Genomic DNA, 57,671 nt, shown 5'->3' on the forward strand with positions numbered 1-57,671 from the left:
TCATTTTTTAGCCATGTTCTATAGCGCACTGCGGATTGATAAGCGTTGGGATAGCTATTTTTAATTTCAAAAACGGCTTTAAATAATAAGTAATACGGCCCTTCTAGATCGGTATGTAGAAAGTAAAGCTTTTTGAGTTTATCGATGGCAGGAGTGCTTAAGTCATATTCGACCATTGCGACTACTTTTTCTTGGAGCTTTTCTTTTTGCACCATGAGGCAGATTTCAATAAGCCTTTCTTTAGAGTGAAAATAATTATAAAAAGTCGCTTTTGTAATCTCTGATTCTCTCACTATTCTGTCGACCCCAATAAGGTGAAATCCACGGTGATGAAACAGATCAATTGCTTTATGTACAACGTATAAGGCACGTGTTGGGAGAATTAAATTTGGCATAGTTTTACCGTTATAAATTCTTGTTGTTTGTAAATGAGATACTTTTTTGGGAGAAAAAAGGCACAGCAAAGCCTATAAAGACTGTGCTTGGCACATCTCAAGTTTTATTGTTGCTAAGTTTTTGGTTGTGACGATTTAAAGTCTGAAAGCGCTAATAGCCCTCAAACTGCTTTAAGGTTTATGTGGTGTCGTTATAGCTTTTGGCAAAGGCTGCCAAGAAATAATGGATGTGCAAAGCCAACTCCTTTTTATTGGGAGTTCTGCCAAAGCATTAAAATTATGGTGGCAGAACGAGAAAGGGTTAGCAGACTGGTGAAAGATATAACCAGCACACCCGTAGGTGTCCCTCTCCCGTCCTACCGCTACGGGAGGAGACTAGGAGTTTACACATAAGAGTATCCCTCAGATGGAATAACTCTGATGCGATCTTTCATCACGGTCTGCTAAAACCGACTGGCAATGTGGCCAGCAGGCAAAGGATAAGCTTCACATTTATTGCAGTCAAGCACACAAAATGACATTTGTTTTAATTTAGATCATTAAAAAAGTAAGGCTAAATAATGAATAAGTTATTGTTTAAGATGGGTTTATAAAGGTGGGTTGAGGATTAGTAGAACTTTGGGTTGTTGCATGCTATATCAGGTAAAAGTATTCTTAAGAAAAATGGATGTGCCAATTATAAGATGATGAATAATTAGATGAGTGTTAGCTAGTAAAATTAAAATTATTTTTGTTTAACCAATTCATAAGCATAGTTTAAGTTTTCCAAAAAAATATTATCTAAAAGTATATATTTTAAAATCAATAATCGTATGGTTTAATTATTAAACAAACTTAAATACCACTTTAAATTTAAACTAATTAGAGTTTCTACATGTCAGACGACCAAAATTACGATACAGATGATGTAAGAGAGATTATTGCTTCTTCTTTGGATATAGCTGAAGAGCGAACAATGTCATTAAAGGAATTTCAAAAAATATTTAAAGGCTTTGGCAGAAATTTAAGTGGAAGAAAATTTTCTGATTTACAACAGAAGCTGGCAGCAATCTATGACTTAGATAAGTTAGAAAAGTTACAAGAAAAAATTTCAGATACTGTTAATAGACATATTTTATTTGATGACAAGTTTCTTACTGTTTATCAAGAGGTTAAAAATATTGATGAAATTAAAAAGAAATTAGACACGATTTTTGAGAAATACCAACCGAATCCTGAAATTGAATCACAAGTTAATAAGAGAACATTTTATCCTTTACGAAGAAATGATATTAGGGAAGATCTAATAATCTCTTATCAATTTTCACAAGTACGCGAATTAACTGTTAGACAGGAAATTGACTCCTCTGATTTGAAAGACAATATTAGTGAGTTATATAGTCAAGTTTTTGGTTTCAAAACCACCGAGTTAACATGTTTTGACTCTGTAGTTATTGATATAGAAAGACAAATATTAATTGTATTAATTGATTTGGCACGAATAATGCCAAGAAATGAACTTAACGTTATTCATAGTAATTTTTCACATTTTATAAAAAAAGAGTTAGGTTTAGAAATCATCGAAAAATACGATTTCCTTTCTTCCCCGTTGGACCTTTTCCCTTGCATCCAGAAGTTTTATGATGAAACAGTGGATAAAGTTAGTGGAGTCACAGAGATCTACTTCACCACAACTGAAGGTACAGCTCACCATGAAAAGTTACGTGGAGACAGTGTTGATATTCGTCAGGTGACCTATCATGAATCGGGTGTAAATGGTTTAAAAAACACAGAAATTGATGGCGTTAAACTTGATGAAACAATTACGCCTTATAGAATAAGTAAAAAATACTATGATCGAGATATAGAAATTTCATTAAATAGTAGTTACAACGCGTTAAGCAATATTAATGGCAGCCATCTATATAATGCCTTTATAATAGGATCTCGTTCTTATGAAGATATTGAGTTTGTTCTCAATAAACTTTTAACACTAAGGTAAGATGAATGGCACGCTCTCAATATTTATTAGAGCTTAAAAATAAGCTTGAAACACAGTTAGAAGATGTTTCGACTGAGATGCTGAGTGCGTGTCTAAATTTGATCGATTATGTATCTATCGCACCAACAAAGAAGACCCATTTAACTTTTGTCGATCTCTATAAACAAGTAGATCATTCGATTTCTGAAGATATATTTTATAGTGCTGTATTCCACTTAACTAAGAAAAATATAAATGTTTTGACTCAAAAATTTGAAGCATATAACTCTGTTATAGACAGATATGAAACTATTATCGACGACGATGATATTAGAGAAATATTAAAATCTATAGCTAGTGGTGACTATATTCATCCGCTGAGCGGGCAAATCTTAACTGCCGAAGATTTTAACCAACAAGTATTAACCTACTTTTCTCCATCAGATTTTTTTGTGAGTAAATTATATGCTCACTAATCAAGGTATTTTAGATCCCCGCGTTATTAAATTCATGACTAGGTTAAATCCTGCATCCTATCAAGATTTTGTTGATTTACTATATTCAGACTTAGATGGAATTTTAAGAGAAATTCAAGCTAGTCGTAAATTAACAGTAAAAAAATATCCAGACGTAAACTCTGATGAAGCAGTTTTTAAAGTATTTGAAGATGATATTAATACTCAAATAGTTCGTGATTTAAAATTATTAAATTATGATGCAGTACACGATAAGTTTGACAATGGACATGTAGATATACATGTTGAAGTTTCAGGCTTCCCATTTAAATGGCTAGGTGAATCTAAAATTTGGAAAGGTGTTAGCAAAATAGAAGGTGGTTTTAAACAATTATTGGAAGATTATTCTACAGGTGAGGATAATGCAAATTGTGGTGGTGTCTTAATATATGCTGTTGATACAGATTACAATACAAATCAAATGTTAAAAATTTGGTATGAGGATTTAGCGGAAGCTAGTAAAGATTCTACTAGGAATCAAAACTTACAAGGGCTAACTCTTGAATGGCCTGATGAAAATAAAAATATTTTTTATAGTACTCAAATACATCCTCATTCAGGCCTTTCTGGTTATAAAGTAAGACATTGTATCTTAAATCTTAAATCTAAATAACTTCTGGTGTATAGATGAAAAATAATATTCAACCTAAAAAATGGAGAAAAACTAAATCAAGTAATGGTTTTTTAATTCATGAAATAGTTAATCCAAATAAAGATTGTAGTGGGATTCGTAAATATTTTTATAAAAATAAACAAGCATACAGGATTACATTAAATAGTAGACTAGCACAGCAATTAGCTGGATATGCATTAATTGAAAAAGATCTTAGAAGTACAATAGTTTGGTTAGAAACCATAGAAAAAATGCAAGAAGGTATTCAACAAGTTGAAGGAGGATATATTTCAACTGATAGAGAAAAATATAATATTATAAAAGGCTTATATATAGCTTCATTAATATTTTATGGAAAATGTTTTACCAAATGTGAAGGACGTAACGCACAGTTGAGTCAAAGAAATATTGATGAAAAATTTATTCAGCTTCATATAGAAATCATTAAACAACGACATAATTTCGCTGCTCACAGTGGAGCTGAAAGAATTGAATCTGTAGAAGTTGCACTAGTATTTCCCCAACAAAGAAATGCATATCATATATTTGATATTTTTACAGAACTTAACCAACCGGATGCATTCAATCAATTTGAAGATTTAAAATTTATTGATTTAGTTAAGCATCAGTATAATATTGCAGTTAAAAAGAGAAATGAACTTCAGAAATTAATTATAGAAAGAGACTTAAAAGAAAAAAATATAGATGAATGGATTAGACTAGGTAAAAAGTCTTTAAATAAATTTTAAATAATTCTCTTATTTTTAAATACTTATTTATTTAAAGGAATTGCTAATTTGTTCTACCCTAATTTAATAACGATTTTCTAATCAGTTTAATAAGTTGTTTATATCAATAAAAAACCCTAAACCATTATATTTTAAGGCTTTTCAATTCATATAAAGTTACTCGAGTTTATATGATTTTTTTATACAATAAGCTTTGGACGATCTAACCTTTTAACATAAGAAAAGTTTACATATTTGTGAGGTTACATCGCCCAATTAAGTTATACATAGAAATTAGATTCAATCTATTTTCATAAAATATAAATCATTGCCTTTGGCAATTACTTTTTCTTGAAACGGAACCATTACAATACAATTTGCACTAAGAGGTGGCTCTATTTGATATGGCTGCTGTTCAATAATTTCTAATATATATTCCCCACTTTCGTGAGCCTTGTAATGACCCCATAACAATTTTCTATTTGTTGCATCAGGAACAATCTCTATGTCCGTTTTACCTTTGAAATAAGCATGATCAAAAAAGTCTGAGATGTGTTTATTTAAAATATATTTCACAAAAGCATGCATCAGAATCACAATATCTTGGATATCACCCGGTAAGTTAATAATAGTCGCTTTGTCTTCTGTAACGACTACACGCATACCTTTGTGATTACCGTTCTCATCATAAATCTGAACTGTCTCACGACTAGGTGGCGTTCTATCTTTACCCTTGAGAATTTTAATTTCATTACCAGGCATACAACGAGTATTCAAAGCCGCTGACATACTGCTTTGATCAAAGATCGGAAGTTTCTCAAGCTGAAATAAAGCGGAACGACTATTTTGATATGTACAACAAAGAATGACATCAAAATTCATAGTCTGTTCTTCAAAGAACTTTATATAATCGTCCCTGCTTGTCGTTAATGACTCATCTAAAGCCGAATTATTATCTTTTTTAAGACTATTAAATGCAGCATCGTAACGTTCAGGTTTAAGTGATTTGATTTCTACCTGCTCATAGCCCCATGTTTTCAAAACATCTTTAACATACAGACTTTCCTCACTCATTTCTTCTTTATCAAAAGAATGCATACTTACAATAAGAATTTTTGGTTTTTTATAAATAGTTAATTCTTTGATCCCTGCCCGTCTTAAGATAATTAGTTTTTCAGGAGTTAACCTCTCATCTTTTTTTAGAATCACATCGCCTTGTTTAAATATGCTGCCCTTAGGAATAACACCATGCATGGCAAAGATAGGGCCAGTAATCTTTTTGGCATTAGTGTCAGAAAGATCAAGTCTTTCATCTTGTTCAGCAATCACTGAATCTAAAGACTCTGGTAATTTTGTATAAGCAGGAATTTCTAACAAACTTGAAGTTTTTAGGTCTAATTTATACGGATTAATAGATCTATAAAGCTGTTGCCCCCAGTAGTACCAATTGGCAATGAATAAAGGGCTTTCTATACTCGCAGTTTGAGTTATTTCTGAATTAATAGCCCAACCCGCATATTCAGATAAATTATGCAGAGGATAATCCTGTACAGCATATACATCACTTGCGTTAAGTTGATTTATAGCTTCATCTAACTTTACAGTTTCTTTTAAATCGCCTTTAGGCAAACTTATATTGATGTGATAAAAAATATCCGTTAAATGATTTGGTAAGTTATCTGGTATTGGCAGTTTTTTTTTGCATATATAGATCCTAAAAGTACCTCAAATAGGAGGTACTTCATTAGTTTTTAGTTATTAATAAAGAATTTATCGTTATCTAAAACATTCAATATTGAATAAAGCTCCTGACTGCTTCAGCCTTTTAGGAAATGAAATTGCTCTTTTAGGCTAATACAGAAACTGAAATTAAATTATAAAACCAATAAAAAAAGCCCTAAACCATTATAGTCTAGGGCTTTTTCAGTCATATAAAGCTATCCGAGTTTATATGACTTTAAATCTTGGTAGGCATATCCAGACTCGAACTGGAGACCTCTACGATGTCAACGTAGCGCTCTAACCAACTGAGCTATACGCCTAAGATGGAAAGCATCATATTCATTTTTCAAAAGCAAAACAAGTGATTTACCAGTGAAAAAAATACAAATGAGCAGACTTTGAGCAAACTCTTTTTCATTTCCCAAAAAGTAAAACGGTACATGGTTCAACCACATACCGTCTTTATTTAGCCAAATATCAAGGTCAACTTAACAAGGGCACTTCTTCAAAGTACCACCTGCAGATGGGTATCTTGCATCAACACAATGTCGATAGAAAGTTTGTGCATCCATAGGCGTTAAATCTGGATGATGGGCTTTCATATGCTCCAGATACGTTTGATAGTCCGGCACACCAACCATGAGACGGAAGCTTTGCTGTAAACGCTGCCACAAGGTTGCGATACGTGACCAGTTCTTTGGTGAGAGTAATATCTCTTTTTGCGAAAGCACGGTCATTTTGATGATTTTCGCAATAATGACAGTACCATTTTTTGCAAATTTAAAATTCATCTTTATTCTCCTCGAGTGGTAACCACTTCAGGATCGGTATATACCGCAGGCGCTTCATTTACAGTCGGTGTTGGACTTGCTAAAGCACGACGAACAATACCAATTGAGGCAATAATCATGACAATCGATACAATCATAAAGAACCCACAAAGTGCAGCATTAATCTGGTTCGACATCACAATAGTTTGCATTTCGGCAATGGTTTTTGCAGGCTTAAGAATTTCACCACGAGCAATCGCATCGGAGAATTTATGTGCTTGAGCCAAGAAACCGATTTTCGGGTTTTCGTGGAAAATCTTCTGCCACCCTGCTGTCATACAGGTAATGAACAAGAAAATGGTTGGAATGATCGTCACCCACACATACTTTTCTTTTTTCATTTTGAACAGAATCACGGTACCCAAAATAAGTGCCATCGAAGCCAGCATTTGGTTACCCACACCAAATAGAGGCCATAATGAGTTGACGCCGCCAAGTGGATCAATCACACCTTGATAGACGAAGAAGCCCCATCCACCTACCGCAACGGCTGTACCTAACAAGTTACCAAAGAATGAACCTGAAGATTTAACCGCCGGAATAACAATACCAACCGTGTCTTGCACCATAAAACGACAAGCACGTGTTCCTGCATCTACCGCAGTTAAAATGAACAATGCTTCAAATAAAATCGCAAAGTGATACCAGAATGCCATCATGGCACGGCTGTTAAAGATTTCAGAAATGATATGAGCCATACCAATAGCAAAGGTAGGCGCACCACCTGTACGTGAAAGGATTGAGCTTTCACCCACTTCTTGAGCTAAAACCGTCAACATTTCAGGCGTAACAACAAAGCCTAAATTACGTACAGCTTCCGCTGCAGATTCTACGGTTGTGCCGAGCACTGCTGCTGGTGCATTAATCGCGAAGTACACACCTGGGTCTAATACTGTCGCACAGATCATCGCCATGATCCCGACAAAAGACTCCATAAGCATACCGCCGTAACCGATCATGCGGATATTAACTTCGTTATCAACAAGTTTTGGTGTCGTACCACTCGATACCAGCGCATGGAAACCAGAAATGGCACCACAGGCAATAGTAATAAATAAGAACGGGAATAAGCTACCTGAGAAAACCGGACCTGTACCGTCAATAAAATGGGTAACAGCAGGCATTTTAAGGTCAGGCAATGCAATCACAATACCGACTGCCAAACCAAGAATAACCCCGATTTTAAGGAAAGTAGATAAATAATCACGTGGTGCTAATAACAACCAAACTGGTAGTACCGATGCGATAAAACCATAAATGATGAGACACCAAGTGAGCTGTGTTCCAGTTAAAGTGAAGAACTCACCCCAATATGGATCTGCGGCAACATGTCCACCATACACAATTGCCAGCATCATTAAAACGAAGCCAATAATTGAAACTTCCGCAATGCGTCCCGGACGAATAAAGCGCATGTAAACGCCCATGAACAATGCAATTGGAATAGTGGCTGCAATACTAAAGACACCCCACGGACTATGTGCAAGTGCTTTCACAACAACTAAAGCCAATACCGCAAGGATAATAATCATTACCCCAAGTGCGCCCAACATGACCACAATACCGGCAAAAGGTCCAAGCTCCTGCTTTGCCATTTCACCCAGTGAACGGCCATCACGGCGTGTTGATATAAATAAAACTAGAAAGTCTTGTACCGCACCCGCCAGAACCACACCAACCAATAACCAGATGGTGCCCGGTAAAAAGCCCATTTGTGCAGCCAAAATCGGCCCGACTAATGGCCCTGCGCCGGCAATCGCGGCAAAGTGGTGTCCAAACAGTACATACTTATTTGTTGGCACATAGTCTAAGCCATCGGCTAAACGATGTGCAGGAGTTAACCGTCTCGGGTTTAATTCAAATACTTTAGTTGCAATAAATAGACTATAAAATCGATATGCGATGCTATACACACATGCAGCTGCCAGTACCAACCATACTGCATTAACATGTTCACCACGACTTAGCGCCAGCATCCCGAAAGAAATAGCACCTATAATTGCTACTAGGCTCCAGACCAGTTTGGAGGGAAGCGTAGATTTCGCTTGCATTGTGTCCATTCTTAACCTCTCAATAAATAATTACAGCAGTTTTATATTGTTATGTACTGTTCTCTGCTCAATCCTTGTGACTCTACTCCTCCTTTGTTCTTTTTCCTCTTATACTTTCGCATAAAAAAAGGGATGATTGACATCATCCCTTCGATAATAGTTTATTTTTTAACTATTATGCACGCTCTAAATACTCACCAGTACGAGTATCTACACGAACGCTTTCTTCTTGCTGAACAAATAACGGAACACGAACAACCGCACCTGTTTCAAGCTTAGCTGGCTTACCGCCACCGCCAGAAGTATCACCACGTACGCCCGGATCAGTTTCAACAACTTTCAACACAACGAAGTTAGGTGCATTTACGTTTAAAGGAACGCCGTTGAATAACATGATTGTACATGTTTCATTTGAGTCGTCTTTTAACCATTTAGCAGCATCACCCATTGCAGTTTTGTCAGCTGCAATTTGTTCGAAGCTTTCTGGGTCCATGAAGTGCCACATTTCGCCATCGTTGTATAGGTAGTTCATTTCTACTTCTACGATGTCAGCAGCTTCTAAAGTATCACCAGATTTAAAAGTTTTTTCTAAAACTTTACCAGTTTTAAGGTTACGTAATTTTACACGGTTGAACGCTTGGCCTTTACCCGGTTTTACGTATTCGTTTTCCATGATTGAACATGGGTTACTATCAAGCATGACCTTAAGGCCTGGCTTGAAATCATTTGTAGAATAATTGGCCATGACTGGCACACTCCAAACTTAACAAGTCAACTATGCGATATAATGCGCTGTTGCATTATCTTAATCGTGTCGCATGATAAACTATTTACACCAAGAGCAAAACTGGCAATCACAACTCAGTGACCTTATTACCGATCCTTTAGAGTTGTTGAACCTGCTCGAGTTATCCACTGATCAGCTATTATCAGGGGCGATTCTGGCTTCTGAAAAGTTTAAATTGCGTGTTCCGCGTGCGTTCGTCGGAAAAATGAACGCTAAAGATCCTCTTGATCCGCTTTTACTCCAAGTGTTGCCACATCATTTAGAACTTGAGGAACATCCTGAGTTTGTCACCGACCCTTTAGGTGAAGAAGCAGCCAATCAGTTACCGGGTGTTTTACATAAATATAAATCTCGTTTTTTACTGACTTTGACCGGTGCATGTGCGGTCCATTGCCGTTACTGCTTCCGCCGTCACTTTCCTTATCAGGAAAATTTACCTAAAAATGAAGATTGGCTAAACATTAAAAATTATATCGAGTCGAACCCCGATATTAACGAAGTGATTTTAAGCGGAGGTGACCCTCTTACGCTTTCTAACCGTAAATTAGCGCTTTGGCTAGAACGTTTATCATCTCTCAAACAAGTGAAGATTCTGAGAATTCATTCACGCGTTCCAATTGTCATTCCAAACCGTATCGACGAAGAGCTTATTTCTTTATTAAAAAACAGTAGGCTGCGTATTATTCTGGTGGTACACTCAAACCATGCTTCTGAACTCGATGACTTTACTTGTTCAAAATTGTTGCAGCTATCTGAACACCACATTACTGTTCTAAATCAGGCAGTATTGCTTAAAGGGGTGAATGATTCTGCTCAAACTTTAACTGATTTAAGTTATCGTCTATTTGAAGCTCGCGTTATGCCATATTACTTACATGTATTAGATAAAGTAAAAGGCGCACAACATTTTGATTTAATACCATCTGAAATAGATGCGATATATCAAGACGTGTTAGCGAGCCTACCAGGATATTTGGTTCCTAAACTCGTCAGGGAAATTGCGGGCGAAAAGAATAAAACACCGCTTTTTGGGGCTACAACTTTTTGAGTTATATAATAAGTGATGATGAATAATGCACTTTCGGACATTTTTCACAATCAAACCGCACTTACTCGTGAACGGTTAAGCTTTTGTGAAGCCAACATTAAAGATCTTAATGAGTGGGTCACTACCCTTTCTATTATGCAATTGGGTGATACTTCAAAAGCGCTATTTACAGCAATTTTGGAGCTGAATGAGTTAAATTGTAGTGAAACCTTACGCTTTGACTTAATTCAGACACTTCACCCAACCATTAATAATGTGTTGGCGAGTTTAGAAAAAAACTTCTTTAACCAAGGCGTCATTAGTACCGACCGTAACGAGCACATTATTGAACTGGCTATGCTTCTGCGCTGTTATTTTGCCAGTATTTATTTAAATATTGCGCAAACAAGCCACGAACAGCTACAAAAGCAGAAGTTTTCTTTATTCTCTTTTAAACAAAAGAAAAATTTACAAACCGCACGAATTCTGGCGACATTCCACGCATTGCAGCAGTTGACCAATCTTTTATATCAACAGCATATGCTCTATAGCGAACCTGTCAAAGGTCAATGGTTAATTGCCCACCAGCTTTATGAAACAGCGGTTCAATACAAATATCATTTAACCAATATTAATCATATTCAAGGTGTACAGCACCCGTTAGCCAATATTACGCAGGCTTATGCTCAGCTTATTTTATTAGATATTTTTAACACCAATCAGATTCGCCAGTCAGAAATTCAGGCCCTGTTTCAATGTAGTTTTGACTGGGCACGCATGATTCAGATCTTGCCGAAAGACACTGCTTCAACAAAGTATGTGGTCGACCCAACTAAAGATCATCCGCCTGTATATAACAAAAAACAAAGTTCAAATTTCAATCCAAGTATTTTTATTAGCACGCAAGCTTTGCTTGAGCATGTCACTGCCACCATGCATAAAAATGCTCAATATATGTCTAAAAATGAAAAGATTTATTTAAGTCCCGCATTAAAGTTTCACGTTCAAACGATTTTGGGCACCACAGCACAGCGCCGTCATGAGCGTTACGAATATAATGCAGCTTTACAAATCTGTTTTGGCTTAAGTACCGCACATTTTTATTTATCTAAAGCCAAAAACTTTGAAGAAACGCTACAACTGAGTAATAACTATAATTTACAAAGTGAATCGAAAGTCTTATCCAATTTAGAGAAAAAAGAACAACAAACCTCGTCTTATCAACGCTTAAGCCGTGAGAGTAAAACCATTTATCAAACTACCGTGCTTGATATTAGTGTTAATGGCTATCGTATTAAATGGTCCGGCGAAGCACCTAAAAACTTAAGAACTGGCGAATATATTTTGGTGAAGGAAACGCTACATGGTCAGTGGCGTGGCGGTGTAATTCGCTGGATTAAGCAATCTACAGAAAAAAGTCTGGAACTGGGTTTAGAAATTCTTTCACAGGCCATGTTCCCTTGCGCTGTACATATTCAGGCAGAGCGTCATACGCGTAATTATCACCCTGCACTATTACTACAAACTCAAAACCTAGAAGAAATACAAAACACGCTTATTTTACCGGGGTCTCAAATTTTTAGAGAGCAACAAACAATTCATTTACGATTGGGGACAGAAGAAATCAAAGTGTATCTACTCAAAGCACAACTCATTACTCAAAGTTTTATTCAATTTCAATTTGAGCTTCTGAATGAGCAGCAACAGTACCTGCTTGATCAGTTCATGTTGAAAAAGAATAACACCGTGAATAGCCAAGATTTATGGGAAGCATTAAAGTGAGAAACTCTTTACTATCTAAAAGGTTAAAACGTACTGAAATACGTTTACTCATTATTGATGATAACCAGTTACGTTATAACCAAATTTTAAATTTATTATTGGGGAATGATTATCAAGTTAATGCCTTATTACTTGATGATTTAAAAAGTTTTGAAAAGCAGCTCAATACATCTTGGGATGTCATTATTTTTGGTCGCGCCTATGATTTGAAAATTGAACAAACTCTCTCCCTTGTTCAAGCCTCAGAACAGCCGCAGCTTCCAATATTACTTTTACAGCCAGACGATTACCAAGCGCAGCAATATCAAAGCTATATTCAAAAAGGAATTTATGATGTAGTCCCATTAGAACCGCTAGATTATTTTTATATTACTTTGGTTCGGGCACTGTCATACAGCCGCCTTTTACAGACGGAACAACGTCTTTTGGCCGAGCTTGATACCATTCATACGCATACGCAAACGCTGGTCGACAACAGCCATAAAGCGGTTGCTATTTTTCAAGAAGGCATCCACATTAAGGCAAATACCGAATATTTGAATCTTTTTGGTTTTCAACAAGAAGAAGACATTATCGGATTGCCGATTTTAGATGTCTTACAACCCAACGATTTAAATGTTTTTAAGCAGCGGTTTAAGAAAATTTCTTTAGGCCAGTTCGATCAGGCACGCTTTGAAATCCAGAGTCAGCATCAGGCTATTTCGGGTAATAATGCGCTAAAACTCGAGTTTATTCCAAGCCAAGAAGAAGACGCGGTACAACTCACCATCGACTATCAAGTTGATCTAACTACTCCAGCAAATAGTACTCCGTCCGAAAAAAGTGTTGGGTTGAGTGCAGCTTGGCCGCAGATTAATCGTCATTTATCGACTCACCCTGCCCAAGCAAACGCAATTGTTTTATTTAGACTTGCCCAGTGCCCAGAACGAATTTTTCAACAGGGTTGGCAAACTTTAGGACAATATTTCAATCAGCTCCATGGTTTTTTAAAAGACCATGCACAGATGCCGATTTTCCAAGTCGACTTGGGTAGTTATGTGGGGATTTTACAAGCCGAAAATAGTTCAGTTTTAAACTCACAGCTGACGAGTTTACAAACTTTGCAAAAAGAACATTTGTTAAAAGTGAATGAGCAAAACTTTTCAGTACAGTTAAAGCTTGGTTATGCTTTTCTCAACCAGCCCTTAACTGAGAACTCTTTTAGCTCATTATTGAACGAGGCTGAAAAACAGGATTTACCTCGGGTTACACCTCAACTTGAAGTAATGCCAACAGTAGAAAAAACGGTTTCACCGAGCATTGAAGCTGTTCCTCTTGATTTAACAATTGAACATTTTGACCATACGCCTCAGTCCTCTTTGCTCCAGCAATTAAGACAAAAACTAGCTCAGGGCGAAATACATCTGAAGTACCAGCAAATTTACGATAAGCATGACCAAGAAACTCATAACTATGAAGTGACAAGTGGTTTTATTGCTGGTGAACAATGGTATGACTTAAATGATTTAAGTGATCTTAAAGAAGATGCAGAACTTTCAATTCAGTTAGACCGCTGGATATTGGTAGAAGCGTGTAAACAGCTTCATAATTTCATTGCTCAGTATCCTAAAGCGAAACTCATTATTAACCTTAATATTGATATTTTGCTGAAAGATAAAACATTCCCCGAGCTGATTTCCAAACTACTGACTATTATCGGAAGTAAAATTGAAAGCCCACTGATTTTGCAATTTTCAGAACAAGCTCTTCAGCCTTATCTTCCAATTGCTCAACAGCACATTGCTCGCTTACGCCAACATGGTGCGGAAATTTCAATTCGAGATTTTGCTTCTTCTATGTATAGCGATTCAATATTACAGCAGCTTGATATTCAACTTGTAAAATTACAGTCCAGCAAAACTGATCTATTAAGCTCAGACCAAGGGCTTAATAACTTACAAGAAAAAATATTGAACTATTTGACTGTAAAACCGATTGGAATTTTATTAGCTCACTTGAATGATATGAACCTGTTTGCCAATGCATGGAATGTAGAAGCGCGCTTTCTACAAGGTGATTATTTTCAGAAAAAACTTGACCGCTTAACAGACGTACAAGACCAATAATGGTCTTGTATATTAAAAACAAAAAACGGGCATAAGCCCGTTTTTTGTTTCGTTTTGAAGTATTAACGCTTGATAGAGCGAGACATACCAGCAAAACGTTGTTTGAATTTGTCGATACGACCACCAGTGTCTACATTCTTTTGTTTACCAGTGTAGAAAGGGTGGCAAGCTGAACATACGTCAAGGTAAATAGTTTCTTTACCTAAAGCAGAACGAGTTTCGATTACGTTACCGCAAGAACAAGTTGCAACTAATTTTTCATATTTTGGGTGAATATCGGCGCGCATCGTCGATTACTCCTAATTGAAGAAAGGCTTAAGCTGTCATCGCAATTGATCACTCTCAATTAAATTGAGGAAAGCTTTTACAAGCAGATCAACACCACAACAGACCATTCTTTTGGCCCACCGAAACCTCAAGGGTTAGAGCTAAGCACAACAAGTGGGCAGTATTATACGCCATATAAATTTTTTTTGCGAATTAATCTTGGGATTTAGCCAAGTAATTTGCAATTACCCCACAGACCATTAACTGGATTTGGTGAAAGATCATAATTGGTAAAACAATCATACCTAAAGGTTGGCCAATAAATAAGATTTGTGCCATAGGTACACCACTGGCCAAGGTCTTTTTTGAACCACAAAAGAACACTGTAATTTGATCAGCTCGGTTAAAACCAAAAGCGCGCGGTAAATAAAGTGCAAGCAGCATAATAATGGTGAGTAAAACAGAACAAGCAATGGTCAAAAGCAGTAAGGTTTTCCAACTCACCTGATGCCAAAGCCCCGCAACCACAGCCCCACTAAATGCGCCATAGACCACCATCAAAATTGAACCTTGGTCAAATGCTTTTACAATACTTGGTACTTTTGCCATATATGGAAAAACATAGGGACGAAGTAATTGCCCTAAAACAAAAGGCACTAATAGCAACAAAGTAATTTGTATAATTGAAGATGTAGGATCAAATCCGTGCTGACTTTGTCCTAAAATAAAGAAACTGACTAAAACTGGCGTAATAAACATACCTACCAAGTTTGAGAAAGATGCACTACATACCGCCCCTGCCACATTCCCTTTTGCAACTGAAGTAAATGCAATAGAAGACTGAACAGTAGATGGCAAGAAACACATAAACAAAAAACCCCAATAGAGCTGCTGCCCTAATAGAGGTAAAAGAATAGGTTTAGCCAATAAACCAATAGCAGGAAAGATAAAGAACGTAATTGCAAATACCAGTAAGTGCATTTTCCAATGCAAAATACCTTCAATGACTGCCTCACGAGACAGCTTGGCACCATGCAAGAAAAATAAAATAGCAATCGCGACTGTAGTTAATGTATTGAAATACTGCGCAGCTTGACCACTGACTGGAAAAAAAGTTGCTAGTAGTACCATGCCAACCAACAAAATTGTAAATCGATCAAGTGCCAAGAACTTCAGCATGTTCACATCCTATGATTATTTTAGATAAAGAAAAGCCCAGTTGATAAATTGACCATTTGGTCAAGCCTTCATCATACTGGGCTATAAAAATAAAGCTAGACTTTTAAGACCTAAATCTTAAAGCGCCTGAGTCATTTATTTAATTATTTCTAGCATTTGCGTCTTGTTGAATAAGCTCGACTTTGTAGCCATCCGGATCTTCAACAAATGCAATCACCGTTACACCCCCCTTCATTGGGCCAGCTTCACGAACGACTTTACCACCACGTGCTTTGATTTCTTCACATGCTTTATAAGCATCTTCAACACCAATCGCAATGTGACCATAGCCATTTCCTAAATCATAACTTGAGGTATCCCAGTTATGAGTAAGTTCAAGCACGGTATTATTTTCTTCATCGCCATAACCAACAAATGCCAGTGTAAAGCGACCTTCTTCATAATCACGCTTACGAAGTAACTTCATCCCTAATACTTCGGTATAGAACTTTAAAGATTGTTCTAAATTGCCTACTCGCAACATTGTATGAAGCATTCGCATGTTTATTCACCTGCCTTTTCTATGTCATGTGTTTGATGATCTTTAAGCAGTTTTCCAACCCAAACAACTAAAATTAAGATTGGAATCCCGATCATTGTGGTCATCAAAAAGAAGTTTGGGTATCCAATATTACTCACTATGGTACCCGAATATCCACCTAAAAGTTTTGGGGTAAGGGTCATAAGTGAGCTAAAGATCGCATATTGAACAGCAGTAAATGACACACTGGTCAAACTTGAAAGGAACGCAATAAATGCCGCACCGGCTAAGCCTGAAGCCATGTTATCAACAACAATGGCAAAATAAAGCCATAGTGAGCTATAAGGTTTAATGACTTTACCACTAATCTCAACTTCTTGACCTGATTGAGTATCAATGTACGGTAAAGGATCGATATTCACATCTAATTCAGGTTTTGGTACAGAATTTGAAGCGACTTCATAGGGGTGAGTAATCGATAATATTTTTTGATTTCCATCGACAATTGAAGCAGTAAGTTGCTTACTTGGTGATGACAATAATTTTTGCATATCAATTGCTGCGTTAAACACGCCCTTTTGATCTGTCATTTTTGCATCAAAATTTTGTCCATCAAGATTCACCACAATCTTTTGAGTAGGTGATAAGGCTTTACCAAAATACTGCCCACGAATCACGACACTGCCTTCGGAAGAGTTAGCCGATATCTGATCACTTCCCATTAAAGGTAAAATTTGTAAAGGAACACTCTCAGAGTGAGTTGTCACTAGAGGTTGAGCCCGAACGATAGTCTCGGCTTGTTGATCTTGCAAAGCATAACCAGCTTTGACATCAATTTGTTGGGTGCCATTAAAACTTGAGCTTGGCACTTTGAGCTTCCAATACCCCACTTCATCTGGCTTCACTTTATAATGGTGATTCCCAATTTGGACATCCACCATATCAAGCGGTTTTCCAGATTTTACTAAGCCAATGAAAATGAGATTAGTAGAGCTTGCCAATACAGCACCAACGAACATCAGTTTCATGATGTTCATACGTTGAGCTAATAAGCCACCTAAGAAACCACCCACCAAACTGAAAATAACACCATAAACTTTTACGGCTTCAGCAATTTGTTCTTTGCTAAAGTTCAGATCTTGATAAAAGACATTAGAAATCACACCAGCAATAATGTCTGAAATACGGAAGAAACCAATCAAGAATAGAAGTACTAAGGCAAGTTTGACACCATAACGTTTAAAGAAATCCAGAATTGGGGCAATCCAAGTTTCTTTAGCCATTTGCTGGTTCACTACACCTATTTTAACCAATAGATAACCAGCTAGAATGGCAATGCCTGTCGCCGTTAAAAACCTTAAAGCTTCTAAACCAAATAAAGCAGCACTATCTTGAATATTGCCAGCTTTTGAAATTGCTTCGGTAACTTGACCTGAGTAAATATAGGTTAAGACAAATGAAATAACTGCAATAAAAAATACTAAAACCAGACGGTAATAATCACTTGATTTATAGTTTTTATATATACGATCAACTTTAGGTTCACGAACGAGTAAAGTTGTAATAATACCGACCAACATGACTGCTGCCATCGTTAAATAGGTCGTCTTCCAAGCCTCGTAAATATAATTTCCTTTTGCGGTCCCCAAATGCGCCGCTAAGAATAATGCACCAGCACCAGCTACAATCATACCGATCCGGTAACCCGCATTATAAGTTGATGCCAACACTGTCTGCATTTCTGTTTCAGCCAGCTCAATACGATAAGCATCAATCACAATATCTTGCGTTGCAGCCGAGAAGCCAAGTAAAACTGCGCCTGCCGCCATTTGAACAAGATAACTGTGACCTAAAGCAGGGTCGGCAAAAGCCATTGTACATATCGCAAGTACGATTAAACACTGCGCAATAAGCAACCATGCACGTCTTCGGCCTAAAGCTTTAGTTAAGACTGGTACAGGTAACTCATCAATTAAGGGAGCCCAAACAAATTTAAAGGAATATCCTAAAGCCGCCCAACTGAAAAAAGTGACGGCACTTTTATCAATGCCTGCTTCACCTAGCCATAAAGAGAGACTAGAGAAAATCAATAAAATGGGTATTCCGGCAGAAAAACCCAGAAATAGCATAATTAATGCACGACGGTCTAAAAATGCTTTAAACGCCGAGACCCAACCAGAGGTTTGTGTGGTCATTCGTTTTTTATTTTCCATAAATTATAAATGCGCCTATTCAATCGCTTCTTACAATTGCTTTCAAGATTCTTTATGCAATCAAGTTTTGTTTTGATGATAAAAACGGCAAGTTTGCTTGATATTTTATGCTAAACCTGTATACCTTTAATCTTCAACCTTCGTTTTCTTTTGCTGGATATCAACAGTGACACAAAAACTTGATCAAGTGACATCTTCAACTTTATCACTCGCTAAAACAAACACCACAAACGTCACAATAAATGCATTTCCTTCAGCTTTTGAGCAACCTGATATTAAAATGACTTTAGATAAAACAGCGTTAAAACCCGAACAACTTACGCATATTCCAAATTTTGAAAATATTCCAGCCTCAACAAAACGCATCAAGCCGCTCAACAACTTTTTAGGGCAAGACCGCGCCAAAGCTTCGGTAGAAGCCGGCATTTCCTTACCCTACTCTGGTTATAACATTTTTGCGGTAGGAACTGCAGGCTTAGGTAAACGCACCATGATTAAGCGTTTACTACAACAACATGCCAAAACAATGCCTACTCCAGATGATTGGGTATATGTTTATAACTTTAAACAGGCCCGTCAGCCTATTGCGCTACGCTTCCCTGCTGGACAAGGAACCAAGTTTCAACAAACTCTTCATCAAACTTGGCAAATTATTTTAAAGCAGCTTGAACGTCGTTTTAGTGCAGAAACTTATCATAACCGTATCGAGCGAATCCGTCAGGAAACTGGTGATGAACAGCAACAAGCGCTTGTCGAATTAACAAAAGAAGGCGAAGAACTTGATCTAAAATTGATTTCTCGAAATGAGAAACATGGCTTTGTACCTGTACAGTTAAAAGATAATCAGGTTCAAGAACTGACTCAAACAGAAATTGACGCTTTAAATAGCAAACAGCGTGCTGAGATTGCAGCCAATATTCGCTATATGGATAAAAAGCTTGAGCGTCTTGGTTTGCATTTGGGCGACTTAGAAGATGATGCACGCGACAAAGTTTCTGTTTTAAATCGAGACATCGCCACTCAAGTGGTTATGCCACGCATGGACTTAATTTTAAATAAATATGGGCAAGTGAAAGGCCTTGAAGATTATTTAAAACAGTATGCTCAAGATATCATTGACAATGTTGAGTTAATTTTAGAACAAGAAGAAGATGACTTTGCTCCTGCTATGTTCAATCGCGTACCGGCGCGTTATCAAGCAAATGTGATTGTCTCAAACAAACCAAATAGCGGTGCACCGGTTATTTTTGAAGATTTTCCAACCCACTACAACTTGCTGGGTCATGTAGAACAACTCACCCACAACGGCACAATTACTACAGATTTCACTCTTATTCGTCCCGGTGCCCTACATCAAGCCAATGGTGGTTTTTTAATGCTTGAGGCCGAGCAATTACTCGAACAGCCTTATGCATGGCAAGGTTTAAAGCGTGCCTTAAAATCGGGCCAACTCAAGCTCTCTTCTCTTGAACATATGTTGACTTTAACCGGCAGTATCTCGATAGAGCCTGCTGCTATTCCACTTGATATTAAAGTGGTACTGATGGCAGAGCCTGAGATTTATTATGAAATTTTAGAAGTAGAACCAGAGCTTGGTAGCGTATTTAAAATTCGAGCAGATTTTACCGATACATTACAACGTAATGACGAAAATGAACAAGCCTATATGCAGCTGATTGCTGACTATGTACAAGCCGATAAACTGCTTCCATTTGACCGCAGTGCTCTAGCGGCATTACTGACAGACTCAAGCCGTCAGGCCGAAGACCAAAGCTCCTTGTCGTTACATGCTTCAACGTTGGGTGATCTTATTCGTGAAGCGCATCATCATGCATTTAAAGCCAATGATAAGATGGTAACCGACCAGCACATTAACCTTGCTCTACAACACCGACAATATCGCTTAGGCTATTTAAGAGAACTTTACTGGCAAGATTTATCGCGTGGAACCCAGTTAATCGAAACTTCTGGCCATCGTTTAGGTCAAATTAATGCCCTCTCTGTCATTCACTATGCAGATGTTGAGTTTGGTTTACCTTCACGTTTAACTGCCTCGGTTTATCAAGGCGGTGGCGATATTCTTGATATTGAACGTAGTGTAGAACTAGGCGGTTCATTGCATGCCAAAGGCGTGTTACTCATGTCCAGCTTCTTAAAAGCTCACTTTGGCCGTGAACAAATTTTACATTTTTCTGCTGCTCTGGCTTTTGAACAAAGTTACGGACAAGTGGACGGCGACAGTGCAACCGTTGCCGAGCTTTCTGCATTAATCTCTGCAATTAGCCAGTTACCAATTGATCAGTCATGGGCAATTACTGGTTCTATGAACCAGTTAGGTCAAGTTCAACCAATTGGTGGCGTAAATGCAAAAATTGAAGGCTTCTATGATGCATGTAAGCTACAAGGTCTAACTGGCAAACAAGGTGTCATTATTCCACGCCAAAACATGCAACACTTAATGCTACGTCAAGATGTGATTGATGCGGTACGAGAGGGCCAATTCCATATCCATGCAATTGATACAATTGATCAAGCACTTGAGATTTTAATGGCTCGCCCTGTTGGTACCCTCGACAAAAAAGGCAAATACAGTAAGCATTCTATTTATGCCGCTGTAATGGAACAACTTGAGTACTGGCAAGCGATCGAAGATGGCGCAGAAGTTGAAGAGGAGCCGAAGAAGAAAAAGAAAAATAAGAAAAAAATTAAAAAGCATGAAGAGCTCACAGCCGATGATCTTCCTCAAGAAACTCAAGAGGAAGTTGCTACGCTAAAGCAAAAATAACACTGACATAAAAAAGGGCTTGTAATAACAAGCCCTTTTTTATGAATGAGATAAAAGTTAACGAACAATCTGCATTGCTCTTCCGCCAGCCAACTGGCTGAAGTATTGCTTAAGCGCTTCGACACAACGTTGAATTTTCATTGGCTGTTGATCGTGTTTTGCAATCTCTGCATATAAAGTGAAAGCTGGGAGTTTCCAATCTGGAAGGATTTCAATTAAAGAACCATTCTTCAGTTCTTTTTGAGCATCTAAATATAAAATTCTGGCAATTCCATGCCCTTGCTGGCATAGCGCTTTAGCCACTTGTAAATTATTACTTTGCAAACGGCTTGCCATCTCGATATTTAATTTTTCACCAGTTTTAGCGTGCTGAAAATTAAAACTACGTGAATCATTCATTGCATTGATAGAAAGCAACTCATGGTTGTTTAAATCATTTGGATGCAAGATTGGGCTTGTTTGATTGAGATAGCTGGGAGAGGCTACCAAAATCTGATCGACAAAAGCCATAGGAATAACAGAGTCGCTCTCTTCTACCGCTGTAGAACTCATGCGCACTGCAATATCAATTCGCTCTTCGATTAAATCGATATATCGATGCCCCACTTCAAAATGAACAGATAGACCACGATGGGCAGACATCCAGTGAGATAAAGCAGGAATAATGTGCTGAACCGCTAAATCAGGGGTAGTTGCAATACGCAAGTCACCAATCAAATCATCTCGCAATTCATTGATTCTGATTTTGCCTCTTTCTGCTGCTGCCAACATTTCTTGGCAACTTGAGAAAAAAGCCTGCCCTGCCTCAGTCAAACTAAGTTTTCGCGTAGAACGATGTAATAAAATTACATCCATTTCATTTTCAAGAGAACGGATTTGCTGACTTACAGCACTTGTTGTAATGCCTAATTCACGTGCCGCACCACTAAATGAACTTTTTTCAACCACACAAGCAAAAACACCCATCGCACGAAGCTGATCTAACATAGGTTTCCTCAAATCTAATTCTAAATTTATAAAAAATGCTTATTGTTGTAATGAAAGCAACCAATTGTATTATACGAGGAAACCTATATTTAATGCATTAGCTAATTTGGTAAAAGATTTGCAGGGTTGATCGGTTTACCGTCAAGGCGAATTTGGAACTCAAGCATAACGCGAGATGCCCCTGAAGACCCCATTTCAGCAATCTTTTGGCCTGCGGTTACATTGTCACCACTCTTCACCATCATCTTGCTATTGTGGGCATACGCACTGATGTAACCATCAATATGTTTAATTAAAACTAAGTTACCATATTCTTTCAGACCATCGGCTGCGTATACAACTTGACCATCAGCCGCCGCATAAATCGGGTCACCTTGGTTACCACCGTAACGGATTCCTTTGACATTATTCGCCAAATTAAAGCCTTGAATAACCGGACCGTTATTTGGTTTCACCCAACGTAAGCTTGAGCTTGGAATAGACGCTCCGACTGTTGTATTGGTTGATGGCGCAACAGTTACTGGTGGCGGAGTGGTCGTGGTTGGTGCAGTGGTTGTCGGTAAAGCAATTGTTTGACGCTTAATCGGTTCCGGTTGCGCCATGACTTGTGTCGACACGGTTCTTGGTGAAGAAGATTTCTTCAATCGCAATGATTGATTAACATAAATACGATATGGCGGTGCAATACCATTCATCTCTGCAATACTGAGATAGTCCAGACCATAACGCATTGCAATACCACTTAAAGTATCACCTGAACGGACTGTGTAATAGTTAGGAGCCATTGCATAGCGAGAACTATTATTAATTTGTGGTTTAGAAGCACATCCTGCCATTGCAACAGTAAAACCTACAGCTACAGACAACATCATAATTTTCATTATTTTGTCTCTTTGAATATGCAATCTGCTTTGTTGCCCAGTTAAATGCATCGATCTCCCTCACTAAATGCTACAAATCATTTCGGCTAAGAGTACCAAAAAAGTAAGAGGAAACATGTTCCTCTTTTTCTTTATTCACAAAGTTATAACATTCGGCTCAGTTTATTACCCCAAACTGGCCTGCAAATCTTCTAAAACCGCATAGTTTGTTGCATCCATCTGAATTGGCGTCACGCTCACAAAACCATTCGCGACCGCAAAAAAATCAGATTGTATTTGACTAGCAATACGCTGTGGATCAGTTACCGCCTCACCAGCAAGACCAATCCAGTAAACCTGTCTTCCTCTAGGGTCTACATGGCTGGTGATAGGTTTAGATTGGGCACGGCGGCCTTGGTAAGTAATTTGTGTACCTTTAAGCTGAGGTACATCTGGAATATTAATATTAAAAATATGTCGCGGTGGCAGTGCAGGTAGTCCTTTTGCAATAAAGTCATGTACCCATTTAGCTGCTTGCGCATAATCATCTTTATGGTCGTATGAACGTACATCAGGCCCAGCCAAAGAAACCGCAATTGCCGGCTGTTTCATTAAGCGTCCTTCAAATGCAGCGCCCACTGTTCCTGAGTACAGAACGTCATCACCTAAATTTGCGCCACTATTGATTCCACTGACAACCAAATCAAATTCGAAATCAAATAATCCATTCATGGATAAATAAACACAATCGGCTGGTGTGCCATTAACAGCCCATACATCTTCAGCAATTTGAATAGGACGTAAAGGACGATCTAAAGTTAAGGCACTCGAAAACCCGCTTCTTTCACTTTCTGGTGCAACCACTACAACACGGCCTAGTGGTTTTAACGCGTCAGCTAAAGCTTGTATACCTGGTGCAAATACACCGTCATCATTGGCAATTAAAATATTCACAAAAAATCTTTCTCGACAAATAAACCCAGAGGTTTTCTCAATTGAATTATTTGTTGAATTATATATATTTATGCCTCCATAGCATTATAAAATTGTGAAAAAATGAAAACTTTCGCTCCTTTTTTTCAAGTATTGGGAATCAGTATCACATTGTGTACTCAAGCGGTTTTTGCTGATGAGGGTATCTCAACACAAGAAGCTGACAGCTTAATTAAAGATGACATTGCCTCTACTCAAGTCTTACAGGAAATTTGCCCTACTTTTGTTGGTGCAAATAAAAAACTTGAAACCAATACTCAAAAGATTATTGCAATGTACCTGAGTGGTTATTCCAATAAATCAATTACCTTCTCTGCGCTGCAAAATGATTCAGAATATAAAACCCTGTTAAGTGAAGCACGTCAGGCTGCCAAAGAAATGGATCACCACGAACAACATGAACTTTGTGAGGAAGTGGTAAATTACAAAGATTAAGAGCTTAGCTCAATCAGTACGCTTATCTTTGGGGTTTTCTGTTGAGATAAAGCAGAAAACCTACATAACAATACATTTTTTCCATTTTTTTAGCGTTTAAATTGTTTAAGCTATCGGCATATTTCAAATTTTTGTTTCAGGTTATCCATGTTTATGAAAAAAAGCTTAGTTCAATCACTTTCTGTTGTTTTACTCATGACAATGGCAACAGTGGGTTATGCTGCTGACAAGAAAAAAACAGCTGAAAAGAAAACTGAAAATGAAAATGTTGTTGAAGTTACACCGACCAAAGGTACTACACCGGAAGAATTAGCAGCAATTCAAGTACTTTCTGAAATTTGCCCAAGTTTAATTGGTAAAAAAGATGCCGAATTTGCTCAAGGTTATGAGCGTCTTGTAAAAGACTATTTGCCAAATGAAGCCGATCCAGTTGCAGCTTTAGAAAAACGTAGTAAAGACAAGAGCTTCAAAAAAGTCTTAAAAGAAGCACGTAATGATGCAAAAGCTGCTGGTAACGAACAAAATACGTTAGTTTGCCAAGACGTGAAAGCTTATCAATCGCAAAACTAAATTAGTTAAAAACTCTCTAGTTACAATACTGTTTGAAAAAGCCGACTTCCCCCATAGAAGTCGGCTTTGCTTTATCCTAAAATGCTAGGCTCTTCTGCTTCATACAAGATATTGGAATTACCTAGAATGACTCGAAAAAGCGCTATTGCTGCACTCCTCCTCTTACCAAGTTTTTCTTATGCAGCAACTGTCTTATCAGCTCCGCCAGAATTAAATAATAAGTCTTATGTATTAATGGATTACGAGACAGGACAAATTCTCGCTTCTAAAAATGAAAATGAAAAGCTTGCTCCTGCTTCTATGACTAAAATGATGACAAGCTACATCATTGAACAAAAATTATTAAAAGGTGAGCTTACCGAAAATGAACAGGTTCGTATGAATGAATCTGCTTGGTGTAAAGGCAGTAGTTCTGAATCATGTATGTATGTTCCATTAAATGGCACAGCAACTGTTTTAGAAATGCTTCGCGGTATTATTATTCAGTCAGGTAATGATGCATCAAAAGCAATGGCTGAACATATTGCTGGGAATGAAGGTACTTTTGCTCACATGATGAACCAGGAAGCAAAACGTATCGGAATGACCAATACCCAGTTTATTAACTCAACTGGTATGCCAGCTGAAGGTCATTACTCAACCGCAAAAGATATGGCTGTTTTAGCACAACATATTATTAAAGACAGCTCAAAATACTACCCGATTTATTCTGAAAAAGAATTCACATTTAACGGTATCAAACAAGGTAACCGTAATGCTTTACTTTACACTGACCCAAGTGTTGATGGCTTAAAAACAGGCCATACTGATGAAGCTGGTTACTGCTTAACAACTTCAAGTAAACGCGGTCCAATGCGTTTAATCTCAGTTATTTTCGGTACACCAAGCATGTCTGAACGTGCTGACCAAACTCGTGCATTATTGGCGTGGGGTTTTGCAAACTTTGAAACTGCAAATGTACAACCTGCAAACCAAGTTCTTGCAAAAGCTAAAGTTTGGTTTGGTAAAGAAAATGAAGTTCAGGTTGGTTTAGCTGAAAACTTTAATGTGACTATGCCTAAAGGCAAAGCGGACGGCATTAAAACTCAGTTGGTTGTTCAACCGAACCTAAATGCACCACTTCAAAAAGGTCAAGTCGTTGGTAAGCTTGTTGCTAGTTTAGATGGTAAAGTTATTGCTGAAAAACCATTGGTTGCTTTAAAACCTGTTGAAGAAGCTGGTTTCTTCGCACGTTTAATTGACCATATCAAACAATTCTTCAGCAACTTATTCTAAATTTAAATAATTTTAGAATAGTTGAATTAAGCACTCATGCTATTAGCGTGAGTGCTTTTTTATTTTATACTTTTACTAAATTTTCTATTGATACTTCTCATGGCAAAAAACATCCGCCCTTATTTAGACCATCACCCACAAATTGATCCAAGCTGTTACATTGATGAAATGTCCGTGGTTGTAGGTGATGTTAAATTGGCCGAAAATGTTTCGGTGTGGCCTTTTGCAGTCATTCGCGGAGATGTAAACAGTATTCAAATTGGTAAAAACAGTAATGTACAAGATCATTGTATGCTACATGTCAGCCATAAAAATGATGCAAAACCTAATGGTTCACCTCTTATTATTGGTGAAGATGTGACAGTAGGCCATCATGTGACTTTACATGGCTGTACTATTGGTAACCGCGTACTAGTCGGAATCAATACGGTTATTTTAGATGATGTTGTTATTGAAGATGATGTGATGATTGGTGCGGGAAGCTTAGTTCCGCCTCGTAAAGTTTTAAAAAGTGGTTATCTTTATGTTGGAAGCCCTGTACAACAAGTACGTCCTCTAACCGAAAAAGAATTGGCATTTTTACCTTACTCAGCAAGACATTATGTAAAAGTGCAAAATAACCATAAAGATAATCAAATAAATTAAAACAAACCGAGTTTTTCAAACGATAGAGTTATTCGCATGCTCTATCGTTTGTAAGATGACCGTAGCCAAAAACCCCTAAATTTCGTATCATACGACTTTTAAATTCATGGTGCTTTTTTATGGCCGCATGGACTCCTCATGTCACTGTCGCTACAGTCGTAGAAAAAGATGGACGCTATCTTTTTGTCGAAGAACATAGCGAAGGTTTTGTACACACAGTGTTTAATCAACCTGCTGGTCATGTGGAATGTGGTGAAACACTAACAGAAGCGGCGATCCGTGAAACGCTTGAAGAAACAGGACATCATATAGATATAGATGCCCTACTTGGTATTTATACTTATACCCCCCCTATGTTTCCGGACCGTACTTATTATCGCTTCTGCTTTTTAGCGCATGTGACCCACGTCGAAAGCGACCCAAAACTTGATACAGGTATTGTTTCTGCTGTCTGGATGACTCTAGATGAACTTAAAGAATCTGCCCGTGCACGTAGTCCTCTTGTCATTAAAGCCATTGAAGACGCCATGAAAGGACAACATTATCCTTTAGCTCTTATTTATGAGCACCCTTTCTCTCCCTCATTAACTTCTCATTTGGATGCCTAGTCCTATGCAACAACGTGTCATCGTCGGTATGTCTGGTGGCGTAGATTCCTCTGTTTCTGCGGCGCTCTTACTTCAACAGGGTTATCAAGTTGAAGGCCTTTTCATGAAAAACTGGGAGGAAGATGACGGCACGGAATACTGTACGGCAATGGAAGATTTAGCCGATGCTCAAGCAGTCGCAGACAAAATCGGTATTAAACTTCATACTGCAAACTTTGCTATGGAATATTGGGACCGCGTATTCGAACACTTCTTGGCTGAATATGCAGCCGGTCGCACTCCAAATCCAGATATCTTATGTAATAAAGAAATTAAGTTTCGCGCATTTTTAGATCATGCCATGACCTTAGGTGCAGATTTTATTGCAACAGGTCATTATGCTCGTCGTGCTGAAACTGCTTATAACTCTAAAGGTGAAGCCTATGCACCTTTATTACGTGGTTTAGATAAGAATAAAGACCAAACTTATTTCTTACATGCAGTACATGGCCGTGAAATTAATAAAACCCTTTTCCCGGTAGGTGAAATTGAAAAACCGGACGTTCGTAGAATTGCCGAAGAACTAGACTTAGCAACTGCGAAGAAAAAAGATTCAACTGGTATATGTTTTATCGGTGAACGTCGCTTTAATGACTTCCTTAAACAATATTTACCCGCTCAACCAGGTAAAATTGTACTTGATAACGGCAAAGAAGTTGGTGAACATCACGGTCTGATGTACTATACGCTCGGTCAACGTGGCGGTATCGGCCTAGGCGGTATGAAAGGTGCATCAGAAGGTGCATGGTTTGTACTTCATAAAGATGTTGCCAATAACCGTTTAGTGGTCGGCCAAGGACATGATCACCCACTTATGCAAAGTACACAGCTTTGGAGTGAGGCCATTGACTGGGTAGCAGGCGAGCAAAATATTCCGGCTGAAGGATTACGTTGCACCGCTAAAACACGCTATCGCCAGCCTGATCAAGCTTGTACAGTGTTTATTGATGAAAATAGTGAGCATGGTGTTCGTGTTGAGTTTGATGAACCTCAACGTGCAGTTACACCAGGCCAAAGTGTTGTATTTTATTCGGATGAAGTTTGCCTAGGCGGGGGTGTTATTCACCATACAAACGCCCCTACACCAAATTTTATTTAAGGGAATGAATGGCATGCTGGAGTTACCCTTTCAACAATCACAAGCCTTGAATGTTCGCCAAAACCGTGCCCTTGCCTTGGCTGGGGTATTTCAAGCGACCCAGCTTACGCATATGACTGCCATGACAGGTCAGCAAAGTATTGGTGAAAGTGGTAACTTTTATTTTGAGTTATTAATAAAGGCGAGTTTAAATATTCGCCCTACAACAAATAATAATACTGTTCAGACGTTGGATTTTTTTAATCAATTGGCTGATATTTCGTTGGGTCTTAAAACTCTTGAAAATTGTATTACCCAGCCTTTTACCAATGCGCCTAAGTCTCGCTTACCAAAAATGCGTAGTGCAAAACTTCCAATGTCTTATGCGATGTCACTTTTGCAGTTAGAGAAAAAGGTCTATAGCAATCCTGAATATGTGGCGATTATTGAAAAAGCGCAGCAGAAGATTTTAAAACAGCTTTCTTTTTTTGATAATAACTATTTACACCCAAGTATTTTAGCCAATTTGGCGCAAACCTATGTTGATACTGCCGGACAGATTAATCCACGCATTCTTGTTCGTGGTAATGCTGAGGCATTTAAAGATACCAACCATACTAACCGTATTCGTGCTTGTCTGTTTACGGGGCTACAAATGGCCCATTTATGGCGACAACTCGGCGGTAGTTCATGGAACATGATTTTTAGCAAACGTAAATTGCTACAGGATATTCAAGCACTTGCTCGTTTACAGTACCAAGTTATCTAAGGCTGTAACGAGATTATTTTTGTTTTATGTTTATTCCAGCATTAAGGAATCGTTATGAACGCTTTAACCGCACTATCACCATTAGATGGACGTTATGCCAGCAAATGTGATGCGCTACGCCCTTTTCTTTCTGAGTTTGGTTTAATTCATGCTCGTGTCACTGTGGAAGTGCGTTGGTTACAAGCGCTTTCTAACCGTCCGGAAATTGTTGAAGTTGCTCCTTTCTCAGCTGAAACAAATGCAGCTCTAGATGCAATCGTAAGCAACTTCTCTGAAGAAGATGCGAACCGCATTAAAGAAATTGAACGCACAACTAACCATGACGTAAAAGCAGTTGAATACTTCTTGAAAGAGAAAATTGCAAGTATTGCTGAATTACAAAATGCGGGTGAGTTCATTCACTTTGCTTGTACATCAGAAGACATCAATAACTTGTCTCATGCACTTATGCTTAAAAACGGTCGTGAAGTTTTAGTATCAAGCATGAAGCAAATTTTAAATGCAATCTCTGCTTTAGCTACAACTCATGCTGAACAACCGATGTTGTCTCGTACACATGGTCAAACTGCTAGCCCAACAACTTTGGGTAAAGAAATGGCGAACGTTGCATATCGTTTAGCTCGCCAAATCAAACAATTTGAAAATGTTGAATTATTAGGCAAAATCAATGGTGCAGTAGGTAACTACAATGCTCACCTTTCTGCTTATCCAAATGTGGATTGGCCAGCGCATTCACAAGCTTTTGTTGAATCTTTAGGTTTAACATTTAATCCATATACAACTCAAATCGAGCCACATGACTACATGGCTGAGTTATTTGATGCGTTACGTCGTTTCAATACAATTTTGATCGACTTTAACCGTGACGTATGGGGTTATATCTCTTTAGGTTACTTCAAGCAAAAACTTAAAGAAGGTGAAGTTGGCTCATCAACTATGCCACATAAAGTTAACCCAATCGACTTTGAAAACTCTGAAGGTAACTTAGGCATTGCAAATGCAGTGTTGGCTCACTTAGGCGAAAAATTACCAATTTCTCGCTGGCAGCGTGACTTAACTGACTCAACTGTACTGCGTAACATGGGTGTTGGTTTTGCTCAAAGCTTAATTGCTTTTGATGCTTGCTTAAAAGGTATTGGTAAACTTGAACTCAATGCAAACCGCTTAAATGAAGATCTTGACCAAGCTCAAGAAGTTCTTGCAGAGCCAATTCAAACAGTTATGCGTCGTTATAACGTTGAAAAACCATATGAGAAGTTAAAAGCATTAACTCGTGGTCAAGCAATGACGCGTAACATGATGGTTGACTTCGTAAATGGTAACGAACTTGCTCAAGTACCAAGTGAAGAGCGTGCTCGCTTAGCTGAGCTTACACCTGCAACTTACACAGGTAATGCTGCTGAACAAGCTAAACAAATTAACGAATTAATTAGCAAAATCTAATTAAAAAAGTTATAAAAAGCGAAGCTTAGGCTTCGCTTTTTTATTACACTCATACAAATCAGAATAAAGACTTATTTATAAAATGATCGAAAAAGAATTCAAAGTTAAACACTATATTGCACTTGGCCTGCTTTTTATTGCCATTATCATTTCAGGTATTCAACCACTTGAGTTTGAGGCTTATTTGCTTCATCAAGCTGGCACTGTTTTTATGGTGATTCTGCTTTTTATTATTTTCAAAAAAATTGGACTCGATTTCTTAAGTTTTACTTTTTATCTACTGTTTTTATTAATCCATATTATTGGTGCTCACTATCTCTACTCCTACGTTCCATACAATGACTGGATACAACAGGTGTTCCATTTCAACCTAGATCAATATATGGGCTGGTCCCGCAATATGTATGATCGTTTAGTTCATCTTGCCTATGGTGTTTTGCTCTATCCTCTTATTTATCGTGTATTCCAAGTATGGTTACCCACTGCACGTCCTTTTTCTTTATTCTTACTTGTAGTCCAGTTTGTGATGGCGTCTAGTGTCTTTTATGAACTGATCGAATGGGCAATTGCAATCGGGCTATCACCTGAACAAGCTGAAAATTATAATGGGCAACAAGGTGATATGTGGGATGCACATAAAGACATGTTACTCGCTACAATTGGCGCAATCCTCTATGGGCTAATCGCTCTTCTCACAACACCAAAAAATCAAACAATAAATTAAAATTAAAAAAGCGCTCATTGAGCGCTTTTTACATGTTGTCTCAAATACCCTAAACAACTGGATAAGTTTGATCTAAAAGGTTTTGTAAAACCGAAGAAGTTGTATCAGGTAAAGGATGATCAGGATTTGATGTTGTCTGACCAACTGATGCATTTACTTCGATTGGCTCAGATGCCTGAGTCGTTTTTAACGCTGTTGATGAGAGAAGCTTTGCGATTGGGTCTGATTCACTAGCCGTAGAACTTTTTAATAAATCATCTAAAGGAACCGATTTCTGCGGGTTATTCATCTCAGTTGTTGTACTTTGCGCTGCCTTTAAAGTATGCAATCCGACACTATCTGCCAAAGATGGCCCTTCTGTACTTAAAGTATCTACTAAAGTTTCAGACAGGCTCGCAGCTTTCGGTGCAACTACATAAAAGGTAAATGGAGAACTTGCCTCACTGGTAAGGCCTGCCGCATCAGTTTGAGTCAAAGTAATAGTATGCTTACCAAGAGCTAAGTCTTTATCAAATGTAAATGACCAAGATCTACCACTTGTTACCGTCACAACTCCAATTGCAACACCATTATCATAAATCGTAAGAGTTGCATTTGCTTCACCTGAGCCTGTAAGTTTTGGTCTAGCATCGTCAGTTTCAGAACCAGCCGTTATAGCTCCTTTAACAGCGCCTACATCATCATCTACGCTATTTAATATAGGTTTTGCTGGTGGTGTTGTATCTTTTGTACCTACAATATCAACAACTTCAGACTTATTTCCAGCATTATCTATAGCTGATACCGAAGCATGTTTATTATCCGTTAAAGCTGGTGAAATAGAAATTGTAAATTTTCCATTCGCATCCGCTGTTCCACTACCAATTACCTTCCCTGTTGTATCTTTAATTTCAATTTTGGCATTGGCCTCAGCCGTACCGGTTACAGAAGTACCATCTGTATTAATTTGAACAGTCGGTTTATCTGGTGCAATCGAGTCAAAGCCTGGCGTAATTTCAACTGGTTTAGATACATTACCAGCAGCATCTTCCACAACCACTGTGCCCTTTTGCGCCTCTTTTAAAGCAGGTGAAAGTGTAATTTGAAATTCACCTTGAGTATCGGCGGTCCCACTTCCAATCACTTTACCATCGGCATCTTTTATTTGAACTTTTGCATTTGCTTCAGTTTTACCATGTATTACCGACCCTTCTTTATTTACTTCAACAAAAGGAGATGCTGGCGGTATGGTATCTTTACCCGCAATAATTTTAACTTCCTCAGATTTGTTACCCGCAGCATCTTCGGCAACCACTTTACCGCCCGCTTCACTGGTTAATGGTGGAGTAAGTTTTAAAGAATAAATACCATCTTTATTTGCAAAAACAGTTCCTAATACTTTGCCAGTGGCATCATAAACAGTGATTTTTGCATTTGCTTCTGCTTTACCTGTCACTAAGGAACCATCATCACTCAATTGAGCTTGTGGAACATCTGGGGCAATTGTATCTTTTGTTCCTGTTACCACAGTAACTTTAGAATTATTTCCAGCCGCATCTTGGGCAATAACATTTAATTTATCCCCATTCACTAACGGCTTATCTAATTTAATCGTGTAATTTCCGCTCGCATCAGCAACACCTGAGGCCACTGTATTACCTGCTGCATCTTTAATGTAGATTTTCGCATTTGCTTCAGTTTTGCCAGTCACTGTCACAGTATCATCAGCAAGCGTAGCTGTAGGAGCAGCAGGTGCTATTAAATCGGGAGTACTGGGTGAATCATCTTTATCATCTTTATCAAATGCCCAAAGATATAAACCTTCAGCGGCTAAAACTGCTAAGCCTGCTTTTAGTACATTACCCATCGAAAAGCTTGGATCATTATCAACAGCCATTGTTGCAGTTGAAGGGCTGGTACTGGTATAGGCCAAATCCGTAACATGATTTAAGCCTCTATAATCTATAACCTTACCTTGAGCATCAAATTGTGCTTCAACAAATTTTCCTTGTTCAGTTGGAAAAACGAGTGAATGCTCTGTTGTATTCGTTGCTTCATTAAAGAAATTTTCTAAGACAATTGTTTCTCCATTTTTTAAATGGATGACTAGACTTCCACCCTGCTTTTCCATCGATGCGATATCTTTTTGACTTACACCAATTTGAATAATAGTAGGTTGGTTTAAAACCACCTTATTGAGCTGACCATCTTGCAGAACGTCCAAACCCTCTTTGGATGCTACAATTATTCTTGTCATTATTTCCTGTCCTAAATTTCAGTTATATTTTTAAATGTTTATCTTTTAAATGGATCATCTAAAAGCTATTTTATTGTTGCCTAAAATATCAAAATCACTTATTTATCACAATTCAATAAGTATATTTATCAACAATTTTTTTTGAATCTTTATTCAATATCTATTTTTTATAAAAATGAATGGGCATTCCGGCAATTCAAACTAAATTCTTTTAGTCTTTCGCATAAAAAAGAGCACCCCTAAAAGGCACTCTTTAATTTGAAAATATATCTTAATTAAAATTTAGTATCGCGCATTTGGACTAAGGTTGAATTCGCTTTTGCTAAAGTATCAGCCACTTTATTCATTACAACCGGAATCAGGCTATCTGCCATTTGAGCTGCTTGCAAACCTAATTTTTCACCCAAAGTTGCTTTTTTACGGGTATTAATTACATATACGTCATGCTGAGGTAACAATGCTAATAGATACTCATCAGAAGTTTGTAGTTTATCTACAAGGTTTAAATCAAGTGCATCTTGACCATACCAATGTTCACCTGTAGCAACCTTGTCCACATTAAGCTGTGGACGATATTTCTCTACAAAGTGCTTAAACAACACATGCGTTTGTTGTAGCTCTTCTTCAAACTTCGCCTTACCTTCAGGAGTATTCTCACCAAACATGGTGACAGTACGTTTATATTGCCCTGCTGTGTAAAGTTCGAAGTCCACGTTATGTTCTTTTAAAAGACGATTAAAATTTGGTACCTGAGCCACAACACCAATCGAACCCACAACAGCAAACGGTGCAGAAATAATTTCATTTGCAATACAAGCCATCATGTAGCCGCCACTTGCCGCAACCTTATCGACACAAATCGTTAAATGAAAACCTGCGTCACGCAAACGAACCAATTGAGCTGCCGCCAATCCATATCCATGAACCATACCACCCGGACTTTCAAGACGTACCACAACACGGTCACGTCCAGCTTTAGCCGTTGCTAAAATAAGAGTGATTTCTTCACGAAGATTTTCAACCGCAGATGCCTGAATGTCACCTTTAAAATCTAAAACAAAAATTTTCTGGTTGTTCTTACGGCGAATTTTAGCTTCTTTTGCAAGTTGTTGAGCCAATTGTAAAAGCTCTAAACGACTTGCTGTGGTTTGTGCAATTTTTTTTCTCTGTTCATTTACACGTGCATTTAAATGACTAACACGTATTTCCGCAGGGAGTTTAGGCAAATGGAATAACATAAAATTCTATGCTCATAAGTTTGTCTTTATAGCCTTAAGATGTGGTTCTTTTGATTAAAATTCAATAGCGATTTTGCAAAATAGAGTCATTTTCATTTATTAAATAAAAAAAGAGCACTAGGCTCTTTTTCTTTTACAACGATCAATTAACCAAAACGGCCAGTAATGTACGCTTCTGTCAATTGATGGTCAGGCTGAGTAAATACTTTCTCTGTAGAGTTTACTTCAATCAAATCACCTAAATGGAAGTAAGCAGTACGGTCTGAAACACGTGCTGCTTGTTGCATCGAGTGCGTTACAATAACGATTGTGTATTGATCAGAAAGTTCAGAAATCAACTCTTCCACTTTCGCCGTTGCGATTGGGTCAAGCGCAGAACAAGGTTCATCCATCAAGATCACTTCTGGACTTACTGCAATTGTACGTGCAATACATAAACGTTGTTGCTGACCACCAGATAAGCCAGTACCCGGTTGGTTTAAACGATCCTTCACTTCTTCCCATAGACCTGCTTTACGCAAGCTATTTTCAACAATTTCTTCCAGGTCATATTTGTCACGTGCTAAACCGTGTAGCTTCGGACCATATGCCACGTTATCAAAAATAGATTTAGGAAATGGATTTGGCTTTTGGAACACCATACCAACTTGTGCACGCAGTAATACAACATCCAGATTTGGATCATAGATATTTTTGTTATCTAAAGTGATCTTACCTGTCACACGACAGCCATCAATCGTGTCGTTCATACGGTTTAAAGTACGCAGGAAAGTCGATTTACCGCAGCCAGATGGCCCAATAAAAGCAATTACTTCATTTTGATAAATATCTAAATCAATGCCTTTAATCGCTTCAAAGTCACCATAATAAACATGGGCATCTTGTGCACTGATCTTGATTTCGGTTGAGTTTGGCTTTTTTGAAGCATGTGGTTCAAAATGCGAAACGTACGAAGTGCCATGATGCAGTTGTGTATCTGTAAGTTGAGATTGTTCAGTATTCACTAACTTATCCTTTTCTAAGGAATTCGTAATATCAATAGTATTCATGATTTATCCTCTATTACCAACGCACTTCGAACTTTTTACGTAACCAAATTGCAAGGCTGTTTAAACCAATCATTAATGCAAGAAGTACGATAATCGCAGCAGCAGTACGGCCTTCGAAGAAGTTACGCAACTCATTACCCTGCCATAGATAAACTTGGACAGGTAAAGCAGTTGCTTGATCAAATGGGGTGGTTGGAACACTTGCAACGAATGCACTCATCCCGATTAAAAGTAGAGGTGCAGTTTCACCGAGTGCGTGTGCAACACCAATAATTGCACCCGTCATGATGCCGGGCAATGCTAACGGTAAAACATGATGGAAAACGGTTTGTACTTTAGACGCACCTAAACCTAGGGCAGCTTGTCGAATTGAAGGTGGCACAGCCTTTAAAGAAGCACGTGTTGTAATAATGACTGTTGGTAGTGTCATTAAACTTAATACTAAACCACCGACAAAAGGAGCTGACAACGGTAAATGCATCCAACCAATAAATATTGCAGCGCCCAACAAACCAAACACGATTGAAGGTACAGCAGCAAGGTTATTAATGTTGACTTCAATAATGTCTGTAATGACATTCTTTGGAGCAAACTCTTCAAGATAGATTGCGCTGGCAACACCGATTGGAATTGAAATAATGATCACAATCAGCATCATGAATAATGAACCCATGAATGCGCCTGCAAGACCACTAATCGCTGGTGAACTACGAGAGTCAGGATTCTTAAATAAAGTCGTATTAAAGGTATTTTCAAGTACACCTTTTGCTTTAAGGTCATCTGCCAGCTTGCGGATTTCCGGATCAAGTTGCTGCTGGTCATCTGGTAATGAGCGGTCAATATTACCCTTCAGCCATACATCTACATTGGCATCACCCAAGAAAGTTAGGTTCTCTTTTTTCCCAATGAGTGATGGGTCAGCAAACACCATATCACGTAAGCGATAAGCTTCAGAACTTGCATAAAGGCTACTTAAATAATCGCGTTGTGATGCAAGTGAAGGATCTTTAGCAATCATGCCATTTACGATCAGGCTATCCCAATCGACCATACCCATTTTCGTTTGCCAATCGACATAACGCTCTTGGTAATGTGCAGGTGTTTCACCTTGTGTACGTACCGGCACTGGACCTGCATCAATTACTTTAGGATCGAAGTAGACTGGTACATTCATACTGGTTTGCCAGAATGCTGGTAAACCTTTTGCCAAAATACTGCCAAACAGTAGCGCAACGAATGCAAGGCCAATAACAACTGCTGACAAACCTGCAAAGCGGAAAGCTTTTTCTTTGCGGTGACGTTTAGCCAATGATTTTTCAATCACTTTTTTACGGCGATCACGTGCCTGAGCAGCGGCTTGTGGATCAAATACGTTCTGATCCATAGGAGACGATGTATTTGATGTACTCATTCGTATTGCTCACGGTATTTACGCACAATGTACAGTGCAACAATGTTTAATCCTAAAGTGATCACAAAGAGTGTTAAACCCAGTGCAAATGCCACCAAGGCCTGTGGGCTCGCAAAATCAGTATCACCCGTTAACTGTTTTACAATGGTTACGGTAACTGTCGAAACAGCTTCAAACGGATTTGCATGTAGAAGTGGGCTGTTCCCTGCTGCCAAAACCACAATCATGGTTTCCCCTACGGCACGCGAAACAGCCAATAAAAATGCCCCTGTAATACCCGGTAAAGCTGCCGGTAAAACTACTTGGCGAATCGTTTCTGATTTGGTTGCGCCCAGTCCTAACGAACCATCACGAAGTGCGCGAGGAACTTGAGTAATAATGTCATCAGACAAAGATGAAACGAATGGGATAATCATAATTCCCATTACGAAACCGGCAGTCAAAGCACTGGTTGCATTAATTTCAATACCGACATACGCACCAGCAGCTTTAAAGAATGGCCCAATAATCATCATGGCAAAAACACCATAAACAATTGTTGGAATACCCGCTAAAACTTCAATGGTAGGTTTTGCCCATGAGCGTAACCACGGCGAAGCATACTCAGCTAAATAAATAGCAATCATTAAGCCAACAGGTACAGCAACTAATAAGGCAATACCACTGACCATGAGCGTGCCCCATAGTAATGGTAATAAACCATAACTACCTTCTGCATTACCTGAAGTACTAAAGCCAGGGTTCCATTCTGTACCAAAGAAAAAGTCGATTGGACTTACAAAATGGAAGAAGTGCATTGCCTCACCAAACATCGACATTACAATGCCGATCGTGGTTAAAATTGCAACGCCAGAACATAAGATCAAACCAACATTAATTGCACGCTCAACTTGGTTACGTGCGCGATATTCTTGGCTGATTTTTTTCTTTGCCCACACTAAGCCCAACAAAGCGGCACAGACAACAACAGCAAATTTGGCAAAAGAGCCAATGGTTTGAAATTTTGCATATTGCTGAGCAGCAGCCAACTCATAAGCCGTTGGATGATCACTTACCCCAAAACCAGAAGCGATCGCTTGAACTCGATCAACAAGTACACTTCTTGCTGCTTCATCTAGAGAAGCTGTCACAGAAGCAGGTACGTTGTTAAAAATAATATGATTTAAAATACTTGGCTCAACCAAGTTCCAAATGATCAAAATTAAAAAAGCAGGGATACCGCACCAAAGCCCAACCAGTGCGCCATAATAACCAGGACGAGAATGTAATGTCGCCGAGTTGCTTCCCTTACCTGCTAGGTGGCGGCTCTTTCTCAGCCCAAGTTGATATGCAATTGCCACAAGGGCTAACAACACACCGATAAGTAGCAGATTCATGTATTCTCCACTGTTTTCTCAATTGTCATAATTTGGGAAAAACGTGTTAGACAAAAAGGCTGATGATCGCTTGAGATCACCAGCCCCTATTCAAACCAACTTATTTAACAGTTTTACCTGCTTTAAAGTCAGCTAAAACTTTAGCGCGTTCTGCATCAGACATCGCGATTAAACCATCACGCTCAGCTTTAGAACCTTTACCAGTCGCTTTTTTGCTTAGGAAGTATTCTACGTATTGTGGTAAACCTTTAACTGATTTTAAGTGCTCGCCTTTTACATAGAAGTATAGTGGACGAGATACAGGGTATGTACCATTTAACACAGTTTTCTCAGAAGGAACTACGTTGTTTACTGTCGCTACACGTAACTTGTCACGGTTCATGTCATAGAAACTTAAACCAAATACGCCTACTGCACTTGGAGAAGTTTTTAAGCGAGCTAGAGTTTCTGTATAGTCACCAGCAATTTCAATTACACGACCGTCTTTACGGAAAGTAGAACATGCTTTCTTTTGAGCGTCTTTGTCTAGGCTCTTGAAGTATTCATACGCTTCGCAACCAGCTTCAACCATTTTCTCTTGGAAAACTTCACGCGTACCGTGGTTAGACGCAGGAATAACAAGCGTAATAGGCTCATTAGGAAGTGATTTGTCAATTTGGTTCCAGTTTGTATAAGGGTTTGGAACCAATTTACCTTTTGAAGGTAACTGTGCAGCTAAAGCAGCAAACACATGGTAAGGTTTTAATTTATAAGCTGCTTTGCTTGAGCTAGACGCAAATACAATACCGTCATAACCAATTTTGATTTCTTGAATTTGTTTTACACCAGCTTTGTTACAAGCTTCGATTTCAGTGCTTTTAATTTTACGAGAAGCGTTTGCAACGTCGATTGTGTTGTCACCAACACCTTGACAGAACTGTTTTAAACCAGCAGAAGAACCACCAGAACCTACAACAGGAGTTTTAAATTGAGGGAATGTATTACCAAACTCTTCAGCTACAACGCTGGCAAATGGTAATACAGTTGAAGAACCAGCAATTTGAATCGTATCACGAGCTGCATTTGCAGTCGTTGTTACAGCGGCCCCAGTTACTGCTAATGCAATTGCGATTTGACGTGGATTTAAGCGCATTCTGTTCTCTCTCATTAATGCAATAGGTTGTACGTCACTTTTTGTTGAGTGCTTGTACGCTCTTCGATAGCTGCATTGTGAATAGAAAATATGACAAATAAGTTACAGTATTATGACGCTTTCATGATTTTTATAATGTTCATTGTCACATTTTTAAATCTATTTTATATCAAATATTTAAGATAATTTTATAAGTGCTTTGATATTTAGATTTAATGGGAAATATGACAAACGTTCAAAATGATAAAATTATAATTATGCTTAAATTATAAAAACTTAAGTAATTTAATGAATTGATGTTACAAAATTATTTTATTGACACAATTCTCAATTTTTTACGTGACACCTTTATTTTTAAAAAATTATTTCGCCCGAACATGAAAATATTATGACAAAACAAAAACGGTTACCTGCCTTACGTCAGATAACCGCAATATCACTGTAAATTTAGCTTATTAGTTTGATTGTACTTCCGGCATTGCGACCATTTTTTTACGATACTTAAAGAAATACATAATCGCTAAAACAGCAAGCCAGATTGGCCCCAAAATAACAGCGAGCCTCATATCTGGTGTCATCGCCATAATAATGAGAATGAAACATACAAAGCTAATAGTTAAATAATTACTCCATGGGCTCATAATGCTTTGGAATTTGGTTTGACGCTTTTGCAATTTCATTGCTTTGGTAAATTTCAAATGCGTGACTGAGATCATAAGCCAGTTAATAACAAGCGCAGCCACAACCAACATCATAAAGAGCTGAAAAGCTTGACCTGGAATTAAATAATTGACCACTACACAGACTGCTGTAATTGAAGCAGACACAATTGCAGCAGGGACCGGAATACCGCGGCTGTTCACTTTTTTCAAAATTGCTGGCGCATTGCCTTGCTCTGCTAAACCATGCAACATACGACTATTACAGTAAATACAACTGTTATAAACCGAAATAGCAGCAATTAAGACCACAAAGTTCAGAACATTCGCAACGCCATTACTATTGAGGGACTGGAAAATTAAGACAAACGGGCTACCGCCTTCTGCCACCATATTCCATGGATAAAGACATAAAAGAATACCGATTGCACCGATATAAAAAATCAGGATGCGATAAACAATCTGGTTTACTGCCTTTGGAATTGTTGTTTCAGGTTTTTTCGTTTCAGCTGCTGCAATACCGATAAGCTCTAGACCACCGAATGCAAACATAATGACAGCCAAAGCCATAATAAAGCCATGAATACCATGCGGGAAGAAACCACCGTGTTGCCATAAATTTGCAACACCCGCTTGCGGACCTGCTGAGCCTGAAAGTAAAAGATAAGCACCGAAGCCAATCATACTTAAAATCGCAACAATTTTAATGCAGGAAAATAAGAACTCCGATTCCCCAAAAAAGCGGACATTTACCAAGTTAATGCCGTTAATTAAAATAAAGAAAAATAAAGCAGTGAGCCATGTCGGAATTTCTGGCCACCAAAACTGAATAAAAGTACCGATTGCACTCAGTTCAGCCATACTCACCAGTACATACAAAACCCAGTAGTTCCAGCCAGACATAAAACCAGCCATTTTGCCCCAGTATTTGTTCGCAAAATAACTAAAAGAACCACTGACCGGTTCTTCAACAACCATTTCACCTAAATGACGCATAATCAAAAAGGCAATAATTCCTGCAATTGCATATCCCAATAAAATTGAAGGACCTGCCAGTTTAATTGTTTGTGATAGACCTAAGAATAACCCTGTTCCGATCGCCCCTCCGAGTGCGATGAGTTGAATATGCCGATTGGATAAGCCTTGTTTTAACTCGTGCTTATTGTTTACATCCATAACATTATCTCCAATGTTGGTGTCACTTCCTGTACACCTTTATTCAGCACCATATCCGAAGACCAGAAACCGACCTTCGGACATAAGTTGCTTTAGTATGAGTCCATTTAATTTTTGAGAAGACGTGTCCTATCTTCTATTTAAAAAGAGATTGCATCCTTACATTTAACGGGTTGGGAACGCTCCTTTAAAATTTCGTAGCCGCGATCACCGTAGTCAAAACGTGCAATCACAGAAGCAAATTTTTTCAAACTCACTGGCGCATCCATTGCTGGTAGTTTCAATTCAATGAAAGTTAACTGATCATTTTGCTGAACATTATCTAAAACGCTCTTCAGTTGGCCAGCAGTCTCAACCACGTAAGTGGTATGGCCTTTTTTACCGTTAAATACCGCTGGAATTTCAGTGTATTTCCAGTTTTGCACGTCGTTATAGGCAGCGTTTTCACCCATAATTAAACGTTCAATGGTGTAGCCGCCATTGTTCAACAAGAAAATAATTGGTTTTAAACCATGGCGGATAATCGTAGAGAGTTCTTGTACCGTAAGCTGGAACGAACCGTCACCAATAAACAAAATTTGACGACGCTCAGGAGCAGCTAACAAACTACCAAGCAAAGCTGGCAAGGTATAACCAATAGAACCCCAAAGCGGCTGCGCAATATATTTAGCTGTAGCAGGAAGTTTGATACCAGACAAAGCAGAGTTTGATGTTCCTACCTCACCAATAATTACATCATCTTCTTTTAAGAACCCTGAAATATAATTCCAAAGCACATCTTGGCTAAGCTTCTGTTGAGCTGGCGCTTCAATTACTTTCTGAGGTTGTTTTTCAAGAAGAGGTATTGACGATTTACGTGGTGCAACTTTTTTATTTAGCTCGACAAGTAATTGCCCAATTTCTATACCCGGAAAATCCTGACCAAAAATATTTAAGCCGTAAGATTTAATTTCGATATAGTTCTTGGTCTCAATTTGATGCGTAAATACAGCTGAGCCTACATCGGTAAAGCGCGCGCCAACACCAATTAAACAGTCAGATTGTTCAATGATATTTTTTACATGCGGTTGGCTTGCTCCACCCACATAAGTTCCGATATAACGAGGTGAACCTTCATCCATAATATTTTTTGCAGTATTCATACCTGCAAATGGAATTGAGCATTTCTGAGACAAATCATTTAAAAGTGAAGTTACGCCAAAAACTGAGGCTTCATTATCAATTAAAAGCGCTGGACTTTGAGCATTCTCAATAATGTCACAAAGTTTACTTACCACACTTTGCAATAATTCAGGTTCAACAGCTGGGTAGCTTAGGTCGAGCGGACGCTCAGACACTTCAATTTTAACGTGAGTAATATCACCAGGTAGTTGGATGTGTACAGGACGGCGTTCAAGGAAACACTGACGCAATACACGGTCAATTTCAGAAGCTGCATTTGCAGGAGTTAAACGAGTTTGGGCAACTGTGAACTCTTTCATACAGTTCATAATGTTGTCGTAGTTACCATCAACTAACGTATGATGTATGAGAGTACCCTTTTGAACTGCATGTAAAGGTGGAATACCTGAGATATGAATAAGAGGTACATTTTCTGCATAGGCACCTGCAATACCATTAATGGCACTTAAGTCACCTACACCATAAGTGGTTGCCAAGGCAGAAAAACCGTTAATTCGTGCATAACCGTCTGCTGCATAGGCAGCATTTAATTCATTACAATTTCCAATAAATTCGAGTTGTGGGTCTGCTTCAACTTGTTCTAGATATGAGAGGTTAAAATCACCAGGTACACCAAAAAGATGTTGGATACCCATGTGTTTTAGACGAAGATTTAAAAATTCACCAATTTCTATGAACATTGCTCTATATCCTTTGAGACCAATTTTTATTCCATAGAAAAATAATATTTCATCTATCTTTTAGATTTCGTGCATAATGAAAACGCATTTTAATAAAAACACATGATTTGTGTATCATAAAAGGATTTTATGCAATGGATAAGTTCGACTGGCAAATCATTCAGGCACTACAAAAGAATGGAAGACTCACCAATCAGGAAATTGGAGATTTAATCGGTTTATCTGCTTCTCAATGTTCAAGACGACGTCAATTGCTTGAACAAAAAGGCGTGATCCTCGGTTATACGGCACGTATCCTGCAACAGGCGCTAGGGCTGGAAGTTACAGCGATGATTCACATAAACTTAAGAACACACGAGGCGAAATCACAGCAAGCTTTCCAAGAGCTGATCGAAGCTGAAGATAACATTCAGGATGCTTTTTCAATTAGTGGTGATGCTGATTTTATTTTAAAAGTCGTTGCTGAAAATTTAGAACAGCTTTCACAATTTGTAACTGAAAGGTTACTTTCTTATAATTTTATAGGTCACATAAAGTCTTACATTGTTCTGAAAAAAATTAAAGAACAGAATCATTTTTTAATCAAGCCTAAAAGCATGAGCTATCATCACTCTCAATAAAGTAACTCAGCTTTTCACTCTTAAAAGTGAAAATAAAAAGGCGGATACTAAATCCGCCTTAAAATTAATATTTAGATTTTACTAATATGGACCGTTTGTCCAATCGTATTTTCAAGCAAACCTTCCAAGCCAAATTCAGCACCTAAACCAGACATTTTCCAGCCGCCAAAAGGCGCATGAGGAAGAACTTCTGCATGGGTATTAATCCAAACAGTACCACATTGAAGCTGACTAGCGTAAGTCTGAGCGGCTTTAATATCAGAAGACCAAATTGAGCCACCTAAACCAAACTCACTATCATTGGCACGAGCAATAGCATCGTTGATATCTGTATATTTTAAAACAGGCAACACAGGGCCAAACTGTTCTTCTTGTACCACGCGGCAAGAGTCAGAAACTTCAGTCAAAATAGTTGGCGCAATAAAGTAGCCCTGCTCTGGAACTTGTTGTTGTCCAGACAGTGCTTTTGCACCTTTTCCAATCGCTTCAGCAATAAGAGCTTTTACCTTGTTATATTGCATTTGGTTTTGTACTGGACCAAATGTTGTAGAAGACGCCATACCATCACCCACAACTTGAGCGTTGGCAATATCAGCTAACTTTTGAGATAAAGCTTCATATTGGCTTTCATGCACATATAAACGCTTTAATGCCGCACATGTTTGACCAGCATTCAAGAACGCCATATTAAAAATCTTAGCAGCAATTTCATCGATATTTGTATCTGGTAATACAATACCAGCATCATTACCACCAAGCTCTAAAGTTAAGTGTTTTAGCTGCTGAGCTGCACCAGCCATAATGTGCTGCCCTGTTCGAGTTGATCCCGTAAACACGACTTTTTGCACATCTGGATGAGAAGATAATGCTTCACCAATCTCACCAGCACCAACCACAATTGAGATCACACCTGCCGGAACTTCTTGCTGAATGATTTCACATAAACGTAAAGTCGATAATGGTGTGTATTCCGAAGGTTTGCTAATGACAACGTTACCTGCACGTAAAGCAGGCATGATATGCCAAACCGCAATCATGAGTGGCCAGTTCCATGGCGTAATTGAAGCCACTACACCCAATGGTTGGCGATGGCGCTCAATACGCTTAGTTTCACTGTCTTCAATTACTTCTACCGGTAAATCCATAGAAGCCGCATAACGCGTCCAGCCAATTGCACCTTGCACTTCCATTTGTGCCAGTGCGAGTGGTTTACCTTGTTCAAGCACCACCAGCTCTGCAAGCATTTCAGCGTGCTTTTCAATACCGTCTGCAATCTTGTTTAAAATTGTTTTACGCTCATCATGCGAGACAAGCTGCCAAGCTTTAGAAGCCTGTTTAGCTGCACTAACAGCTTGATTCACTTGTGCAACTGATGCTTTTGCACAACGTACAGCAGTTAAGCCTGTAGCAGGGTTAATAATTTCCAGTTCACCTTGTTCACCTGAACAAAGTTGACCGCCAATAATAAGTTTAAATTCATTAAGCATATTCGCTTGTTGCATTTCTTCTTCCTTGTCTTAATTGTAATTACGACTTCTTACTTTATGTAGTATGGTTTAAAGCAAGTGCCGTATTGATATATCAATGCGACCAAAAAATCGGGAACATACCAATACAATAAGAAATTTGCTCACCATAAATCATGCATAATTATTTTTGTTTTTTGAAAATATGCATGTTTTGTGCATATACCCTTCTTCTGATACACACTTTTAATAAAAATAATATGTAATAAAAAAGCCCGGCAATAAACCGAGCTTTTTGGGGTATCAACTCAATTAGTCGATTGGTGGTACGTAGTTACCAGAAGCAATCGCATCTTTAATGCGTTCAGCTTCAGCCAATACTTGAGCTAAAAGGTTCTTAACGTTGTCGACAGTTACTACAGGGCTTAATGTTGTCATCTTCAATGACTGTACATTACCAACTTTTGTTACACCGATATTTGCTTCACCACGTGCAAACAATTCATCTGCTACGTTTTGGTTCAAGCTATCGATAAACTCAACTGGGTAACCTTCCGGAACAACACGGAACAATACCGAAGCAAATTGTGGTTCAACTAAAAGCTCTAAACCATCAGTTGCCTTGATGTAATCTGCAACTTCACGAGTCAGTTTTACACCATGGTCAATCATTGAACCATATAGCTCTTCGCCGAGTGATTCAATGGTCATCCACAATTTTAAAGCATCAAAACGACGAGTCGTTTGTAATGATTTAGACACAAGGTTAGGTACGCCATGCTCTTCATCATAAGCAGAGTTCAAGTACTCAGCTTCGTAGTGCATGAAACGATAGTTCGCTTCATCTTTCAACAAGAACGCGCCACAGCTAATGCTTTGGAAATAATGCTTATGGAAGTCGAGGGTAATCGAGTCAGACAACTCAATACCATCAAGCATTGCACGATAGTCATTTGACAAGATCAGTGCACCGCCCCATGCAGCATCGATATGCATCCATGAACCATACTTATTAGTAATTTCACGGATTTTTTTCAATGGATCAATTGCACCAGCATCAGTTGTACCCGCTGTCGCAACGACACAAGCAACCACTTTACCTTCAGACTGAAGATGCGCCATTGTTTTTTCAAGAGCATCAACATCCATCTGTGCATTTTCATTCACAGGAACAGTCACAACTGACTGGAAGCCCATGCCCATCATTGCCATGTTCTTTTGCACAGAGAAGTGAGCATTTTCAGAACAAATGACTTTGACGTTTTTCATTGCTTCAGCTGGAATACCATCACGCTGTACAGACCATGGGTTACCATTTTCGTCTTTCCAGTTTTTCGCAATGCACCAGTCACGAGCAAGTAATACACCCATCAAGTTAGATTGAGTACCGCCAGAAGTGAAAACACCTGCCTGACCAGAACCGTAACCTACTTTTTGACGCAACCAATCAATAAGCTGCACTTCCATTAATGAACCTGCCGGGCTTTGATCCCATGAGTCCATAGACTGGTTAGTTGCATTGATTAACACTTCCGCGATCTGGCTCATCACCATGGTTGGGCAGTGTAAATGTGCTAATGAATGTGGATGGTGTACTTTCAAGCTTTTATTCAAGAAAAGCTCAATCATACGTTGAAGAGATTGTTGTACACCCATACCTTCTTTTGAAGGTTGGAAAGAAATTGCTGAACGCAACTCTTTAATGCTACCGCCTGTGTACATTTTTTCATTTTGCAACCATGCTGAAACGGCTTTTACCGCTTCGCCCATTGCTGACTCATAGTCAGCAATGGATTGTGCATCATTGCAGAGTAACGCTTTACGATGTTCTGCAAAATCCACCATACTTACGCGCCTCGCACTGCAACCAATGCTTCTGCAACTGCTTTCTTAAAGCGAGCAATTACTTCTACACACTCTTCTTGAGTAATGATGAGTGGGCAAAGTAAACGAATTACTGTACCGTTACGACCACCTTTTTCAAGCAATAACTTGTTGTTAAAGCAAGCAGTCTGGATCGCAGCCGCTAACTGAGAGTCAGCAGGGTGAGAACCGATACGGTCAGCAGGTTTACGCTCGTCAACGATTTCAACACCAATCATTAAACCGCGGCCACGTACGTTACCGATACATGGAAATTCAGTAGCTAATTTTTTCAATTCAGCTTGTAAGAATTCACCACGCTCTTGTGCATTTTGAGCAAGGTTTTGTTCCTTGATCGTTTCTAATACAACAAGACCTGTACCCATAGCAAGTTGGTTACCACGGAAAGTACCAGTGTGGCCAGCAGGCTGCCAAGCATCAAATTTACGCTTAATACCTAATACTGCAAGTGGTAAACCACCACCTACTGCTTTAGACATTACAACGACATCAGGTTCAATACCGGCATGTTCAAATGCAAACATTTTGCCTGAACGAGCAAAGCCTGCTTGAACTTCGTCTAAGATTAAAACGATGTTGTGCTTTTCAGTCACTTCACGGATTTTTTGCAACCATTTTACTGGAGCTGTAACAACACCGCCTTCACCTTGAATTGCTTCAAGAATAACAGCAGCTGGCTTAGTTACACCGCTTTCAACATCTTCAATAAAGTTTTCGAAATAGTAAGTTAAAGCGTCAACACCAGCTTCACCACCTAAACCAAGTGGGCAGCGATATTCATGCGGATATGGCATGAATTGTACGCCTGGCATTAAGCCATTCACTGCATTTTTTGCACTTAAGTTACCAGTCATTGCAAGTGAACCATGAGTCATACCATGGTAACCACCAGAGAAACTGATCACTGAGCTACGGCCAGTGTAAGTTTTAGCAAGTTTAATTGCTGCCTCAGTCGCATCTGCACCAGAAGGACCACAGAACTGTAAGCAATATTCTTCTTTACCACCTGGTAAATATGCTAACAACGCTTCAGTAAACGCATCTTTTAAAGGTGTGGTTAAGTCTAAAGTATGCAATGGCAAACCACTTGCCAATGTGTCTTGAATACTTTGAATCACCGCAGGATGATTATGACCTAAAGCCAATGTACCTGCCCCAGCTAAACAATCAAGGTACTGTGTACCTTCAACATCAGTAACCCAGCAACCTTGTGCTTTCGCTATCGCTAACGGTAATTTACGTGGATAGCTACGAACATTCGATTCCATTTGACTTTGGCGAGTCAAATAATATTCGTTGGTAGCATTAGTGGCAGGGTTGACAGAAGTAACGCTCATATCGGATTACCATCTCTGATAAGGGTAGAAAGAAATAAGTCTGGTGACTTTTGGTCCTTTGACTCGGTGCTTTATAGAACTAGCGAAGACACATATTTTATATCTTGTAACTAGGAGCGCGATGATACCTAATTTTGCAAGAAAAAAAACGTCTTTTGTGTACTTTACTCATCTAATCTTATTGAAAAATTGTATTATCCCAATAGTTATGATGAATTATCATCATACTATGTGACAACCTAAAGAAAATATTCTTTTTTTATATTCGTGTGATTTTTTAAGTTACATTGAAACACTTTAATTCTAAGTTTTTTATTTTTAAAGAATTTATTCTTACCAAAAATTAAAAAACTTGATTTAAATATTACAAATACCCCACAAAATCTGCAAAAGTTATGCATAACTTATGTTTAACATTTCTTAATGAAAAAAATTAAATTTATATTAATTTTTAAAGGATAAATTTATGCGTACTTTAGCAATATCTACTCTTCTCCTTGGTACGGTACTCAGCCCTATGGTTTTTGCCCAAGATGATAATGCCCTTCACTACAATATTGTAAATGTTCAAGCAGAAGCTTCTCGCCAAGTTTCAAACGATGAAATGCATGCAACTTTATATATTGAAAAAAGCAATAAGCAGCCTGCAGAACTTTCAAACCAAATTAACCAGTTAATGAACCAAGCACTCGCAACTTCGCGTAAATACCCACAAGTGAAAGTGGAAACTGGTGCCCAAAGCACTTATCCAATTTATGACAATGACAGTAATAAATTAAAAGAATGGCGTGGCCGCGCGGAAATTCGTCTAGAAAGTAAAGATTTCAAAGCTGCTAGCCAATTAATTAATGAGTTACAACAAAGCTTTCAAACTCAATCCATTAATTTTAGCGTTTCAGATGAGCAACGTAAAAAAGTTGAGAATGAATTAATGGTAGAAGCATCTAAAAACTTTCAACAGCGTGCTCAAATGCTGACTCAAGCATGGAATAAAAGCCAATATTCTTTGGTCACTCTAAACCTGAACACGAATAACTATTTTCCTCAACCTGTAATGCGTGCCAGCCTAGCTAAGTTCGCTGCTGCTGAAGCGGCACCAGCTCAAGACATGGCTGCTGGTGAATCTAAAATTACTGTAAATGCAAACGGTTCAATCCAGTTTAAATAATTGTCCAACTTTATGGGGTCAGATCACTTCATGCGGTTTTTTATTGCTCGCTATTAATGTTCTAAACGCAAATCCTGTAATGAATTCCAAGCTGCTTTTGCCAGAATTTCTCTATAGTCTTTGGGGTCAGCTTTTACACGTTGTGATAACCACGCACGGCAATAGCTCTCTGTAGAACCAATCACTAATGAAAGCAAAAGTTCATGTGGAATTAAACTAAATGCTTTAAATTCTTCAAAGTTTGAAATCAAGCTAAATATCTTTTGGTTTCTACTCTTATTTTTTTGTGCAAGTTGCTGCTGTTCCTCCCCCTCTATAATGTTAAAACGTGCAGTAATTAAGAATTTTGCAAATTCCGGTTGCTCACTTACCCAGTCCACATAACTATAAATTAGAGCTTCTACAACATCTTTTAATGTTTTGGACTGTTTTAAATATTCATCTCTCAGAGCTGTTTGATCATCTAAAGCTGAAAAAAATAAGGCCGCAACTATACCCTCTTTATTTTTAAAATGATGATAAATCGCCCCAACGCTACTTTCTGATTTGGCACGAATCATTTCAATACTAGTCGTTTCAATGCCCTGCTCTAAAAAACAGCCTAAAGCATCTAATAATATTTGTCGTTTTAAAGCAGCTCTTCTTCCAGGATATAAGCGTTTTAATAAATTTTGAGCAGATGCCATTTTGTATTCTCTGACCAGTCATCGGAGATATTTTGAATGACTTGACGCATATTTGTAAACAGAACTATATTCTTAAACAGAATAATATTCTGTATTTTTTAAAATTAAAGGAATTCAAATTATGGCAACCACATTAGAGCTCTGGAATAAAGTAACTGCTTTTCCTAAAGGCAAGTGGACTTTCTCTCGTATGCTGTGCTTAAAAGCACCTTATTTCGGCAGTATTTCCCCTCTTTTTATTGAGTTAAAACCGAATTATTGTGAAATTTCTATTAAGAAGAAGCGTTCTGTGCTTAACCACATTGGAACAGTCCATGCGATTGCGATGTGTAATATGGCTGAACTGGCGGGTGGAACAATGACAGAAGTTACTGTCCCGTCTACCCATCGCTGGATTCCAAAAGGAATGACTGTTGAATATTTGAAAAAAGCTGAAACAGACTTAATTGCAATTGCTACACCAGTGGAAGCTGATTATAACTGGGAAAAATCTGGAGAATATTTAGTCAACGTAGATGTTTACGACACTCACAAAGATAAAGTATTTCATGCCACAATTACCATGTGGATTTCTAAAAAGAAATAAAAAAAGCCCTGAATTCTCAGGGCTCTTTTATCTTATTTTTTAAATGGGAACGCATATTTCACAATACGCCCAACCACTTGTCCAAACTGCTTAACAAAGCTGGCATTGTTATAGTTCAAGCCATATTTCTTACAAACCGCCTCAACTTTTGGAGCCATTTGGCGATAACGACGAGCAGGAATATCTGGGAATAAGTGATGTTCAATTTGATGACTTAAGTGACCAGACAAAATATGGAATGCTTCTGAACCTGTTAAGTTAGAAGAACCACGAATTTGGCGCATATACCAGTGTCCACGACTTTCTTCTTGTAAAACAGATTTTGGAAACACTTCTGCATCTTTCGTGAAATGACCACAGAAAATAATACTAAAGGTCCAGATATTACGAAGACCATTTGCGACCAAGTTACCTGTAAATACTGGTAATGCTGCTGGCCCTGCAATAAGTGGGAAGAAAACATAATCTTTAAAGAGTTGCTTGCCAATCTTTTTATTAACTGGTTTTAACTCTTCTAAAAATTGTGCCTTAGTCTTACGCTTGTAAAGTACACGCCCAATTTCAAGATTCTGAATTGCTACGCCCCACTGGAACAATAAGCAAAATGGAATACTATAAATCGGTTGCAACAAGAACCCTGGCTTCCAACGTTGCTCAGGGAATAAGCGAAGTAAGCCATAACCAATATCATCATCAATACCTTTAATATTGGTATAAGTATGATGTTTATAGTTGTGGGTTTGACGCCAGTTGTCAGAGGTACCTACAGTATCCCATTCATAAGTTTGACCATTAAATTTTGGGTCATTCATCCAGTCATATTGACCGTGCATAACATTATGGCCGAGCTCCATATTCTCCATAATTTTAGAGAAACCTAATAAACCCGTACCTAAAATCCACGCTGGCGGGAACCAACCTGCAAATAAACAAGCTCGGCCTAAAAAGCTACTATAACGAATAGCAGCATAGACACGGCGGATATATTTAGCGTCTTTTTCACCCAAATCATCCAATACTTCTTGTTTGATCTGATCAAGCTCTTTTGCAAATGCTTCAAGTTCTGCTGGAGTCAAATCTCGATTTTTAGGATTTTTAAAATATTCGACTTTCACTGGCATATTCATAAGAGTTCTCTCTTAAAGATCAATAACTAGATCGGATTGTGCTGAGTTCACACAAATTTTAAGTAATTGGCTTGGTTCCGTATTTTGGCTACCGTTTAGTAAATTACGTGTAGAACCTTGCGTTTTACTACAAACACATTTATTACAAATTCCCATACGACAGCCATGTGTCGGCTTAAGGCCTTCATGCTCAAGGCTGACCAAAATGGATTGGCCTTTAGGAATTGCAATCACTTTATTAGACTGGGTTAATGTGACATTCACATAACCAATGTCATCCGCAGAACTTTCATTAGTTAAACTAAATGCTTCAGTAAGTACAGTTGGTGCTTTTTCAAAAAGCTGTTCAACAGTTGAAACAAAACCCGATGGACCACATGCATAAACTGTGCTGTTTTCAATACCATCAACCAGTGCAAGATGTTCGGCATTTAAACGTTCATCATTTGGTGTTTCTTGTGTGTAAAACACCTGATAGCTAAAGTTTGGGTTTTGTTCAGCCACTTGTTCAAAGTACTCTGTAAAAGCAGCATCAGAACGCTGTTTGACCCAATATAAAAGCTGAACCTGCGTTTTTTCTAACTGTTGGCTTTGCTTAATTGCTGTGATTAAGCTCAACATTGGTGTAATACCACTACCAGCAGCTAACATAATTAATTTCGGTGTCTGGATGTTTTGTTGCATGTCGCCATAAGGCTGCCCAAGCTCAAAAACATCACCAATTTTGCTTTCTGCAATAAACCAGTTACTGACAATACCATCAGCAACTTTTTTAACTGTTAAACGTAAGTGTTCTGCATCAATTTGCGTCAAGCTATAAGTACGTTCATAGCGACGGCCCGCGATTTCAACAATCACTGGATGATGTTGACCTGCCGCGCCCATTTTCACCAAGCGGTTGCATTTTAATGTCAGGCTCACGGTGTCATGAGCTACGAATTCTTTTTTTACAATTTGAACTAGTCCATGCTGCACAGACCATAAAGGATTTATTTTTTGTAGCCAGAAGTTCGCCATATTTTTGTCAAATACAGCTTGTGTTAATGAATTGAATAGAGAATTTCTCTTTTCGATTGCTTGCATAACTGAGGGCTCTGTCGCTCTTTTTTAATTATTATACACATGTATATATATTTGTATATACACTCGTACTTTTAATTACAATTTCACAAGTTCCCTGTCTAACGCTATAATCCAGACAGTTTAAGAATATATTGAAAAACATGACCCAAACCTCACTTTCTCAGAGCCCAAATGACACAACCTCATCACAAGATGTCATTGAAATAAAAACAGTAACGCGTTCTGTTGGAAGAAAAGCGACGATTACGAAAGAAGAACTTTTTCAGGCAGCTCTTAACCTGATTGGTCCACAAAAAAGTATTGCCTCACTCAGTTTACGTGAAGTTGCAAGAGAAGCTGGTATTGCCCCAAACAGTTTTTATCGTCACTTTAAAGACATTGATGAGTTAGCTATTTCACTCATTGACCGTGCCGGTATCGTATTACGTAAAATTATTCGTCAAGCACGCCTTCGTGCATCTTTGCAAGACAGCATTATTCGCAGTTCTGTAGAAATTTTTCTGCAACAGCTGGATGCTGATGAAGGTAATTTAAGTTTATTGTTACGAGAAGGTTTTACAGGTTCCGCTTCTTATAAAGCTGCTGTAGATCGACAGCTCAACTTCTTTCAGCAAGAGCTACAAGAAGACTTAATTCGCTTAGAACGCCTCAATAACAATCATCTATACCACCCTGAACTTGTTGCAAAAGCAATTACACAACTTGTGTTTCACATGGGTGCCAAAGTGATTGACCTTCCTATTGATCAGCGTGCGGAAGTCGCAGAACAAACAATGATTATGATCAGAATGATTTTAGAAGGTGCCCGTCATCTAGACGAAGCAAAAATAAGATAGATTCCACATAAAATGGTTTGTGATTTTACAAGCCATTTTTTATACACCTGTGCCTGCTGATTAATAAAAATATAAACCATAGATTGAAGCAGCTTAGATGCAAGAGTATAAGTAAATAATTCTAGCAATACATATCGATACTTCCCCACGTTATTCAGGGATTCACATGCAAAGTTTGAGTAATCGTCAAAGCCTGATTGCAAGCTATATTCTGATGGGCATTTTTTTGCTTTCGGTTATCCCCTTGCATCTCTTAGCAAGTTTTTTTGCAGGCTTTCTCATTTATGAAATTATTATTAGTTTAAGCTCTATTGTTGAACGTTATATTGATGGTCAAAGAGCCCGCATTTTTATTAGTATTTTATTAAGTATTATTACTATTTCTCTTCTTGCCTTTTTCATTACAAGTTTAATTAGCTTTGTAGTTTATGATTTAAAAGGAGTCGGTTTACATAGTATTAACGGTAAAGTCGACCAAACACTACTGCACTTACAAGCGGAGATTGGGAAATATTTACCGGGCTATATTCCAGATAGCGTTACAGAATTAAAAGATGAAATATTCGCGTTTATGAAAGATAACGTGACTACATTAAAAAATGCCAGTTCCGATATTTTGCACAATCTAGTGACTATGGTGATGGGTCTTATTATCGGTATATTGGTTGCTATTCACGGCTTTCACCGACGTACACCCCAACCTGTTTTCAAATCGTTACTGATTCAACGTATTCAAAAATTATCAATTTCTTTTAGAAATGTAGTTTTTGCACAAATTAAAATTTCAGCGATTAATACGCTGCTCTTTATATTATTTGCTTTTGTACTATTGCCGATCTGGGGTGTTCACCTACCTTTCGCCAAAACCTTAACCATTCTTACCTTTATGTTTGGTTTAATTCCAATTTTAGGGAATTTAATTTCAAATACTTTAACTTTTATTGCGGCTCTTACAATTTCACTCGGTCTAGCAGGTGTTGCGCTACTCTACCTCGTATTAGTTCACAAGTTAGAATACTTTATTAATGCCAAAATTATTGGTCATAAAATTAATGCCAATGCATGGGAAATTTTATTGGCTATGTTAATTTTCGAGTCAATCTTTGGCTTAAGTGGCTTAATTGCAGCACCGATTTTCTATGCTTATTTAAAACTAGAATTAAAAGATGCCAGATTGATTTAACTAAAATTTACTCAATAAAAAAGCGCCTGTGTGGCGCTTTTTTTATTACTCATTGCTTATGGTTTGACTACTACAAGCACTTGAATCGCTTCAGGTGTTACGGTTAAGCCATCAAGCAAGCTTAAACCTTCTTTTTGCAACTTCTGTAAGCGCTCAATTTCGTCTTGGCGAATGCTCGGGTTGAACTGTTTTAAGTAAGTTAAACGATCAATCTCATATTGCCATTTATTACCATAATGCTCTTTTGCTTGCTGTTGAAGTTGAGGTAAACCTTCTTTGGCAATATCAAGCGCTTGTTTATAACGCTCTTCAATCACTTCACGGCGGGCTTTAACCACTTGGCGGCAACTATTGCCATCTAAGTGATGCAAATACGGTTTTAAAATGGTTGGATCAATCTTTTCAGATAAGTCCTGACCATTTTCACTTAACAATACGCGAATAAGTTGTTTTGGTAAGCTTGATGGCAAGTTCAAGGATTTTGGTGCCACCACATCAACTTTAAACCAGACTTCAAGTAAAACCGAACCTTGCTTTAATGCATTGGACTTAAGCACAGCAACATTGGTACTACCAAATGATTGTGTGCGGATCATTTCCATGACACTTTCAATAAACGGATGTTCCAAAGTTAGATACTGAGCGTCTTCACGCATTTGCGCTTGGTCACGATAGAAAGTCGCAGTCATACCTTCTTCGTCTAATGCTAAACCTTGCACTTGCATCTGGTCGGTTGGACGAATAATGACTGTACCGTTACTTTGCTCATCAAAGTCAATATTAGTTGAAGACATGAAACGCTTCACAAACATAGGCAGCGTTGTGTTGTCATCATAGTCTTCTAACGCTTGAACAATTTCTTGTGCAACGATAGGACGGCATGAGTTGTACTCAAGCAGACGATCTCGACCAGCTTGTAACTCTGCTTCTAAAGCTTGGCGTTGAACATTAACTTCTTCAAGTAAATCTTCAAATGTTTGACCTTGGTCGGCAAGTAAGCAATCTTTTAATTCAACAATAAAGTTTTCTTGTAGCGTTTGAGCCGTTGGAGAAATATTGCTGAAAATATTTAATGCTTCATTATACCAACGGAACATACGCTCTTGAGCGGTGCCCATTAAATACGGTACATGAATCTGGATACGGTTTTCTTGACCAATACGGTCTAAACGACCAATACGTTGTTCTAAAACGTCAGGGTTTGCAGGCAAATCAAATAAAATTAAATCACTCGCAAACTGGAAGTTACGGCCTTCTGAACCAATTTCTGAACAAAGTAAGATTTGAGCACCGTAGCTTTCTTCTGCAAAGTAAGCAGCCGCTTGGTCACGCTCAAGCAAACTCATACCTTCATGGAACATGGCTGTACGAATACCTGCATGCAAACGAAGCGCACTTTCTAAAGACTCGACAACAGGACCACTACGGGCAATTAAAAGAACTTTTTTATGCTTAAGTTCTTTACGTAGAATTTCCATTAACCACGGTACACGCGGATCATTTTGCATCCATGAGCCATCAATTTGTGCTTCTTCTGGCCACATTTGCTCGCGTAATTTACCGTCTTTTGACCAATCTGCTGGCGCAGGTAAAGGCGCAGGTTGGCAATCACGGCCAGGGAAGCCTTGAATCGCTTCACGCGTATTACGGA

49 protein-coding genes and 1 tRNA gene (1 of these 50 running past the window's edge) are annotated in these 57,671 nt (G+C 38.3%); 22 read left to right on the forward strand and 28 right to left on the reverse strand.

Annotated elements, in window-relative coordinates:
- Nucleotides 1-395: TetR/AcrR family transcriptional regulator (locus MKL62_RS17775; RefSeq protein ID WP_270899796.1), on the reverse strand; the 395-nt coding region annotated here is incomplete at its 3' end.
- 874 nt (nucleotides 396-1,269) lie between these two features.
- Between MKL62_RS17775 and MKL62_RS17780 the strand changes: the two genes are divergently transcribed.
- Genes MKL62_RS17780 through MKL62_RS17795 form a run of 4 tightly spaced genes read left to right on the forward strand, consistent with a single transcriptional unit; the run spans nucleotide 1,270 to nucleotide 4,232 of the window.
- Nucleotides 1,270-2,376, forward strand: coding sequence for a hypothetical protein (locus tag MKL62_RS17780; protein WP_005128198.1), 1,107 nt, complete (start codon nucleotides 1,270-1,272; stop codon nucleotides 2,374-2,376).
- 5 nt (nucleotides 2,377-2,381) lie between these two features.
- Nucleotides 2,382-2,831 carry a hypothetical protein gene (locus MKL62_RS17785; protein WP_005128195.1) on the forward strand — a complete coding sequence of 150 codons (450 nt, stop codon included), beginning with the start codon at nucleotides 2,382-2,384 and terminating at the stop codon, nucleotides 2,829-2,831.
- Nucleotides 2,821-3,483 (forward strand): hypothetical protein, encoded by a 663-nt coding sequence (locus tag MKL62_RS17790; protein WP_005128192.1) that lies wholly within the window; start codon nucleotides 2,821-2,823, stop codon nucleotides 3,481-3,483. The genes MKL62_RS17785 and MKL62_RS17790 overlap by 11 nt, the downstream gene beginning before the upstream one ends.
- A 14-nt stretch (nucleotides 3,484-3,497) precedes the next feature.
- Entirely contained in the window at nucleotides 3,498-4,232 is a 735-nt protein-coding gene (locus MKL62_RS17795; protein ID WP_005128191.1) for a hypothetical protein, read from the forward strand.
- Between the two features lie 279 nt (nucleotides 4,233-4,511).
- Here MKL62_RS17795 and MKL62_RS17800 read toward each other — a convergent pair whose 3' ends face one another.
- The 5 genes from MKL62_RS17800 to efp form a co-directional block, all read right to left on the reverse strand.
- Nucleotides 4,512-5,918, reverse strand: a complete 1,407-nt coding sequence (locus MKL62_RS17800; RefSeq protein ID WP_230258783.1) for a molybdopterin-binding domain-containing protein — start codon at nucleotides 5,916-5,918, stop codon at nucleotides 4,512-4,514.
- A 258-nt stretch (nucleotides 5,919-6,176) separates the two neighbouring features.
- Nucleotides 6,177-6,253: transfer RNA gene (locus MKL62_RS17805), tRNA-Val, on the reverse strand.
- Between the two features lie 168 nt (nucleotides 6,254-6,421).
- Complete coding sequence (locus MKL62_RS17810; RefSeq protein WP_001009533.1) at nucleotides 6,422-6,724, reverse strand: YbdD/YjiX family protein; 303 nt, start codon at nucleotides 6,722-6,724, stop codon at nucleotides 6,422-6,424.
- A 2-nt stretch (nucleotides 6,725-6,726) separates the two neighbouring features.
- A complete protein-coding gene (locus MKL62_RS17815) occupies nucleotides 6,727-8,823 on the reverse strand; it encodes a carbon starvation CstA family protein (protein WP_000380470.1) in 2,097 nt (698 codons plus the stop codon).
- Between the two features lie 166 nt (nucleotides 8,824-8,989).
- A complete protein-coding gene (efp, locus tag MKL62_RS17820) occupies nucleotides 8,990-9,559 on the reverse strand; it encodes an elongation factor P (RefSeq protein WP_000035083.1) in 570 nt (189 codons plus the stop codon).
- 73 nt (nucleotides 9,560-9,632) lie between these two features.
- Here efp and epmB point away from each other — a divergent pair, with 73 nt between their 5' ends.
- From epmB to MKL62_RS17835, 3 genes are read left to right on the forward strand one after another with little or no spacing between them, the layout of a single operon-like run.
- Nucleotides 9,633-10,649, forward strand: coding sequence for an EF-P beta-lysylation protein EpmB (epmB, locus tag MKL62_RS17825; RefSeq protein WP_000611579.1), 1,017 nt, complete (start codon nucleotides 9,633-9,635; stop codon nucleotides 10,647-10,649).
- 15 nt (nucleotides 10,650-10,664) lie between these two features.
- Nucleotides 10,665-12,410 carry a cyclic-di-GMP receptor FimW-related protein gene (locus MKL62_RS17830; RefSeq protein WP_000981543.1) on the forward strand — a complete coding sequence of 582 codons (1,746 nt, stop codon included), beginning with the start codon at nucleotides 10,665-10,667 and terminating at the stop codon, nucleotides 12,408-12,410.
- A complete protein-coding gene (locus MKL62_RS17835; RefSeq protein ID WP_005128172.1) occupies nucleotides 12,407-14,515 on the forward strand; it encodes an EAL domain-containing protein in 2,109 nt (702 codons plus the stop codon). The genes MKL62_RS17830 and MKL62_RS17835 overlap by 4 nt, the downstream gene beginning before the upstream one ends.
- A 62-nt stretch (nucleotides 14,516-14,577) precedes the next feature.
- On the opposite strand, the gene rpmE is transcribed toward MKL62_RS17835, so the two are convergent.
- The 4 genes from rpmE to MKL62_RS17855 all read right to left on the reverse strand — a co-directional run bounded on the left by rpmE (nucleotide 14,578) and on the right by MKL62_RS17855 (nucleotide 18,694).
- Complete coding sequence (rpmE, locus tag MKL62_RS17840; RefSeq protein ID WP_001200845.1) at nucleotides 14,578-14,802, reverse strand: 50S ribosomal protein L31; 225 nt, start codon at nucleotides 14,800-14,802, stop codon at nucleotides 14,578-14,580.
- Between the two features lie 193 nt (nucleotides 14,803-14,995).
- Nucleotides 14,996-15,967 (reverse strand): bile acid:sodium symporter family protein, encoded by a 972-nt coding sequence (locus MKL62_RS17845; protein WP_001984712.1) that lies wholly within the window; start codon nucleotides 15,965-15,967, stop codon nucleotides 14,996-14,998.
- Between the two features lie 133 nt (nucleotides 15,968-16,100).
- Nucleotides 16,101-16,502 carry a lactoylglutathione lyase gene (gene gloA, locus MKL62_RS17850; protein ID WP_001242511.1) on the reverse strand — a complete coding sequence of 134 codons (402 nt, stop codon included), beginning with the start codon at nucleotides 16,500-16,502 and terminating at the stop codon, nucleotides 16,101-16,103.
- 2 nt (nucleotides 16,503-16,504) lie between these two features.
- Entirely contained in the window at nucleotides 16,505-18,694 is a 2,190-nt protein-coding gene (locus MKL62_RS17855; protein ID WP_005128171.1) for an AmpG family muropeptide MFS transporter, read from the reverse strand.
- A gap of 166 nt (nucleotides 18,695-18,860) precedes the next feature.
- On the opposite strand from MKL62_RS17855, the gene MKL62_RS17860 reads away from it, so the two are divergent.
- Entirely contained in the window at nucleotides 18,861-21,479 is a 2,619-nt protein-coding gene (locus MKL62_RS17860; protein WP_000192284.1) for a Lon protease family protein, read from the forward strand.
- A 57-nt stretch (nucleotides 21,480-21,536) separates the two neighbouring features.
- Here the strand turns inward: MKL62_RS17860 and MKL62_RS17865 are convergent, their stop codons facing one another.
- The 3 genes from MKL62_RS17865 to surE form a co-directional block, all read right to left on the reverse strand.
- Entirely contained in the window at nucleotides 21,537-22,466 is a 930-nt protein-coding gene (locus MKL62_RS17865; protein ID WP_000886770.1) for a LysR family transcriptional regulator, read from the reverse strand.
- 101 nt (nucleotides 22,467-22,567) lie between these two features.
- Nucleotides 22,568-23,398: a peptidoglycan DD-metalloendopeptidase family protein gene (locus MKL62_RS17870; protein ID WP_005128169.1), complete on the reverse strand. Its 831-nt coding sequence runs from the start codon at nucleotides 23,396-23,398 to the stop codon at nucleotides 22,568-22,570.
- A 114-nt stretch (nucleotides 23,399-23,512) separates the two neighbouring features.
- A complete protein-coding gene (gene surE, locus MKL62_RS17875; protein ID WP_001023216.1) occupies nucleotides 23,513-24,280 on the reverse strand; it encodes a 5'/3'-nucleotidase SurE in 768 nt (255 codons plus the stop codon).
- Nucleotides 24,281-24,382: 102 nt separating this feature from the next.
- Between surE and MKL62_RS17880 the strand changes: the two genes are divergently transcribed.
- The 9 genes from MKL62_RS17880 to MKL62_RS17920 all read left to right on the forward strand — a co-directional run bounded on the left by MKL62_RS17880 (nucleotide 24,383) and on the right by MKL62_RS17920 (nucleotide 31,905).
- Nucleotides 24,383-24,754 carry an MCR_0457 family protein gene (locus tag MKL62_RS17880; protein WP_000846423.1) on the forward strand — a complete coding sequence of 124 codons (372 nt, stop codon included), beginning with the start codon at nucleotides 24,383-24,385 and terminating at the stop codon, nucleotides 24,752-24,754.
- 147 nt (nucleotides 24,755-24,901) lie between these two features.
- On the forward strand, nucleotides 24,902-25,324 hold the full coding sequence (locus MKL62_RS17885) for an MCR_0457 family protein (RefSeq protein WP_000480886.1): 423 nt from the start codon (nucleotides 24,902-24,904) through the stop codon (nucleotides 25,322-25,324).
- A 126-nt stretch (nucleotides 25,325-25,450) separates the two neighbouring features.
- Nucleotides 25,451-26,599 carry a D-alanyl-D-alanine carboxypeptidase PBP5/6 gene (gene dacC / locus MKL62_RS17890; protein ID WP_000197255.1) on the forward strand — a complete coding sequence of 383 codons (1,149 nt, stop codon included), beginning with the start codon at nucleotides 25,451-25,453 and terminating at the stop codon, nucleotides 26,597-26,599.
- Between the two features lie 99 nt (nucleotides 26,600-26,698).
- Nucleotides 26,699-27,244, forward strand: a complete 546-nt coding sequence (locus MKL62_RS17895) for a gamma carbonic anhydrase family protein (protein WP_001107199.1) — start codon at nucleotides 26,699-26,701, stop codon at nucleotides 27,242-27,244.
- 119 nt (nucleotides 27,245-27,363) lie between these two features.
- Complete coding sequence (locus tag MKL62_RS17900; RefSeq protein ID WP_000741964.1) at nucleotides 27,364-27,852, forward strand: NUDIX hydrolase; 489 nt, start codon at nucleotides 27,364-27,366, stop codon at nucleotides 27,850-27,852.
- 4 nt (nucleotides 27,853-27,856) lie between these two features.
- Nucleotides 27,857-28,990 carry a tRNA 2-thiouridine(34) synthase MnmA gene (gene mnmA / locus MKL62_RS17905; RefSeq protein WP_005128167.1) on the forward strand — a complete coding sequence of 378 codons (1,134 nt, stop codon included), beginning with the start codon at nucleotides 27,857-27,859 and terminating at the stop codon, nucleotides 28,988-28,990.
- Nucleotides 28,991-29,003: 13 nt separating this feature from the next.
- Nucleotides 29,004-29,738, forward strand: a complete 735-nt coding sequence (hflD, locus tag MKL62_RS17910) for a high frequency lysogenization protein HflD (protein ID WP_005128166.1) — start codon at nucleotides 29,004-29,006, stop codon at nucleotides 29,736-29,738.
- 54 nt (nucleotides 29,739-29,792) lie between these two features.
- Entirely contained in the window at nucleotides 29,793-31,181 is a 1,389-nt protein-coding gene (gene purB / locus MKL62_RS17915) for an adenylosuccinate lyase (RefSeq protein ID WP_005128165.1), read from the forward strand.
- Nucleotides 31,182-31,263: 82 nt separating this feature from the next.
- Complete coding sequence (locus MKL62_RS17920; protein WP_000570321.1) at nucleotides 31,264-31,905, forward strand: DUF2238 domain-containing protein; 642 nt, start codon at nucleotides 31,264-31,266, stop codon at nucleotides 31,903-31,905.
- Between the two features lie 49 nt (nucleotides 31,906-31,954).
- On the opposite strand, the gene blp2 is transcribed toward MKL62_RS17920, so the two are convergent.
- The 8 genes from blp2 to MKL62_RS17960 form a co-directional block, all read right to left on the reverse strand.
- Nucleotides 31,955-34,141, reverse strand: coding sequence for an Ig-like repeat protein Blp2 (blp2, locus tag MKL62_RS17925; protein WP_005128164.1), 2,187 nt, complete (start codon nucleotides 34,139-34,141; stop codon nucleotides 31,955-31,957).
- A 275-nt stretch (nucleotides 34,142-34,416) separates the two neighbouring features.
- Nucleotides 34,417-35,379 carry a protease SohB gene (gene sohB, locus MKL62_RS17930; RefSeq protein WP_005128163.1) on the reverse strand — a complete coding sequence of 321 codons (963 nt, stop codon included), beginning with the start codon at nucleotides 35,377-35,379 and terminating at the stop codon, nucleotides 34,417-34,419.
- Nucleotides 35,380-35,525: 146 nt separating this feature from the next.
- The gene (pstB, locus tag MKL62_RS17935; RefSeq protein ID WP_001091973.1) at nucleotides 35,526-36,428 is read right to left on the reverse strand and encodes a phosphate ABC transporter ATP-binding protein PstB; all 903 of its coding nucleotides are present in this window, start codon (nucleotides 36,426-36,428) and stop codon (nucleotides 35,526-35,528) included.
- 13 nt (nucleotides 36,429-36,441) lie between these two features.
- On the reverse strand, nucleotides 36,442-37,839 hold the full coding sequence (gene pstA / locus MKL62_RS17940; RefSeq protein ID WP_000107954.1) for a phosphate ABC transporter permease PstA: 1,398 nt from the start codon (nucleotides 37,837-37,839) through the stop codon (nucleotides 36,442-36,444).
- Nucleotides 37,836-39,215, reverse strand: coding sequence for a phosphate ABC transporter permease subunit PstC (gene pstC, locus MKL62_RS17945; RefSeq protein WP_001050725.1), 1,380 nt, complete (start codon nucleotides 39,213-39,215; stop codon nucleotides 37,836-37,838). Before pstC ends, pstA begins: the two co-directional genes overlap by 4 nt.
- Before the next feature lie 100 nt (nucleotides 39,216-39,315).
- Entirely contained in the window at nucleotides 39,316-40,347 is a 1,032-nt protein-coding gene (locus MKL62_RS17950) for a substrate-binding domain-containing protein (protein WP_001238909.1), read from the reverse strand.
- A 455-nt stretch (nucleotides 40,348-40,802) separates the two neighbouring features.
- Complete coding sequence (locus tag MKL62_RS17955; protein ID WP_000383014.1) at nucleotides 40,803-42,182, reverse strand: amino acid permease; 1,380 nt, start codon at nucleotides 42,180-42,182, stop codon at nucleotides 40,803-40,805.
- A 140-nt stretch (nucleotides 42,183-42,322) separates the two neighbouring features.
- Nucleotides 42,323-44,044: an alpha-keto acid decarboxylase family protein gene (locus MKL62_RS17960; protein WP_005128162.1), complete on the reverse strand. Its 1,722-nt coding sequence runs from the start codon at nucleotides 44,042-44,044 to the stop codon at nucleotides 42,323-42,325.
- Between the two features lie 134 nt (nucleotides 44,045-44,178).
- Here MKL62_RS17960 and MKL62_RS17965 point away from each other — a divergent pair, with 134 nt between their 5' ends.
- On the forward strand, nucleotides 44,179-44,664 hold the full coding sequence (locus MKL62_RS17965; protein ID WP_270899797.1) for an Lrp/AsnC family transcriptional regulator: 486 nt from the start codon (nucleotides 44,179-44,181) through the stop codon (nucleotides 44,662-44,664).
- 71 nt (nucleotides 44,665-44,735) lie between these two features.
- Here MKL62_RS17965 and MKL62_RS17970 read toward each other — a convergent pair whose 3' ends face one another.
- From MKL62_RS17970 to MKL62_RS17980, 3 genes are all read right to left on the reverse strand, one after another.
- Complete coding sequence (locus MKL62_RS17970; RefSeq protein ID WP_005128161.1) at nucleotides 44,736-46,166, reverse strand: aldehyde dehydrogenase family protein; 1,431 nt, start codon at nucleotides 46,164-46,166, stop codon at nucleotides 44,736-44,738.
- Nucleotides 46,167-46,442: 276 nt separating this feature from the next.
- Complete coding sequence (locus MKL62_RS17975) at nucleotides 46,443-47,975, reverse strand: pyridoxal phosphate-dependent decarboxylase family protein (protein WP_000227392.1); 1,533 nt, start codon at nucleotides 47,973-47,975, stop codon at nucleotides 46,443-46,445.
- A 2-nt stretch (nucleotides 47,976-47,977) separates the two neighbouring features.
- Nucleotides 47,978-49,351, reverse strand: a complete 1,374-nt coding sequence (locus tag MKL62_RS17980; RefSeq protein WP_000117540.1) for a diaminobutyrate--2-oxoglutarate transaminase — start codon at nucleotides 49,349-49,351, stop codon at nucleotides 47,978-47,980.
- Nucleotides 49,352-49,817: 466 nt separating this feature from the next.
- Here MKL62_RS17980 and MKL62_RS17985 point away from each other — a divergent pair, with 466 nt between their 5' ends.
- The gene (locus tag MKL62_RS17985; protein ID WP_001259423.1) at nucleotides 49,818-50,519 is read left to right on the forward strand and encodes an SIMPL domain-containing protein; all 702 of its coding nucleotides are present in this window, start codon (nucleotides 49,818-49,820) and stop codon (nucleotides 50,517-50,519) included.
- A gap of 53 nt (nucleotides 50,520-50,572) precedes the next feature.
- On the opposite strand, the gene MKL62_RS17990 is transcribed toward MKL62_RS17985, so the two are convergent.
- Nucleotides 50,573-51,205: a TetR/AcrR family transcriptional regulator gene (locus tag MKL62_RS17990; RefSeq protein WP_005128159.1), complete on the reverse strand. Its 633-nt coding sequence runs from the start codon at nucleotides 51,203-51,205 to the stop codon at nucleotides 50,573-50,575.
- 121 nt (nucleotides 51,206-51,326) lie between these two features.
- Between MKL62_RS17990 and MKL62_RS17995 the strand changes: the two genes are divergently transcribed.
- Nucleotides 51,327-51,791 carry a hotdog fold domain-containing protein gene (locus MKL62_RS17995; RefSeq protein ID WP_000246247.1) on the forward strand — a complete coding sequence of 155 codons (465 nt, stop codon included), beginning with the start codon at nucleotides 51,327-51,329 and terminating at the stop codon, nucleotides 51,789-51,791.
- Nucleotides 51,792-51,823: 32 nt separating this feature from the next.
- Here the strand turns inward: MKL62_RS17995 and MKL62_RS18000 are convergent, their stop codons facing one another.
- Nucleotides 51,824-52,918 (reverse strand): fatty acid desaturase family protein, encoded by a 1,095-nt coding sequence (locus tag MKL62_RS18000; protein ID WP_001057073.1) that lies wholly within the window; start codon nucleotides 52,916-52,918, stop codon nucleotides 51,824-51,826.
- 12 nt (nucleotides 52,919-52,930) lie between these two features.
- Complete coding sequence (locus MKL62_RS18005) at nucleotides 52,931-54,001, reverse strand: ferredoxin reductase (RefSeq protein ID WP_001147894.1); 1,071 nt, start codon at nucleotides 53,999-54,001, stop codon at nucleotides 52,931-52,933.
- A 140-nt stretch (nucleotides 54,002-54,141) separates the two neighbouring features.
- Here MKL62_RS18005 and fabR point away from each other — a divergent pair, with 140 nt between their 5' ends.
- Nucleotides 54,142-54,837, forward strand: coding sequence for an HTH-type transcriptional repressor FabR (gene fabR / locus MKL62_RS18010; RefSeq protein WP_000195202.1), 696 nt, complete (start codon nucleotides 54,142-54,144; stop codon nucleotides 54,835-54,837).
- A gap of 166 nt (nucleotides 54,838-55,003) precedes the next feature.
- Nucleotides 55,004-56,020, forward strand: coding sequence for an AI-2E family transporter (locus MKL62_RS18015; RefSeq protein ID WP_001191208.1), 1,017 nt, complete (start codon nucleotides 55,004-55,006; stop codon nucleotides 56,018-56,020).
- A gap of 56 nt (nucleotides 56,021-56,076) precedes the next feature.
- On the opposite strand, the gene rapA is transcribed toward MKL62_RS18015, so the two are convergent.
- A protein-coding gene (rapA, locus tag MKL62_RS18020; protein ID WP_000413578.1) for an RNA polymerase-associated protein RapA crosses the window boundary here: on the reverse strand, nucleotides 56,077-57,671 show its 3' portion. The gene runs 1,243 nt beyond the window's last position; 1,595 of the gene's 2,838 nt are visible here — the last part of the coding sequence; its start codon lies beyond the right edge, outside the window; the stop codon is at nucleotides 56,077-56,079.

Source organism: Acinetobacter sp. AOR01_HL (genome assembly GCF_027855455.1).
Lineage (GTDB): Bacteria > Pseudomonadota > Gammaproteobacteria > Pseudomonadales > Moraxellaceae > Acinetobacter > Acinetobacter baumannii.

Bases quoted from the DNA above. Each gene is read 5' to 3' on its own strand.
- MKL62_RS18005 (WP_001147894.1), bottom strand. From the start codon at position 54,001: ATGCAAGCAATCGAAAAGAGAAATTCTCTATTCAATTCATTAACACAA.
- MKL62_RS17780 (WP_005128198.1), top strand. From the start codon at position 1,270: ATGTCAGACGACCAAAATTACGATACAGATGATGTAAGAGAGATTATT.
- MKL62_RS17900 (WP_000741964.1), top strand. From the start codon at position 27,364: ATGGCCGCATGGACTCCTCATGTCACTGTCGCTACAGTCGTAGAAAAA.
- MKL62_RS17965 (WP_270899797.1), top strand. From the start codon at position 44,179: ATGGATAAGTTCGACTGGCAAATCATTCAGGCACTACAAAAGAATGGA.
- pstB (WP_001091973.1), bottom strand. From the start codon at position 36,428: ATGAATACTATTGATATTACGAATTCCTTAGAAAAGGATAAGTTAGTG.
- MKL62_RS17955 (WP_000383014.1), bottom strand. From the start codon at position 42,182: ATGGATGTAAACAATAAGCACGAGTTAAAACAAGGCTTATCCAATCGG.
- MKL62_RS18015 (WP_001191208.1), top strand. From the start codon at position 55,004: ATGCAAAGTTTGAGTAATCGTCAAAGCCTGATTGCAAGCTATATTCTG.
- MKL62_RS17995 (WP_000246247.1), top strand. From the start codon at position 51,327: ATGGCAACCACATTAGAGCTCTGGAATAAAGTAACTGCTTTTCCTAAA.
- efp (WP_000035083.1), bottom strand. From the start codon at position 9,559: ATGGCCAATTATTCTACAAATGATTTCAAGCCAGGCCTTAAGGTCATG.
- blp2 (WP_005128164.1), bottom strand. From the start codon at position 34,141: ATGACAAGAATAATTGTAGCATCCAAAGAGGGTTTGGACGTTCTGCAA.
- MKL62_RS17970 (WP_005128161.1), bottom strand. From the start codon at position 46,166: ATGCAACAAGCGAATATGCTTAATGAATTTAAACTTATTATTGGCGGT.
- MKL62_RS17880 (WP_000846423.1), top strand. From the start codon at position 24,383: ATGAAAACTTTCGCTCCTTTTTTTCAAGTATTGGGAATCAGTATCACA.
- MKL62_RS17960 (WP_005128162.1), bottom strand. From the start codon at position 44,044: ATGTTCATAGAAATTGGTGAATTTTTAAATCTTCGTCTAAAACACATG.
- MKL62_RS17810 (WP_001009533.1), bottom strand. From the start codon at position 6,724: ATGAATTTTAAATTTGCAAAAAATGGTACTGTCATTATTGCGAAAATC.
- MKL62_RS17895 (WP_001107199.1), top strand. From the start codon at position 26,699: ATGGCAAAAAACATCCGCCCTTATTTAGACCATCACCCACAAATTGAT.
- MKL62_RS17865 (WP_000886770.1), bottom strand. From the start codon at position 22,466: ATGTTAGATCAGCTTCGTGCGATGGGTGTTTTTGCTTGTGTGGTTGAA.
- MKL62_RS17855 (WP_005128171.1), bottom strand. From the start codon at position 18,694: ATGGAAAATAAAAAACGAATGACCACACAAACCTCTGGTTGGGTCTCG.
- MKL62_RS17815 (WP_000380470.1), bottom strand. From the start codon at position 8,823: ATGGACACAATGCAAGCGAAATCTACGCTTCCCTCCAAACTGGTCTGG.
- hflD (WP_005128166.1), top strand. From the start codon at position 29,004: ATGCTGGAGTTACCCTTTCAACAATCACAAGCCTTGAATGTTCGCCAA.
- pstA (WP_000107954.1), bottom strand. From the start codon at position 37,839: ATGAGTACATCAAATACATCGTCTCCTATGGATCAGAACGTATTTGAT.
- pstC (WP_001050725.1), bottom strand. From the start codon at position 39,215: ATGAATCTGCTACTTATCGGTGTGTTGTTAGCCCTTGTGGCAATTGCA.
- MKL62_RS17980 (WP_000117540.1), bottom strand. From the start codon at position 49,351: ATGAGCGTTACTTCTGTCAACCCTGCCACTAATGCTACCAACGAATAT.
- MKL62_RS17830 (WP_000981543.1), top strand. From the start codon at position 10,665: ATGATGAATAATGCACTTTCGGACATTTTTCACAATCAAACCGCACTT.
- MKL62_RS17790 (WP_005128192.1), top strand. From the start codon at position 2,821: ATGCTCACTAATCAAGGTATTTTAGATCCCCGCGTTATTAAATTCATG.
- epmB (WP_000611579.1), top strand. From the start codon at position 9,633: ATGATAAACTATTTACACCAAGAGCAAAACTGGCAATCACAACTCAGT.
- MKL62_RS17975 (WP_000227392.1), bottom strand. From the start codon at position 47,975: ATGGTGGATTTTGCAGAACATCGTAAAGCGTTACTCTGCAATGATGCA.
- gloA (WP_001242511.1), bottom strand. From the start codon at position 16,502: ATGCGAATGCTTCATACAATGTTGCGAGTAGGCAATTTAGAACAATCT.
- rpmE (WP_001200845.1), bottom strand. From the start codon at position 14,802: ATGCGCGCCGATATTCACCCAAAATATGAAAAATTAGTTGCAACTTGT.
- sohB (WP_005128163.1), bottom strand. From the start codon at position 35,379: ATGTTATTCCATTTGCCTAAACTCCCTGCGGAAATACGTGTTAGTCAT.
- MKL62_RS18000 (WP_001057073.1), bottom strand. From the start codon at position 52,918: ATGAATATGCCAGTGAAAGTCGAATATTTTAAAAATCCTAAAAATCGA.
- dacC (WP_000197255.1), top strand. From the start codon at position 25,451: ATGACTCGAAAAAGCGCTATTGCTGCACTCCTCCTCTTACCAAGTTTT.
- MKL62_RS17885 (WP_000480886.1), top strand. From the start codon at position 24,902: ATGTTTATGAAAAAAAGCTTAGTTCAATCACTTTCTGTTGTTTTACTC.
- MKL62_RS17920 (WP_000570321.1), top strand. From the start codon at position 31,264: ATGATCGAAAAAGAATTCAAAGTTAAACACTATATTGCACTTGGCCTG.
- MKL62_RS17795 (WP_005128191.1), top strand. From the start codon at position 3,498: ATGAAAAATAATATTCAACCTAAAAAATGGAGAAAAACTAAATCAAGT.
- MKL62_RS17870 (WP_005128169.1), bottom strand. From the start codon at position 23,398: ATGCATTTAACTGGGCAACAAAGCAGATTGCATATTCAAAGAGACAAA.
- mnmA (WP_005128167.1), top strand. From the start codon at position 27,857: ATGCAACAACGTGTCATCGTCGGTATGTCTGGTGGCGTAGATTCCTCT.
- MKL62_RS17990 (WP_005128159.1), bottom strand. From the start codon at position 51,205: ATGGCATCTGCTCAAAATTTATTAAAACGCTTATATCCTGGAAGAAGA.
- purB (WP_005128165.1), top strand. From the start codon at position 29,793: ATGAACGCTTTAACCGCACTATCACCATTAGATGGACGTTATGCCAGC.
- MKL62_RS17985 (WP_001259423.1), top strand. From the start codon at position 49,818: ATGCGTACTTTAGCAATATCTACTCTTCTCCTTGGTACGGTACTCAGC.
- fabR (WP_000195202.1), top strand. From the start codon at position 54,142: ATGACCCAAACCTCACTTTCTCAGAGCCCAAATGACACAACCTCATCA.
- MKL62_RS17950 (WP_001238909.1), bottom strand. From the start codon at position 40,347: ATGCGCTTAAATCCACGTCAAATCGCAATTGCATTAGCAGTAACTGGG.
- MKL62_RS17785 (WP_005128195.1), top strand. From the start codon at position 2,382: ATGGCACGCTCTCAATATTTATTAGAGCTTAAAAATAAGCTTGAAACA.